Genomic DNA, 57,671 nt, shown 5'->3' on the forward strand with positions numbered 1-57,671 from the left:
TTCGTTTCTTTGTCGCTTTGGACAAAGAAATGACGGGCCGCCACGCACAGTGGCTAACAGTGATAAAGAGAAAATCCGACTCACGCAGACCACTAACGCCGAAAGCACCAACCCGGCATAGACCCCGACCACTAACCCAGCACCCCAGGACCTACCCCGCCCAAACCCCTGTCCACCGGCGCGAGCAAACCCTTAACCGACCGCCGAAGCAATTCGCTGCCCAATCGATTGATCCGGATAACTACCGAATCCGGCGCGCACATTATCCCGCATGTACTCAGGCCGCCCGGTCCCGGGAATCACACAGGTCACCGCCGGATGGGCGAGCACGAACTTGAGCAACAGTTGCGCCCAGGTCGTGCACCCGACCTCCTTGCTCCACTCGGGCACCGGCTGCCCCTTCAACTTGCCCAGCAAACCGCCGCCGCCGAACGGCTGATTCACGATCACCCCAATCCCGCGTTCCCTCGCGAGCGGCAGCAAGCGTTCTTCGGCGACACGATCATCGGCAGCGTAGTTGATCTGGATAAAATCGAGTGTTTCCGAGCGCATCACGGCTTCCACATCGGCAAACGCGCTCGACGTGTAATGCGTGATGCCGAGATAACGAATCCGGCCCTGCGCCTTCCATTCACGCAGCGTGGCGAGCTGCGTGCGCCAGTCAAGCAGATTGTGAATCTGCATCAGGTCGATGCGTGGTTGCTGAAGACGCCGCATCGACTCTTCCATCTGTGCGATGCCCGCTTCACGGCCTTCGGTCCATACCTTGGTTGCAACAAAGGCGCGGCCATGCCCACCGACGCGCGTCAGCACCGCTCCAGCAACCGCCTCCGACGACCCATACATCGGCGATGAATCGATGACCGAGCCGCCATTGTCGAACAGGATGCTCAGCACCTCGGCAAGCGGCGCTTGCGCCTGATGATTGTCGCCGACATCGAAGGTGCGCCAGGTGCCGCAACCCACCACCGGCAGCGCTTCGCCCGTGGACGGAATAGGGCGCGTATTCATGCGCGGCAACGGCGCGGCCGAAGCGGGCGTTTGTGCTAAGCCCGAAGTCACGCTCAAAGGCAGCAGCGCGCTGCCGGCGGCAAGGAGGAAACGTCGACGGCGGGCGTCGGCGGAAGTAGGGCGCATGGGCAGTCTCGCCGTGACGGATCAGTTCACAGGATAGGCGAAGTCACAAAGGCGCGTAGTGAGTGAACCACTCCCCGCACTCAGCGCACTCACGATCAAGCCCTCAAGGTTCTTGAGTCAGCACTTGCAAGCGCGGTGCGAGCGTGGTCAGCAAGAGCGCTTCCAGCGGCATAGGGTGCGCGAAGTAATACCCCTGCGCCTGCGCCGCACCCATCTCGCGCAGCACCGCGAGCGTGGCTGCGTCTTCCACGCCTTCCGCCACGACCGTCAGGTCCAGCGACTCCGCCATCCGCACGATTGCCCGTACGATTGCGCGGCTGCGCGGACTGGTCGTCAATTCGAAGATAAACGACTGGTCGATTTTCAGGCCGCTGAAGCGGTACTGATGCACATAACTCAGCGACGAAAATCCCGCGCCGAAGTCATCGAGTACCACCGACATGCCGTGATCAGCGAGACGTTGCATTGAACGCCTGGCCAGATCGGGCTCGGCAACCAGCGCGCCTTCCGTGAGTTCGAGACAGATCCGCGATGGCGCCACACCGTGTCGCGCGAGCAGGGCGAGGACGTCATCGGCGAACTCCGGGCGCGTCATGCTGTAGCTCGAACAGTTCACATGCACCGGCGGCCAGTCAGCGTGTTGCGGCTGCGCGAGGATCACCGCGACGCGTGTGAGCATGTAGAGATCGAGCCGCCCGATCAGGCGCAAGCCTTCCACCGCCGGGAGGAATTCGCCCGGCGTGATGACTCGGCCGTCGGGCTGGCGCCATCGGATCAACGCTTCCAGCGCCACGAGCTGGCCGCTGTTCGCGCACACAATAGGCTGAAAATATGGCACGAGTTCGTCGTCGCGCTTGAGCGCATTGCGCAACGCTCCTTCGCGTTCGACCTGATCGGACACCTCGCGGCGCAGCTCGTGGTTGAACACGACAAAACTGTCACGGCCGCCATTCTTCACGCGATACATCGCGGTATCGGCATCGCGCAACAGATCGGCCGGCTCGCTGTGAAACTGGCTATCGGGACTGACGATGCCAATGCTGCACGACGAGAACACCACGTGGTCGTCTATATGAAACGGCAGGTCAAACGCCGCCAGGATCCGTTCCGCGATCGCCACAGCGGTATCGAGCGATGCACCCGGTGACAGCACCGCGAACTCGTCGCCGCCGAGGCGCGCGAGCAAATCGTTTTCGCGCAGGCAGCTACGCAGACGGGCCGCGGCCTGTATCAGCAACAGGTCCCCGAAATGATGACCGAGACTGTCGTTGACCACCTTGAAGCGGTCGAGGTCGATAAACATCACGGCCAGCTGCTCGCCTTCATCATGATGATCGAGCCACGCCTCGCTCAGCCGCTGCAGCAAGTGGCTGCGGTTCGGCAGCCCGGTCAATGCGTCGTGCGAGTTTTCGTGCTGCAGCCGGGCGTTGGCCAGATCAAGCTCGCGGGTGCGGTTCTGCACGCGCTCCTCAAGCTCATGGTTGGCCGCATGCAGGGCTTCGGCGGCACTGCGTCGCGAGAGGGCGGTGTCGATATGGCGCGAGACGAACGTCAGTAGTTCCTGGTCGCGCAGCGAGTAACGCACGCGCGTGGAATAGCTTTGCACGGCGAGTACGCCGCGCACGACGTCGCCGTCGAACAGCGGAATGCCCAGCCACGAACGCAGCTTGATGCTCTCGCCCGAGCGTTCCATTTCGCCGATATCCACCAGCCGCGTGGCTTCAGCGAGGTCGATCAGGCAGGGGCGGCGTTGCCTGACCACATACTCGGTCAGCCCGCGCCGGTTACGTCGTGGCGTGGGATGGTCGTTCAGCAGTTCGTCGACGTAATAGGGGAAGGACACGGTCGCCGTCGACCTGTCGACCAGCGCGATGTAGAAGTTCTGCGCATACAGCAACTCGCCGACAATCCCGTGCAAGCTCTGGAAAAACTCCATCATGTCGCCGTGCCGGCTCGACAATTCGGCGATCTGGAACAACGCCCCTTGCAGATGTTCAGCCCGTTTGCGCTCCGCGATCTCCTGCCTCAACGCGCGATTTAATTCGGATAACTCAGCAGTCCGGCGCGATACCGTTTCTTCCAGATCGTCGCGATGCAGGATCCGGTCGAGTGCCATTGCCACGTGCCGGGCGACGACCAGGAAAAGCGCGCGGTCCTCCACGCTATAGATTCGCGAGACGTCGTACACCTGCATGGCGATCATGCCGAAGACTTCGTCGGAGGCGTTCTTGAGCGGTGCGCCCATCCAGAATTCGGGGCGATCCCCCACGCAAAAAAAGCGGCCTTCCTGCTCGGCGGTAAGGATTCCGGCGGCGTCGATCAGGAGCGGCTGGCCCGAAGTCAGAACCTGGCCCGTCAGCGACAGACGTGATGGATCGAGCGTGTCGTACATCGCGCATTCGCGCGCGTAGGTGTCGATCACATCGACGTAATAGGGGTAGGTGATCTCGCCGCTTGGCGAATCGTAAAGCGCGAGATAGAAATTTTCCGCATCGATCAGCGTGGCGAGTTGCTGGTGCACGCCGCGCAGGAACGCTGATCGTTCGCGCACTGAGCTCGCGAGATAGGCGATTTCGTAGAGTACGCGCTGGGTATTTTGCGCGCGTGCCAGCGCGTCGGTCTGCAGGGCTTCACCCAGGCTGCGGGCAAAGTTGGCAAGCGTCAAATTCCCCGCGTGGCTGGCGGGTGCGAGCAGCCAGCCGAGGATGCTTTCGCCGCTGCCCGTTGGCCAGAGACAGTGACGCCGGGCCGTGCAAAAGGCGTGGAAGGTGTCGGCGGTGAGAAAGCCGGGCCACTCTTCCGCGGCATCGCCCTGGCCCGCGAGATGCAGGTCCTCGCCCGCCTGGTACCACGCCCACGTGGTGGTATCGACTTGAAAGCGGGCGTTGCGTAAGAGCACATCGACCGAACTGTCCGCGTGGGTCCGCCGTGCCGGGTCGATGATCGCGCGAGCGGCGTCCGCAGCGGAGGCGTCGCTGCTGTCGTCGGCCATCGGCGTGGCAGGGTTCGCGGGAAAGACGTTCATCGGCGCTCCGAGCCGACGGCTGCCGCGGCTCCTGATTCAATCTCGTTCGATGTCGATGGTTCTACTCTTCATCCGGACACTGGAGGGCTTGGACAAGCCCGCTCCTTCGTTTGTGCTCGCACGCACCTGATTACTATAACGGCAGTGCAGCTGGGGCCTTGAGAGTTTTCGTAAGGGTTAGGTATTCTCAGGTATTCGTTATGCACCCGACGAACCGCATACCGTTGCAGGACCCGACGCCAACGAGCGTTGCTCCACCGCTACGGAAACACCCAGCAGCACAATCCCGCCGCAGGCGAGCAGCGCACCGGTCCAGCCCGTGGCCTCGAGGCCGAAACCCATCGCGACCACGATGCCACCCGCCCACGCACCCAACGCATTTGCGATGTTGAAGGCCGAATGATTCAGCGCGGCCGCGACGGTCTGGGCGTCGCCGGCCACATCCATCAGGCGCGTCTGCACCGCCGGGACCACGGCTATGCCGAGTCCCATCGCGAACAGGTTGAGCGTGGCTGTCCATTCGTTGGCCGAAGAATACGCGAACGCAGCCAGCGCGGCGGCATTCCAGATCAGCATGCCGAAGATGGTCCAGAGCCGAGACTTGTCGGCCAGCACACCACCAATCAGGCTGCCAGCCGTCATGCCGACCCCCAGCGCGCCGAGCAGCAGCGGTACCCGCCAGGGCGCTACGTGGGTCACGTTCAGCAGCGTCGGCGTAATGTAGGTGTACACGGCAAATAGTCCGCCGAAGCCGACCGCGATCACAGAAAGCGTCAGCCAGACTTGCAGGCGCCGGAACACGCCAAGCTCGCGGCGCGGCGTAGCGCCCCCTGCGTGAATGGGTGGGAGAAAGATGCGTACGCCAATCATCGTAAGAATACCGAGCGTGCCGACAAGCAGAAAATCCGCGCGCCAGCCGAGCCATTGACCGAGCCACGTCGCGAGCGGCACGCCGAATATATTAGCGATGGTCAAACCCAGCATCACGCGTCCGACTGCCCGCGCGCGCCGGTCGGGCGGTACGAGCGAGGCGGCCGTCAATGCCGCGACGCCGAAATACGCGCCATGCGGCACGCCGGAAATAAAGCGCGCGATCAGCAGCAGCGGGTAATTCGGTGCGAGCGCGCTGAGCAAATTGCCGAACGCGAACATCAGTATCAGGCCGATCAACATCGCGCGGCGCGGGATCTTCGCAAAGAAAATGGTGATGAGCGGCGCGCCGATCACCACGCCCAACGCATACGCGCTGATGATGTGGCCCGTGACGGGAAGCGACGTACCGAGGCCGTTTGCGATGACCGGCAGGATGGTCATGGACGCGAACTCACCCGTGCCGATAGCCAGGCCTCCGACGGCGAGGGCGAGTTCGGCGGGACCCGCGCCATAGGGCGCGATCACGCGCGTGAGCGGGTCGTTGGGGACATCGATAATGGACATTGAGGAAAAATTGTGAGTTGTGAGCGAAGCGCAATGCAGCATTATCGCGAAAGAATTAATCTTTCGCATCTGCGAAGGCTCGAACGGCCGTGCTGAATGGTGTTGCTGCGGCGCCGTAGGCGCTAGTCCTGCGCGGCCGTCGTGACGCGCCATTCATGTGCATCCTCACCGTCACCGCCTGCAGAGAAGCGTTCACGGTAAGCCTGCGGTGTGACACCCATTGACCGCAGGAAGCTGCGTCGCATGGTTTCCTCCGATCCAAAGCCGCAGCGTGCCGCCACGCGCTTGACCGGAAACGCGGTATCGCCAAGCAGGCGACGTGCAGCTTCCAGGCGCAATTGATCGATAGCCCGTGCCGGCGTGATCCCCGTCTGCGTGCGATAGTGGCGCACGAAGCTACGCTCGCTCATGCCCGTGCGTTCAGCCAGCGTCGCGATCGACAGGTCGGCTGACATGTTTTCGGCTATCCACGCGTGCAAGTCACTAAAGCGGTCGCCCGTTTTTTGCAACGACAGCGTCGTGCTGAACTGCGCCTGGCCGCCGGGCCGCTTGAGGAACACCACGAGTTCGCGTGCGACATCGAGCGCGAGTGCGCTCCCGAGATCGTCCTCGATCAACGCAAGCGCGAGGTCGATGCCGGCTGTCACGCCCGCCGATGTCCAGACCGCGCCGTCACGAATAAAAATGGGCGCGGGGTCCACGCGGACAGCCGGATAACGTTGGCCGAGGTGTTCGCAATGCGCCCAGTGCGTGACCGCGCGACGCTCGTCGAGCAGGCCGGCAGCCGCCAGCAAAAACGCGCCCGTGCACACCGACGCAGCCCGCCGGCACTGAGCCGCGCGCTCCCTGACCCACGTCACTTGCGCCGGATCTTTCGACGCCGCATGCACGCCGCGTCCGCCCGCGACGATCAGCGTGTCCGTGGGTTGTTGAGCAGTAGGCAAGGGCTGGGCGAACAGGCCGAGACCCGCGGTGCTTTGAATCTCCCCCGCGGCTGCAGCGACCACCCGCGCGATGTAGGGTGCGACGGCTCCGCGTGCCAGCGAGAGTTCGTTGGCGGAGGCGAAGGCCTGGAGCGGTCCGGCGACATCGAGCAACTGGACGTCTGCAAACGCAAGGATGTCGATACGGCGCGGAGCATTGCTCATGGTATGGATTTGAAACCGGGTTGGCGTGAAACGAGGGTTGATTGACAATTTCGCCAAATCGTAGCGAGGTATTGTGTGTGCGTCTACTTCCTTTTAAGGGTTCATTGCCATGACGCTGCATATCGGCTTCCTCGTTTTTCCACGGGTTCAGCAACTCGACCTGACCGGCCCGCATGACGTGTTCGCCTCAGTGCCGGGCGCGACCGTCCACCTGATTGGGAAAACGCTTGATCCGATCAACGCGAGCAGCGGTCTCGTGCTGACACCCACCATGACGTATGCAGACTGCCCTGCACTCGATGTCTTGTGCGTGCCGGGAGGCGTGGGTGTCGGCGAGCTGATGGAGGACGACACCACGCTCGATTTCATCCGGCGGCAGGCAGCACAGGCCCGCTTCGTCACGTCGGTATGTACGGGGGCGCTGGTCTTGGGAGCGGCTGGTTTGCTGCAGGGACGGCGCGCGACGACGCACTGGGCAGCCCATCATTTCCTGGAAAGCTTCGGCGCCATTCCCGTGAAAGAGCGCGTTGTTCAGGATGGCAATCTGATGACGGGTGGTGGCGTGACGGCGGGCATCGATTTTGCGTTGACGCTGCTTATTGGCTTGATCGGCGAAACCGAAGCGCAGGCAATTCAGCTTCAACTGGAATATGCGCCCGCTCCGCCCTTTAATTCAGGTACGCCCGACGCGGCGCCGAAGGCAGTGGTGGATCTGGTGTGGAGTCGCGGCGAAGCAGGGCGTGCTCAGCGCGCTGCGATCGTTGAACGCGCAGCGGCGCGTTTGAATAGATAGCAGGCTCGGCGTAGTGCCGATCTGGGCGTGCTTGCTTCTTACAGGAGGCGGATAGCATGCCACGCGTACGGGTTGCTTCAATCACGGTTCTTGCCTCGCTCGGCATCGTGCTGGGCGCGGCGCCCGGGGCGTTCGCCCAAAGCACCGATACAACGCCATCGCCAACGCCGAAGCAAGCACAGAAGGCGCAACGCAAAGCCGATAGAAAAGCGGCGCGGGCGAAAAATTCGGCGGAACTGAGTAAGCTGGAGAAGAACGGCTATAACCCCGCCGACGGTCGTAGCGACTACCCCGATAACTTGCACCGAGCGCAAGACAAGGCGAATGGTCAGTGACTTGCGAGCAGGGGTCACGCCCTACGCCGTCGCTGCTTCAGGCATGCCCGATGCTGTATGGGTCACGACAGCCCGGGAGACGACCATGTCGAAATTTCACTTTGCGCGAGTGTTATTCGTATTCGCGGCACTTTCTATAGCCTTCACAAGCATCGGCTATGCGCAGACTGCAGGGAACGGGTCTACCGCGCAACCGAGCGGGACACCCCCCACGCGGGCGTCAGAAAAGGCGGATCTGAAAAATCTCGAGGCGCATGGTTATCGGCCGTCTGCTAACGAATCGAACTATCCGAACGATATTCAGAAAGCCGAGAAGGCTACGAATGGCTCGGGCGTGACCGGCACAAACGGCGCCACCCGTGCGAAGACACCGGCGAGTTCGGACAACTGACCGACTCGGAACATTGGCGCCTGTATTCTCGATCAGATATTCCCGGCTTAGAAAGCAGATCGGAAGGGAACGGAATTTGCGACGACCGCCGTTGGTTGGCAGCAGCCTGCTGCCCACACTAACCGATGGTCGATCGTGAATGAGAAGAAAAGCCCTACTGTCCTCTGTATTGTGTATTTGCGTTGCCGCCAGCGGCTGCACGGCTATCGGTCCCACCCGGCTCAAGGCCGATCAGGTTGATTACGCGAGAGCGCTGGGTGAAGCCAAGAAGCGCGAAATACTCGCGGCGATAGTGGGCATCCGCTTCGCAGACTCGCCCGCGTTCCTGAGCGTGAGCCAGATCATTGCCGCTTATACCTTCGATGCCACCGCCGGTTCCAACCTCAGCGCCGGTGACACCACGCAGAATTTCGCGGCCGCCAACGGCAGCGTTTCATACTCCAATCATCCCACGTTCACGTTCACGCCGACTACAGGCCAGGCGTTCGCAACGGCTTACATACGCCCGCTTGCGCCGGCGCTTGTATTGCCGCTCGCCGAGAGCGCTATTCCTATCGACTTGCTGTTGCGCATCACGGCACAGTCGATAGGGGGCTTGCAGAACGCGAATGCGCTGGGCGGTCCGAATGGGAACGGCAGCGTGGAGTTCTTCGAACTGATCCAAGCATTGCGACGACTTCAACTAGCCGGGCAGCTCAACGTGGAGTCGCGCGATGAAGATAAAGGCGGGCGTGTCTACTTCACGCTTGGCGCGACCACGAGCGGTGAGAACGGACAGACGACAGCCGATCTCGCGTTGGTGCGCAGGCTGCTCAAGCTTTCGCCGAAGACCAAGACCTACGAGGTTGTTTATGGACAATCGGCTGAGCGTGGCGAGCGCATTCCCATGGTCACGCGTTCTGTGCTGGGAATTCTCACGGACCTCGGTGCGCAAGTCAGCGTACCGGAAGAGTTGGTGGCTCATGGGGCGACCAAGCCGACTATCGGATTGATCGGCGTGGAGACGCGGCCTACGATCGTTGTCAATGTGGGCAAGAAGGCGCCGGAAGATGCGTATATCGACATTCAATACGGGCCGTCGCAATACTGGATTGATCGACGCGACTTCGACTCGAAGTACGCATTCACGGTCGTGCAGATGTTGATGGCGCTGGCGGAAACCAATCAGGACGCGAAGACGCCGATCGTGACCATTCCAGCGGGGTAGGCGGGCGTGATTTGGAGCGAGGACTTGACGCGGAGTGTGTGTCTCCGGTCAAGCCTCCACGTACTGCACCCGATGTATTTCAATGCGCCTCGCCGCGACCGGCCGGGCGAATAGGCGCGTCGTTGTCTGGAGCCTTCGACTCTGACGATTCTGCGTTGGGCTGGAATTCCACGACAGGCTCAGGCACTTCCTGCTGTGAATGCGTCTCGCGCGCCTCGCGCGTTGCGTGAGTTTCGCGCGGCGCACGCACGACCGGGTTCGCGAACAGGTGCGGTGCGCTGCCGCCGGTGGTTGTTGGTGCGTTGCCCGTGCTCGCGTTCGCAGTCGTCGCTGTGCGCGGGATTACGACGGCCTCGCGGATCGGCGCTGCATGCATCGGGCTGCGTTGCGTGATGGCCGCTGTCTGGACCGACGCGGCTTCGGCAGCTTTCTTCGCTTCAGCAATCTTGCTGGCCACATGCTTGAGGAAGACGCGAGAGTCGGTGTAGCTCGAGTCGATAGCAAGCGCGTCCTTTGCATAACGCCGTGCGCATCGCCATGAAGCCGACGAGCCGCACACGCGGGCGTGTTGCATTGCGACGTCGCGTGCGGCTTCACGTTGGGCGAGGTCGTCGCGGACCCGCTGGACGTCGGGGCTGTTCACCTGATTCGCCGGCACGTTGGCGAGATTCTGATGAGCCGCGCTCAGGTTGTTGGTGGCGAGCGCGACGCGGGCAAAGTAGAGGCCTTCCTCCGGGCTGCCCACCGGCGGACGCTCAGTGGCGATCACCGGTGACACCGGCGGCAACGACAGCTTCGGCAGTTCCTGTTCCGCCCGCGTGGACGGCTGAGGCGCATGGCTGGCGATAGGGACATCGGCAACAGCGTTAGGGCTCGGCGCGGGCGGCAGGGCGGCGAGCGGGGCAGGAGTGCTGATGACGGGCGCGGGGCTCGGCGTGTTTGTCGAGACCGTTAATGGTGGCGAAGCCGTGTTTTGCGCGAGCGTGACGGGCGTTGGGGGCGTTGGGGGCGTTGGGCGCGTTGGGTGTGTCGGCGGTGTTGAGTTGCTCGGCGTGATCGCGCCAACTGCCACGTCATTCCGGCTCTTTGATACGGGCGCAGCCACCGGGCTTGGCGCGTTCGTCTCGTTCGGTGTCGTCGTTGGTGTTGTTGCTGTCGTCGCGATTATCGGGGCTGGTGCGTCCAGTGTCGCCTTGGTAACGGGTTCCGTCGCCGGGCTCATGACGACCGTTGAAATCTCCGTCCGCAACGCTGCAATCGTGGCCGTCAGCTTCTTCATGAGCGACGCGATCATCTCGGTTGCCGGATTCGATGCCGGTGCGAGCGTTGGTGCGGGTGTGGGCGTTTGCGTCGAGGTTTGGGTTGGGGTTTGGCGCGGTGCGGGGGCCGTCACATAGGTCGCAGCAGGCGCCACAGCGAGAGTCGCCGCCGGGGGCTTGGCAGCGCTCACCGAGACCGGGGGCGCTGGCTTTGCTGCAGCAACGACCGTCGTTGTGCTCGCCGGTGCGGCGGCTTTCGGCGCGTTGTCGGGTACTACCGGAACGAATGCGGGTGTCGTCGCAGGCTCTGGCAGTGCAGCAAGCCTTTGAACCACGGGCGACCTCAGGCCGGGCGCGTAAGTCAGCGCCAGTGCGGCGGCGAGCAGTCCACCACCCGCTACACCGAACGCCACGCGCCGAACGACGCGGGCACGTTCTCGCGCGATATTCATTGCCGCGTCGACTTCGTCGGGCACGCTCGGATAGGGCACGAGCATGTGCCCGGACATCATCATGACGCTGCCGTTGTTGAAGTCGCCAGAGTTCGGTGCGCGCAATGCCCGTGACTGATTTGTACCGCAATGCGGGCATTCTTCTTCGCCTCGCGTCAACGCGTTGCCGCAGCGATGACAAGCCGGGTAAAGGATCGGCGTGCGAAAAGATAACAGGTTCATTCCGAACCCCTCGTGGCAAGTGTCGACACCGACTCTTGATGCGGCCGGATCGTTCGTATAAGAATAGTGCAATTAAGTCAGAGGTTTGTATCCCGGTATGTTTTGTAGACCGCATTGATACACATCGGCGACCCTTCCTCTTGCTCCCATCACGCTACATTGGGCTTCGTTCGTCGCGCTTGTCCGAATCTGACTTGAATGTGGCGGATAACGGCGGAGATCAGGCCCGGACCCTCAAATGGCATATACGAGCTCAGTCTGGTTGAACTGGCTGCGACGCCGCGCTCGGACCGTCGTGAACCTGTGATCGTCCCGGCAATGTCCGTTTTGAGCTTCCAGCGCGGCAAGCTCATGGCTAACGGCTGGAGCACATAGAACGCGCCGCTGACATAGCTTAGTGATCTTAACGACTAGCTGCCCGAACGCCTGTTGCGGAGGACGGATATGTCCACCTGTTAGCAGGCCGCTGCGAAAGTGCGTTCGCCGGCGACCTTAGCAACGCAGTCAATGACATGGAGCCCATCAAGTTCGCGGTCCTCGCGCCGATAAACCTATGCTCGTAGCAGGCATCCTCGTACATAAAGAATCTTCATTTAACCGGGCTTCAACTTTAATACCCATGAATAAGGTTTTCGAATACCCAATAACATAATCTTATGCGATTTTGAAAAACGATCCGTTCACAAGCACTAATTACCGATTCAGCGGGATTTTGAATTTAAATGCCCGATGAATAAGGATTTAGAATACTCAATAACATAATATTATGTAGAGAGGTGGCGGAAGCGCTACGAGCATCAATTACCGAGTGCCACAATACGGAATCGGGTCATTATCTTTGTCGTCGGCAATATGTAATTTTTTAGAATGTTTTTGTAATTTAATGAAAATATGTATTCGAAATGTCGTAAATACCGCTAAAAAGATTTTTCAAACACAGCCTTCGTTTTTTTATTTTCTCGCTTCCGCTGGTGGCATCTAGTTAGCGTGCGATCGCCACGTAATCCATCCAGATACGGCTCGGCCGAATGCGTCGTAAAGCCCGGCCCATCGGTGCTTTTGGGCGTTATTGCCCGTCACGCGTCAACAATTCGCAGCGCGCCACGGACCGCCTCAATAGTGGCTGCATCCCAATTAACGAGTTGCGAGAGACGCACACATATCTGTTTGAGCACCGGCTTATTCTTTTAAAGCGGTCCAAAGACGGCATTGGTTAGAGTGTTCTCTCTAAACCTGGTATGCCGCCATCAAATAAAGTTTGACCGTGCATTTTTTGTCCTGTTATCTTCGCATCCCATGAAACGCCGGTGACAATCTCAAAAAGAGTTTAGGAGCCGTGGAGTTTATGGAGCCCTCGCGCGCTTCGTTCAAATTGTCTTCAGAGGTTAATGTCAGGCCGAAACGAGCAAGCCGAATTTAATTTGTCGTAAATCCACTGAGATGATCGTTCAGCGTCGTGAAAAGCCGTTGGGGCAACGCACAGCCGTGCCCGTGACATCTCATCAGATTTGCGCGCTGCAGCATAAATTCGGAGTGCAAATCAAGGGTCGAAGCGAAGGAGACGGTGGACCGAAGTGAGCGTTGGTTGCCGTATGCAAGCGCACTGCAGTTACAGAAATGAACGGTTCACGCCGGAGGAGTAAAGGTGGGTACTAAAGTCGAAGGGCAATTTCCGGCAGCAACGGCCCGTATGGAGAGGCCAGGACGCCCCCGTGAGTTTGGGCGCAAGCAGCAAAACCCAGTACGACGCTTCGGCGGAATCGCAGTTGTCCTGCTCCTGCACATCGTGTTGATCTACGCACTCATCAACGGCCTTGCCACCAAGGTCGTACAGGTCATCCAGCATCCTATCGAAACGAAAATCATCGAGCCGGTGAAGCCGCCGCCGCCTCCGCCGTTACCCACCGTGCAATTGCCGCCGCCGAAGTTTGCACCGCCGCCGCCGCCGTTCGTGCCGCCGCCGGAAGTGCAGGTGCAAACGCCGCCCCAGCCGACCATCACGCACCAAGCCGCGCCGGTCGTATCGGCACCCGCCGTGGCGCCGCCCGCACCACCGGCACCGCCCGCGCCGAGCAAGCCCGTGAGCACTGAAGTCGGGGTTGTATGCCCGAACTCGGATCAGATCCGTTCGTCGATTCGCTACCCGAAGGAAGCGCAGGAGAACAACGTGACGGGTGATGTGCTGATCGAATTTGTAGTCGACCCGCAGGGCCATATTACGAATGAACGCGTTGCCAAGTCGGCGGAGGATTCTTCACTCGATCGCGCTGCGTTCAATGCGGTCAAGCAGTTCACGTGCGTTTCCCAAGGCCAGGCTGTCCGTGTGCAAGTTCCGTTCTCGTTTAACCTGAACTGAAACCCACATGCTGTCCGGTACCGGTAGCGATTTATCAGTCTTGGTTTAGAAGTTGTACTAATGAACTTGGAGCAGGCATGAAAAAGCGTACTCTCGCCGCATTGGCGGCAACCCTGTTGTTCGCCGTAACCACGGTGGATACCTTTGTGGCACCGCACATGGCCCACGCGCAAGCTAGCGACGCCACCGCGTCGGCTACCGCGACTGCCACACCTACCGCCGCACCAGAAACGGCCGGGTTGGCAACAGACGAAGCCGTGCCGCCGCCCCAGCCGGCTACGTCCGAAACGGTCAACAACCCGTATGGTCTCGGCGCACTCTGGAAGAACGGTGACTTTGTTGCACGCTTCGTGCTGATCCTGCTGGTGCTCATGTCAATGGGCAGCTGGTACATCATGATTACCAAGTTCTTCGAGCAGTTCCGTGCAAACCGTCGTGCGAAGAGCGCCGACGAACAGTTGTGGACGGCGCCGTCGCTAGTCGAAGGCGCGAAGCTGCTCGACGAAGCGTCACCGTTCCGCTTCATCGCCGAAACGGCAATCGAGGCAGGCGAACACCACAACGAAGCACTGCTCGAAGCCGTCGACCGCAACACGTGGATCGATACCTCGGTTGAGCGTGCGATCACCAACGTATCGAATCGTCTGCAGGACGGCCTGGCTTTCCTCGGCACCGTCGGCTCCACAGCGCCGTTCGTCGGTCTGTTCGGGACCGTGTGGGGGATTTATCACGCGCTGACGGCAATCGGTATCGCCGGCCAGGCTTCGATCGATAAGGTCGCGGGTCCGGTGGGTGAAGCGTTGATCATGACCGCGATCGGTCTTGCCGTGGCCGTGCCGGCCGTGCTGGGCTACAACTTCCTGGTTCGCCGCAACAAGTCGGTCATGGAACGTGTTCGTGCGTTCGGCGCACAACTGCACACGGTCCTGCTCGCCGGCAGCCGGCGCTCGACGCGCGCTTCGGCTCGCGAAGCAGCGCTGGCCCAATAAGCGGAGTTCGCCATGGCTATGAGCGTTGGGCAAGATGATGACGACGAGGTCATCTCCAGTATCAACACCACGCCGCTTGTCGATGTGATGCTGGTCCTGCTGATCATCTTTCTGATCACGATTCCGGTGGTGACGCATACGATACCTTTGCAACTGCCGAAGGAGACGATCCAGCCGCTGCAGACCACACCGAAAAGTATCGTCATTGCGGTCAACCGCGACGGCGATTTCTTCTGGAACGAGAAGCAGGTGGATGGGCCGACGCTGCTGGCACGCCTGAAAACCGTATCTGTCCAGACGCCGCAACCGGAAGTGCACGTTCGTGGCGACCAGAGCGCGCGTTATGAGTTCATCGGCCGGGTCATTACCGAGTGCGAGCGCGCCGGTATCGCCAAGGTTTCGTTTATTACTGAGCCGCCTGCGCGCGGTGGCTAGAAGGGGACGATCATGGGAATGAACGTATCGTCGGGCGGTCGCAACGCTGAACCGGAAGTGATGGTCGACATCAACACCACGCCGCTGATTGACGTGATGCTGGTGTTGCTGATCATGCTGATCATCACCATTCCAATTCAGACGCACGCCATCAAGATGAACTTGCCGGTCGGCAATCCGCCGCCGCCAATCACGCAGCCGGAAGTGGTGCAGATCGATATCGACTTCGACGGCACCACGACCTGGAATGGTCAACCTGTGCCGGACCGTGCGGCGCTCGAATCCAAGCTTGCACAAGTGGCTGCCGAACCGGTGCAAGCAGAGATACATCTGCGGCCTAACAAGCTGGTGCCGTACAAGGATGTGGCGGCCGTGATGGCGTCCGCGCAACGACTGGGCGCGACGAAAATCGGCCTGATCGGCAATGAGCAGTACATGCAATAGGGAAGTGGAATGCTAACGATCCATCAACGGTTCAAACGCGCGGTCATTGCGGCCGCTACCTGTGGACTGTCCGCGCTCGCCGTGCTGCCGGTCACGTCTTATGCCGCGGACACCTTGCGGCCGGATGTGGCGAAGCCGCTGAACGCCGCGCAGGATCTGTATCGTGCGCACAAGTACAAGGATGCGTTGACGAAGATCGATCAGGCGGCTGCCGTGCCGGGCAAGACGCCCTATGAAAGCTACATGGTCGAAGAGATGCGCGGTGCTGCAGCGGCGGCGGCGGGTGACAATGGTGTCGCGGCTCAAGCCTATGAAACGTTGCTCGGTTCAGGGCGTCTCACCGGCGCTGACGAACAACGCACCACAGCGGCGCTTGCCGGTATCTACTTCGAGCAAAAGAACTACGCACAGGCTATCAAGGTCGCGCAGCGCTATCAGAAGTCAGGCGGCGGCGATCCCGATATGCGTACGCTGCTCGTCCAGTCCTACTACCTGTCGAATGACTGCGGCAATGTAGTGAGCTTGCTCAAGCCCGCGGTCGATGCGCAAGCGCGTGCCGGCCACGCGCCCGACGAGTCACAACTGCAATTGCTCGGCACGTGCGCGCAGCGTGTAAAAGACGACACTACGTACCGCGGTGCGCTCGAAAAACTGGTCGCTTATCACCCGAAGCAGTCTTACTGGGACGATCTGTTTCAAGCGATCCGCGCGAAGCCGGGCTATTCGTCGTCGCTTGATATCGATACCTATCGGCTGCGTCGCGCGACCGGTTCGCTTAGCACTGTCGACGACTACATGGAGATGACCCAGCTCGCGATCGTGGCGGGTACCACGGCCGAGGGCAAGCAGGTGATCGATCAAGGATTCACATCGGGCGTTCTGGGCCACGATGCACAAGCGGATCGCGAAAAGCGTTTGCAGGCGCTAGCCGCGAAGCGGGCGCAGGCACCCGCTGATCCGGCGAACCCTGTAGCGCCGGTCGACGTTGCATTCAACCAGGTCTTCGCGGGTCAAACCAAGCAGGGTCTTGCAGCTATGGAAGCGGCGATCGCGAAGGGTGGGCTCGATCACCCTGACCAGGCACAGTTGCATCTCGGCGTGGCTTACTACGTGGCAGGCGACAAAGCCCGTGCAGTGCAAACCTTCCGTGCGGTGAAGGGCTCCGATGGTTCAGCCGACCTCGCTCGGTTGTGGGTGATGGTGGCGTCGAAATAACGGCACCGCGGTTCTAGCATGTCCTCTCCTGTGAAGTGCCGCCGAACCAGGCGTGCATTGACCGGGTGGCACCTGCTCGCCGTATGGAATGAAGGTGTTCGACGAACGGCAGTCAAGTGCGAAAGTATCCCGACGATCGCATTGATTGAATCACCTGGCGCGGCAACTAACCGGGCATAGGGCACGTGTCCCAGGGAGGGTGTTGCATCCAATAAAACATAGTTTGGTATACAAACTAATTTTGACTACGGGATTCTGTCTTGCTATGGTTTTGCCACTCGATAACAAGGCACAGATCGCAGTTTCCATAGGAAGCAAAATTCGCGCACTGCGCCAACGGTTCAAGCGCACGCTGGATGAAGTGGCGACGAGTGCGGGGATTTCAAAGCCCTTTTTGTCCCAGGTGGAACGAGGTCATGCAACGCCTTCCATTACTTCGCTGGTGGGCATTGCGCGAGCGCTAGGTGTCACAGTGCAGTACTTCGTTGACACGCCAACCGAAGACAAGTCAGTGCGTAGAGGAAGCGAGCTGGAGTACTTCGGGTTCGATGGAACTGCGAATCTTTTTGGCCGGCTGACGAACTTGTCGGTTGGTGGGCAGCTGGAAGCGATTCTCGTCAAGATGCCGGTGGGACAGAACCCATCGGAAGTCACGACACATGCAGGGGAAGAGTTTTTGTACGTAATGAGCGGCCAGTTATCGCTCACGTTAGAAGGTACAACGTTCGTATTGCAAGCAGGTGACACCGCACATTTCGAGTCCACCGTGCCTCACGCCTGGTGCAATACCGCTCGCGAAGAAGCAATGATTGTATGGGTGGGCACGCCAAGATTGTTCTAGGTGCTTTTAGTGCGTGTTTTCGTTGAAGCCACTTCTCCTATTGTTGTAAGCATTACTTATCGTTAAATGTAAGGTTGGGCTGATGGAGAGGCGTTGTCCTGTCCATCATGGAAATTAGTTGAAGTTAAAAAAATAGAAAGCGCTGCGCATTTCGTTTGCAATAGATAAGTAGTCCGATATTGAAGTATCTGAAGTGTCCCGTCTTTCTATCTGCATTTGCAATTTGGATCGCTATTGACCTGATTGCGGGGCGGTAGAAGCGCGGGTCTGCTTTAACGGAGCGCGGCGCAAGAACGCCGTATATCGAGTGGAGAGGTCCATAAGACCTCTCTTCACACACAGCTGTGGCCTTATTGACGAGCGAGAAGGGGAAAAATGAAACAACGGGCATTGGCGTTGGCCATCAAAAGAATAGTCTGGGCTGAGCTAGCTTTGTCAGCCGCAATCGCCGTACCGGCGTTTGCGCAAAGCCAGCCGGCCACCACGGGTACGGCGGCGGGCGCGACGACGACGGAAAGCGCGCCGGCAGCAGCAGTGGCGGCGCCTGCATCAGGCGTTGCTGCAACACCCACTGCGGACAACAACACCGCGACACCGACTGCTGAAAAAGGCGTCCAGCAAATCAAGAAATTTGAAGTGACCGGGTCGCTGATTCGTAGCGCCGACAAAGTCGGCTTCAATGCAGTCCAGACGATTTCGCAGAAAGACATTCAGGAAAGCGGCGCCACGACCGTCGCTGACTATCTGCGCACGACCTCGGCCAACTCGGCGAATAGCTGGGGCGAAGGCCAGTCCGGCAACTTTGCCGCAGGCGCTGCAGGTATTGCCTTGCGCGGCCTCAGCGAAAAGTACACGCTCGTGTTGGTGGATGGACAGCGCGTCGCGCCGTTCGCGTTCTTCTCGAACAGCGTCGACTCCTTCTTCGACTTGAATACGTTGCCGTTGAACTCCATTGACCGCATCGAAATCGTGAAGACCGGCGCCGTGTCGCAATACGGTTCGGACGCTATCGCGGGCGTGGTCAACATCATCACAAAGCACGACTTCCAAGGGCTGCAACTCGACGGCAGCTACGGCAGCGCCATCAGCCAGGGCGGCGGCGCGGGCACGACCAAATTCGGCGTGCTCGCCGGCTTTGGCGACCTAAACGCCGATCGCTTCAACGTGACGGCCGCGGCAAGTTACTACAAGTCGAACGGCTTCACGCTTGCTGACCGCGACGCGACGAGCGCTCAGGATTTCACCAATCAGCCGGGCGGCCATTCGTTGCTCGCGCCGTCGTACTGGAATATGCCCGACGGCAGCGTGCAGGCATTGAGCGGCTGTGCAAACGGCGGCGCGGTGCATCCCGCAGGCACCAACTCGCTGACGGCAGGATTGCCGGGCACGATCTGCGGCTACAACTCTGCAGAAAGCACGTCTATCGCGCCGATGACCGAGCGTTTGAACGCGAAGCTCCACGCTGACTTCAAGATCAACGACGAGACGACCGCGTTTGGCGACTTCCTGATCAGCAGCAACAAGACCACGACGAACGATGGTCTCTGGAACAACGTTATCGGCAATCCGCAGGTTCCCGCACTCGTGTGGAATCCGCAGACCAAGCTGCTTTCGCCGTTCAACTTCACCGTGCCGGCGAGCAATCAGTACAACCCGTTCGGGGTCGCCACGCCGCTCACGTATGCGTTCCCGGGCGCGGTAGCAGAAGACACGTATGCCACCTACTGGCGCGCGTCGACAGGCATCAAGGGCTCGTTCAACCTGCCGAACGGCGAGTGGGATTGGGCAACGTCGGTCAGTCACTCGCAAAGCACGGTTTCGAACACTTATACGAACCAGCTCAACACCGCGGCACTGACCAATATTTATCAGAACGGGACGTTCGATTTCTCGAATCCCGCGGCTACGCCGAACGGCCTCAACGGGCTGTACCAGGATGCGAACAACCTGGCGATCTCCAAGCTCGATACCGTTGACGCGACGCTGTCCACGCCCCACCTCTTCAGTCTGCCAGCGGGTGACGTAGGTCTCGGTTTCGGTGCACAGTTCACGCACCAGAGCGAAGTGATGAACCCGGGTGCGGCATTCGAAACGGGCCAGGTCATCAGCCCGAATCTTCAGACGGTGAACGGTCAGCGCAACGTAGCTGCCGTGTATTACCAGGTGGATATTCCTATCGTGCGCGCGCTGACGTTCAGCCAGTCGGGCCGCTATGACCACTACAGCGATGTCGGTGGTGCGTTCTCGCCGCGTTTCGCGTTGCGCTATCAGCCGGTTCAGGCACTGACGATGTACACCTCGTACAACCGCGGCTTCCGTGCGCCGACGTTCGTAGAGAACAGCAACTCTCAAACGATGGGTATTCAGGTCGATCAGGCCACCGGCCAGAACTACACGTCGATCACGGAAGGCAATCCGGACCTGAAAGCCGAACGCACGAAGAACCTGAGCATCGGCTTTCAACTGTCGCCCACCCGTACGACCGATATCGGCCTGGACTGGTACAAGATTCGTGTCGATAACGTGATCGGCCAGGGCTCGCCTTCGCAGACCGTAACCGACGCGAACGGGAATCTGCTGTACAAGGTTATTCCGTACATGAACCTGGGTTACCTGGATACGAACGGTTTCGAAGGCACGTTCCGCCAGTCGCTTCCGACGAAGACCGGGACGTTCACCTTGTCCGCTGACTGGGCTTACATCAACAGCTTCAAGCTCGGCTCGCCGGGTCAGTCGCCGGTGAATGGTGCAGGTAATGACTACACCCTCACGCAGCCGTTCGGCGGCAGCTTCCCGCGCTGGAAAGGCAACACCACCCTGGACTGGGCGTACAACAAGTTTGACGCAGCGCTGACCTGGCAGTTCACGGGTCCGTACGCGCAAAACCTGGTTGCCGCCGGGCCGTCCCACGCGGGTTCGTACAGCCAGTTCAACCTGATGATGACGTACACGGGCTTCAAGCACTGGACGATCTTCGGCGGTATCGACAACATCTTCAATCGTGCGCCGCCGTACGATGCGGTCTTTGCAAATGGCACGCTGGATCAGAATGGCTACGACCAGTCGATCTACACGAACATTGGCCGTTTCGCGCAGGTCGGCGCAACGTACAAGTTCTGATGTCGCTGTAGTGTGTTTGACTGATGGAATGGTCGCTCCCGCGCATGTCATGCGGCGCGGGAGCGACCTTGTTTTCGACAATTCGGGGCTCTTCGATTCAAACATCGATCTTTCGACGCCTCACCGCATGACGCGCTCATGGCCGCAGTCAACGCCCAAGCGCGGAAGTAATAAATACCGGGAGTTTCCAGATGTTTTTCGCGCCACGTCCTTATCGTTCAGTCCGTCTTCGCCGTGCATCCGCGGCACTTGCTGTGGGCGGCGTTTTGCTCACCGGCGCCGTGCAGGCGGCAATCATTCCTCCCGGCGTGCAACTCGCCGCGAAGCAGGAACTGGTGCGCAACAACGGCACGGAAGTCGAGACACTTGATCCGAACGTGGCGGAATCGGTGCCGGCGAACACCGTCGCGCGCGATCTGTTTGAAGGTCTGACGGCAACCCGTTCCGATGGCGAAACCGTTCCCGGCGTCGCGGAAAAGTGGGAGATGAAAGACCCCACCACGTGGGTTTTTCATCTGCGAAAGAATGCGAAGTGGTCCAACGGCGAGCCGGTTGTTGCCGCCGACTTTGTCTACGGATCCCAGCGTCTCGTCGATCCCAAAACCGCTTCGCCGTACGCGACCACGTACGGCATGTTCCTGCTCAATGGAACAGATATTGTTGCTGGCAAGAAACCGGTGACGTCCCTTGGCGTGAGCGCACTCGACCCGTACACGGTCGAGATCAAAACGCCGTACCCGGTGCCGTTCCTGCCTGACCTGATGTCGAATACGAACTTCGGGCCGGTGAACAAGGCGGCCGTCGACAAGTATGGCCACGACTGGACCAAACCCGGCAAGCTGGTCAGCAACGGCGCATTCATGCTGAAAGACTGGCAAGTGAACAACCGCCTCGTGCTGGCGAAAAACCCGCAGTACTGGAATGCCGCGAACGTGCAACTGAATCAGGTCACGTACCTTCCCGTGGAAGACGAAAACTCGGACGTGGATCTGTACAAGTCCGGCGGTGACGACTGGGTGAACCAGCTTCCCTCGGGGACCTATGCCCGCTACAAACAGGAATATCCGAACGAGATGCGCGCGGCACCCATGCTCGGCTTGCGTTATTACTCGTTCAACAACAAGGACCCGTTGCTGAAGGATGTGCGTGTGCGCAAGGCGCTGTCCATGGTCATTGACCGCGACATCCTGGCTCAGCGTGTGACGGCCGACGGCCAGATCCCGGCGTATGGCGTCATCGTGAAAGGCGTGAAGGGCGCAGACGTCAGTGCGTACGACTGGGCTTCGTGGCCCATGGCGAAGCGCGTGGACGAGGCGAAAAAGCTGTTGGCCGAGGCGGGCGTGAAACCTGGGACCAAGTTGCAGTTCGTCATGAATACGAGTGAGTATCACAAGAAGATGGCGATCTTCGCGGCGTCCGAATGGAAGACGAAACTGGGTCTGGATACTGAAATACAGGCGATGGAATTCAAGGTGCTGCTCAAGAAGCGGCACGACGGCGACTACCAGATCGCACGCAATGGCTGGGTAGCGGATTACAACGACGCAAGCACCTTCCTCACGCTGGTTCAATGCGGTTCCGAGCAGAACGACAACCAGGCGTGCAACCCCAAAGCCGATGCGCTGATGCGCCAGGCGTCCAACTCCACCGACCCGGCCACGCGTCAGACATTGCAGACCGAAGCAGCCAAGGTTGCAATGGAAGACTATCCTATGCTGCCGTTGCTGCAATACACGCTGGTACGGTTGGTCAAAAGTTACGTGGGGGGCTATTCCACGAAGAACCCGATGGACCATTACCGCAGCGAAGACCTGTACATCATCAAGCATTGAGCGCGGTGCGCGGTGCGCGGCCCGGCCACTCGACATGCACGCGGCGAGAGTCACGCGTATTGTCATCACGAAGCACCCGCCCGTTTCATTCCTCAGGCTTTGTTATGAACGAACCGCATCATCCCCTGAAAGGCGCGCTGTGGGCGCCGGCGGCAAACAACGATGAATAGCGGCTGCATTAAAGGCTTTATCACGCTGGGGTGTGCGGCACTGCTCCTTGCATCGCAAGCGTTCGCGAGACCGTCGATCGCGCAATACGACAAGCCAAAGTATCCGGCGAACTTCACGCACTTCGACTATGCGGATCCGGACGCGCCCGCTAACGGCGACATGAGTTTCCAGAACTGGGACGAACAGCAAAGCTACGATTCATTGAATCCCTTCCTGGTCCGCGGCGCGCCGGCGCCCGACCTGAAGAACATGATGTTCGACACGCTGATGCAGCGAAGCTGGGATGAACTCGCGTCCGAGTATCCATTGATTGCGGATGACGTGGAGGTGGCTCCGGACGGCAAGTCGGCCACGTTCCATATCAATCCCCACGCGCGTTTTTCCAACGGCGACCCGATCACAGCCCCCGACGTGAAGTATTCATACGACACGTTGGCGAGCCGTCAGGCCTCCCCAATCTACAACTCGCAGTTCGCGAACATCAGCCGCGCAACCGTGGTCGATCGCTTGACGGTGCGCTTCGATTTCAAGGAAGCGCGCCGCGATGCACCGCTGATCGCGGGGGACCTGCCGATCTTCTCGCCAAAGTGGGGCATGAAAGCGGACGGCACGCGGCCACCGTTCGATCAGATATCGGATGTGCCGCCGGTGGCAAGCGGTCCTTATCTGATCGAGCAACGCAAGAACGACAAGCAGATCACCTACAGGCGCAATCCAGACTATTGGGCCGCCGACCTGCCGTCGCGTCGTGGCATGTATCGCTTCCAGCGCATCACGTTCCGGCTCTTCACTGACGCCTACACGTCGCTGGAAGATTTCAAAGCCGGCCACACCGATATGCGCGCGGAGTATTCGTCCTCGACCTGGGCGCGCAAGTACATCGGCAAGAACTTCAGCAACGGGTCGCTCAGGAAGAGCCAGTTCCCCGACGGTCCGGCGCAGATGCAGGGCTTGGTCATCAACACGCGCAGACCGCAGTTCGCGGACGCCCGTGTGCGTCGCGCGCTGACGCTTGCCTTCGACTACGACTGGTTGAACCGGATGGGCTTTTACAATCTGTATCGCCGCACGGGAAGCTATTTCCAGGACTCCCCGTTTGGCGCGCAGGGCGTGCCGGATGCGAAGGAACTGGCGCTGCTCGAACCGTATCGTTCGACGCTTCCGGCTGCCGTGTTCGGCCCCATGCTGAAGCAGCCGGACACGGTGCCGCCCCATTCGTTGCGTGCCAATTTGCGTGAAGCTCAGTCGCTTTTGAACGAAGCGGGCTGGCAGTATCGTGACGGTGCGTTGCGCGACGCCAGCGGCACGCCGATGACCATCGAGATCATGGATGACCAACCCGGCATGGACAAGGTCGTCCTGCCGTATATCCAGCAGTTGCAGACGCTTGGCATACAGGCGCATCTGCGGGAACTCGACAGCGCGTTGTACGAGAAACGCATGGACGCATTCGACTTCGACATGACCACGTATATCTATGCACCCGTCACTATTCCGGGCGGCGAACTGACGCGCCGCTTCGGCAGCGCAGCGGCGTCGCAGCCGGGTTCGGAAAATTTCCCGGGCGTCCGTTCGAAGGCGGCCGATGCGATGATCGACGCGGCGTTGAAAGCGCAGACGCTAAGCGATCTTGAGACGGCCACGCGCGCGCTTGATCGCATCCTGATCAACGAGTATTACATTGTGCCGGAGTACTATGCACCGACTACGCGAGTAGGCTATCGGTCGCGAATGGGCTATCCCCCGGTTGCGCCGCTTTCTTATCTTGCAGAGGACTGGCTGATCGACTACTGGTTCGTTAAGGCGCCGTCCGGTGCCGCTACGGCTGCTTCAACACACTGAGATTGCCATGGCCGCTTATATCCTCAGACGCCTGTTGCTGATGATCCCCACGTTGATCGGCGTGGTCACGCTGACGTTCGTCGTGACGCAATTCGTGCCGGGTGGACCGGTCGAGCAGATCCTGATCCAGATGCGCCATGGCGGAAGCCACGGCGAGGGCGGCGGGGCCGGCGGGTATCACGGCAGCCAGGGAGTCGACCCGCAGCAGGTCGAGCAACTCAAGAAGCAATTCGGCTTCGACAAGCCGCCGCTTGTGCGCTACGTAAGCATGCTTAAGAACTATGCGAGCTTCAATCTCGGTCAGTCGTACTACCAGCATCAAAGTGTGTGGGGCGTGATTCGTTCGAAGCTGCCGGTCTCCATTACGTTGGGGCTGTGGACCGTGTTGCTGACTTACCTTATTGCGGTGCCGCTGGGGATCTCGAAGGCGGTGCGAAACGGTTCCCGGTTCGACACCGCCACGAGCGTGCTCGTGCTGACCGGCTACGCCATTCCCGGTTTCGTGCTCGGCGTCTTGCTGCTGATGCTGTTTGGCGGCGGCACGCTATGGCAGGTATTCCCCATGCGCGGCCTTACCTCCGACGACTTCGACCAGCTCAGCATCGCGGGCAAGGTGCTCGATTATCTGTGGCACATCGCGTTGCCGGTGACGGCTTCGGTGGTGGGTAACTTTGCGATCGTCACGATCCTGACCAAGAACACGTTCCTCGAAGAGATCAGCCGGCAATACGTGCTGACCGCGCGCGCAAAAGGTGCGCCACAACGCGACGTGCTCTGGAAACACGTGCTGCGCAATGCGATGATTCCGCTCCTGACCGGATTGCCGGCAGCGTTTGTGGCCGCATTCCTCAATGGCAACCTGTTGATTGAGACATTGTTTTCGCTCGATGGCATGGGCCAGCTTTCCTACGACTCGGTGATCCGGCGCGACTACCCCGTCGTGCTTGGCTCGCTTTACTTGTTCACCCTGATTGGTCTTGTGACCAAGCTTATTGCGGACGTCTGTTATGTCCTCGTCGACCCCCGTATCCAGTTCGACCGGCTGGACCGGTGAGCGCGTGAACGCGTGAACGCCTCCCTGAATCTTCCCATAGCGACCATGACGAACCCGCCGCCGTCCGAGTCGCCCGGCCGGCGCGTATGGCTGCGTTTCAAGGCGCAGCGACTGGGCTACTGGAGCACGATTGTGTTCGTCGCGTTGTTTGCCATCAGCCTGCTGGGCGAAGTGTTGGCCAACGACAAGCCGCTGTTGATCCGCTACGAGGGACATTATTATTTCCCGATCGTGAAGGACTATTCGGAGAAGGTATTCGGCGGCGATTTCCCCGCGCGCGCGAACTATCTCGACCCGTATATTCGCGACCGGCTGGAATCGAAGGGCAACTTCGCGATCTATCCGCCGAATCATTTCCACTACGACACCGTCGACTATTTTGCGACCACACCCAATCCCGCGCCGCCCTCGGCCGCCAACTGGCTCGGGACAGACCAGTTCGGCCGCGACGTCCTTTCGCGCCTGCTGTACGGTTTTCGGCTCTCTGTGCTCATGGCGCTTGCACTCACCGTCTCGGGCGTCGTGCTGGGCGTCCTGACTGGCGCAGTGCAGGGGTTTTACGGTGGCCGCACCGACTTGATCGGCCAGCGCCTGATCGAGATCTGGAGTTCGATGCCGGATCTCTACCTGCTGATCATCTTCGCATCGATCTTCGAGCCGACCTTGTGGCTGCTGTTCATCCTGCTTTCGGCATTTGGGTGGCTCACGCTGTCGGACTACGTGCGCGCCGAATTTCTGCGCAACCGTTCGCTTGACTACGTTCGCGCGGCTCGCACGATGGGCTTGTCGAACTGGCAGATCATGTGGCGTCACGTGCTGCCCAACAGCCTGACTCCCGTGATCACCTTCCTGCCGTTTCGCATGAGCGCGGCGATTCTCGCGCTGACCAGCCTCGACTTCCTCGGGCTCGGCGTACCCGCGCCAACACCAAGTCTCGGCGAATTGCTCGCCGAAGGAAAAAACAATCTCGATGCGTGGTGGATCTCGGGCGCGGCGTTCGGTGGCCTTGTCGTCACCTTGTTGCTGCTGACCTTCATGGGCGACGCATTGCGCAACGCACTCGATACGCGCACGCGCGGTTCCGCATTTGGAGGGGCGCAGAAGTGACAGCCCCTCTGTTGCAACTCGACGGTTTATCGATTGGTTTCGGCGATAAGACCGTCGTACGCGAACTGACTCTTTCTATCGGGCGTGGAGAACGCGTGGCGCTGGTGGGCGAGTCGGGATCGGGCAAGAGCGTCACGGCGCTTTCCATCCTGGGCCTGGCAGACAACGCTCGCCAGACGGGGCGCATCTTGCTGGACGGCGACGATCTTCTGCAAAAGACCGAGCAACAGATGCGCGGCATTCGCGGCCGCGACATCGCCATGGTCTTCCAGGAACCGATGACCGCGCTCAACCCGTTGTTCACCATCGGCAAGCAGATTGCGGAAAGCCTGCGCCTGCACGAAGGTTTGCGGCCCAACGCGGCACGTCAACGGGGTATTGAGTTATTGCGCCGTACCGGTATCCCCGAACCGGAACGGCGTATCGACAGCTTCCCGCATCAGCTCTCCGGTGGCCAGCGGCAACGCGCGATGATCGCGATGGCGCTCGCGTGCCGCCCGCGCCTGCTGCTCGCCGATGAACCGACCACAGCCCTCGATGTGACCGTGCGCCAGCAGATAGTGGAACTGCTGATCGGCTTGCAGGAACAGGAGGCGGCCGAGCGCGGCATGGCGGTGCTGCTGATCACGCACGACCTGAACCTGGTGAAGCGCTTCGCGCAGCGCGTGGCGGTGATGGAGAAGGGCGTGCTGGTGGAAACCAACACCACTGCGGAACTGTTTGCAAATCCGCAGCATCCCTATACGCGCCGCCTGCTCGATAGCGAGCCCGAACGCGCGATCGATCCGATCGCTTCGAACGCGCGGCAGTTGCTCGAAGTGCAGGGGCTGTCCGTTGACTACCGGACTTCTGGGAAAGGCTGGCGGTCCACGTTTTCGAAGTCTTCATTTCGCGCGTTGCAAGACGTGGGCATCACGTTGAGACGCGGTGAAACGCTCGGCATAGTAGGCGAATCCGGATCAGGAAAGTCCACGCTTGCTGCTGCCATCCTGGGGCTGCAGCGGCCGACGGACGGGATGATTCATATCGACGGGCAGTGCTTGTCCACGCTCAAGAGCGCGAACTCGCGGCGCAGTGTGTCGTCGCGACTGCAAGTGGTATTTCAGGATCCCTACGGATCATTGTCGCCGCGCATGACGATCGAGCAGATAGTCGGCGAAGGGATTGCGTTGCATCGGCCGGAGGTGACGGCAGCGGCGCGTCGTCAGCGCGTGGTGGCGCTGCTTGACGAAGTGGGCATGCCGGCCGATGTCCTGCCGCGTTATCCGCATGAATTTTCAGGTGGACAGCGGCAGCGTATTGCAATCGCTCGGGCGCTCGCGGTCGAGCCGGAACTGCTTGTGCTCGACGAACCCACGAGCGCGCTCGATGTATCAATACAGCAGCAGGTCCTCAACCTGCTCACGCGGCTGCAGAAAAAATACACGCTGAGTTATCTGTTCATCACGCATGACCTTGCCGTGATGCGCGCGATGGCGCACAGGGTGGCGGTCATGAAGGCCGGGCGGATTGTGGAGATGGGCGACACGATGGACGTATTGCAAGCGCCTGCGCATCCCTATACACAGGCGCTACTTGCAGCGTCAATAGTAGCGGGCGCCGCGGCGTAACAAGTCTGAAGTCGTTACGCAATACACGGCTTCTAAAGTTTTCTATTACGCACGGCCGATTTTCGGACTGTCAAATGTTCCGGTCTTGAACAAAAACTAATAAAACGAAAATCAAAATCGGCCTTCGCTGAACTCAACACCCGGCTATACCCGGGCCGAAGCTGCTCGCCGCCAGCAGAATCAGGCAAGCGAAAACATCGATCCCACGTGCGACCACCCGGCGGGGTTGTGCTGCGTTCGCGTATCGCGAGTAAGCTTTAACGGGATTTCCGCGCGGGTACGGTTCTGGCGACGCACGCTCACGCTTCGGCCCGAACGCCCCTCTTCATTCCGATGCACCCCTACAACTGACTTTCCAATCTATAAACAGGAGCTTTCCATGATGAATCGAGACAACCCCGTGTGGCTCATCACCGGCTGCTCGACTGGCTTCGGCCGTGAGTTGGCCAAACTTGTGCTGGAGCGCGGATGGCGCGCCGTGGTGACGGCACGGGATCCGTCCACGCTCGCGGAACTTGCCGAGGGTTATGGGGACCGTGCACTGGCGCTGCAACTTGACGTGACCGACCGCAAGCAGATCGCCGATGTTGTCGCGAAGTCGCAGAAGCATTTCGGCCGTATCGATGCGCTCGTGAACAACGCGGGTTACGGTTATCTGGCGGCTATTGAAGAAGGCGAGGACGACGCCGTACGCGCCATGTTCGAGACCAACGTCTTCGGTCTGGTCGACATGACGAAGGCCGTACTGCCCATCATGCGTGCGCAAAAAAGTGGCCTCATTGTCAATATTTCATCGATAGGCGGGATTACAAGCTTCGCGGCCACGGGCTACTACCACGGCACCAAATACGCGGTGGAAGGCATCTCGGAGTCACTGGCAATCGAGGTGAAACCGCTGGGCATCGACGTGCTGGTGGTCGAGCCGGGACCGTTCCGCACCAACTGGGCCGGGCCGTCGATCAAGCAGTCGGCTACGCGCATTGATGACTATGCTGCTACAGCAGGCGAACGGCGCAAGCAGACCGAAGCACGCAGCGGCAATCAGGCGGGCGATCCGGTACGTGCCGCGCAGGCGATCATAGACGCGGCACTCTCCGACACCCCGCCGTTGCGGCTGTTGCTAGGTAAAGCCGCGCTTGAACTGGCGCGCAAGAAAGTCGCTTCGCTGACACACGACTTCGATACGTGGGAAAAGGCAACTATTGGCGCCGACTTCCCGGAAGGCTCAAGCTAAGCCGAACATCGCGCGAGCGCCTTTCTTATCCCTTGCTGCGAGTGGTAACCGAGGCGCACGCTTCTTTTGTTTTCCCTGCCGGAAATGCGTGCGCCGTGACTGTTGGACACCCCCAACCGACAAAGCGCGCTTCCCCCATACCCTGGCTTCCGTCACACGAGATAAGAGCGCTCAAGCCTGGGCCGCACGCGCTCGCACTGCGCCACCGCGACTGTAGAAAACGCCTCTTCCGCAAACATTTTGCATAAGGCAAACTTATGGATATCGACGGAAAATGCTGCAGCTTCGCACGGTTCTTGGCAGCACGGGCATCCTGTCATCCTTGCTAAGCCGGCGCCGCGCCAAACCGGAGCGCCCATGAGACGACCGCGTCACCCCATCGACCTGCGCGCACTGCAGGCGTTCGTTGCCGTCTGCGATACCGGCTCGATGACCGCCGCTGCCAAGCAGCTCGGCGTGAGCCAGAGCGCCATCAGCCAGGCGGTATCTGCGCTCGAACGTGAGCAGGGGACCAGCCTGTTCGACCGGGACAGCCGTCCGCCGCGGGCCAATAGCGCGGGGCGAGCCTTGCTTGAACTCGCCACGCCCTTGCTAGATCACGCGCAACGCGTGAGTGCCCGCATTGACGAGGCATCCGATGCAGGCAACGCTTCGGTTCGCCTAGGTTGCGTGGACTCGTTCGCGGCTACCATTGGTCCGGAACTGATTCGCGCACTCTCGGGTTCGTCGCGGCAGATTGCGTTGTGGTCGGGACTGACGCCGGGGCTGACCAAGCAGTTGCACGATCGCGAGATCGATCTGGCCGTCTGCACTCAAACTGTTATTTCCGACCCGCGTATTGTGGAGATTCCCTTGTTCTCCGAGGCGTTTGTGGCCGTTGCGTCGCGGCGCTTCCTCGCGTCGCGACCCGCTGCGGACTGGCGTATGCTCGCTAGCAATCTTCCTTTGATCCGTTATACGGGGCGCTCGGTGATCGGCCAGCAGGTCGAGCGTTTTGCGCGGCACCTCGGTATCGACAGCCCGCGGCGTTATGAATTCGACGCCACCGATCCCCTGCTCAGCCTCGTTGCCGCGGGTCTTGGTTTTGCCATCTCCACGCCGCTTTGCTTGTGGCAGGCGCGTCATTATCTGGAGGAAATCGATGTGTTGCCGCTGCCGCCGGGCGGCCTTGCACGCCGGGATTTTTTCCTGTTGCATCGTGAGAGCGAATGGGATGGTTTTGCGGCCGAACTGATCTCTCTGACGCGTGGCGTGCTCGACCAGCGCATTCGCCCGGCGCTGCAGCAAGCGCAACCCAACCTGCCGGACGACGCCATCCGATAACCGCTTATCGTTCTCGCCTATTGATCTCTTTTCCACACCTCTTTCATACGCTTACTTCGCCCGGAATCTGTCATGACCGATCTCTACACCTTGCATCGCGGCGACGCGCCGCTGCTTATTTCCATCCCGCACCTGGGCACCAGAATTCCCGAGAGCTTGCGGCCGTTGTACACGGACATCGCGCTGACCGTCGCGGACACCGACTGGCATCTCGACCGCCTGTATGACTTCGCCCGCGAGATGGGCGCGACCATTCTAGGCGGCCGCATCTCGCGTTATGTGATCGACCTGAACCGTCCATCGAACGATGAAAGCCTCTATCCGGGGCAGACGACAACAGGTCTTTGCCCGGGCGAAACCTTTCGTGGCATGCCGCTGTATCGCGATGGCGCGGGGCCCGACGCCGCAGAAAAAGCGCAGCGCGTAGTGACCTACTGGCAGCCGTATCACGACGTGCTTGAGGCCGAGCTTGCGCGGTTGCGGGCGGCGCATCCGAACGTGTTGTTATGGGAGGCGCATTCCATCGCAAGCGTGTTGCCGCGCTTGTTCGAGGGCAAGCTTCCTGATCTGAACATTGGTACGCAGGATGGGCGAACGGCTGCGCCGGGCGCCTTGCAAGCTGTCACCCATACCGCTGAACGGAGCGCCTACACCTGGATCGCCAATGGCCGTTTCAAGGGCGGCTACAACACGCGTCACTACGGAACGCCTGAGACGGGTGTTCACGCGATACAACTCGAAATGTGCCAGTCGACGTATATGCACGAGACGGAACCATTCGACTACGCGCCCGAGGCAGCCGGTCAGGTTCAGGTGGTAGTGAAGGACATGGTGGGCGCGGCGCTGGATGTGATCCGAGGGCTGTAGTCGTTGTCGTTCAAGCGTCTAAGCAGTAGAGCCGACTGCCGCTGCCAGGCATCCAAGCGCGATTTTCAACGATCTCTTAACATGGCCGATGCATTAACGAAGTTGCCTGCCTGCTTACGTTGCGGCAGGGTAGCGGCTCATTGGCTTTCAATGGAAAGGAGTGGACATGGAACATCGATTACTGGGCGAAACGGGCTTCAAGGTGCCCGTGCTGAGTCTGGGCACTGCCACGTTCGGCGGCAGCAATGATTTCTTCAAGGCGTGGGGCAGCACGGATGCCGACGGCGCGCGCAGCCTGGTCGACATTGCGCTGGAGGCAGGCGTCTCGATGTTCGACAGCGCCGACGTTTATTCCGACGGCATGGCGGAGGAGATCCTCGGCAAGGCAATTGCCGGACGCCGCTCGAAGGTGATCGTATCGACGAAAGGAACGTTTCCGTTCGGCTCGGACGTGAACAGCGTCGGCTCGTCGCGGCATCACTTGACGGAAGCCATCAATGGCAGCCTGAAGCGCCTGAACACCGACTACATCGACATCTATCAACTACATGGATTCGATGCGCTGACACGCGTGGAAGAAACCTTGCGCACGCTCGACGACTTCGTGCGCGCGGGCAAGATCCGCGTGATAGGCTGCTCTAATTTTTCCGGCTGGCACTTGATGAAATCGCTGGCGGTGTCGGACCGCGAAGGCCTCGCACGGCATTCGGTGCATCAGGCGTATTACTCGCTGACCGGCCGCGATTTCGAGCATGAACTCATGCCGCTGGGACTGGACCAGAAGGTGTCCACCATTGTGTGGAGTCCGCTGGGATGGGGGCGTCTCACAGGCAAGATCCGACGCGGCAGCCCGTTGCCGGCGAACAGCCGTTTGCACAAGACGGCGGACATGGGACCGCCGGTTGCCGATGAATATGTCTTCGGCATTGTGGATGCGCTGGATGCCGTGGCCAAGGAAACCGGCAAGAGCGTGCCGCAGATTGCGTTGAACTGGCTGCTGCAGCGGCCGACGGTGGCGAACGTCATTGTGGGCGCTCGCGACGAGAAACAGTTCCGTGAGAACCTGGGCAGCGTAGGGTGGTCATTGAGTGCGGAACAGATCGCGGCGCTGGATAAAGCGAGCACGTTGCCGCTGCCGTATCCGTACTGGCATCAACGCGGGTTCGCGGATCGCAATCCGTCGCCGGTGTAAAGAGGGGACGGGTGCGCTCGCTGCTTTTATGTGCGGGTTGCGAGCGCAGCGCGCCACCGCCGTCCTTTCGCGGTTTATCGCGGCGAAGCCATCGCTTCGCTTGCTACACCGTTGCGCCTGATTTGCATGAGTCGATCGCCGAGTTTTTCGCGCGCCTGTTCGGTATCGAAGTGCGTTTGAAGGTTCATCCAGCTTTGCGGGTCGACACCAAAAAATGCGCCAAGACGAACGGCTGTGTCGGCGGTGATGGCGCGTTTTCCTTGCACGATTTCATTGATGCGACGTGGCGGTACATCGATTGCTTTTGCGAGCGCGTACTGAGTAATGCCCATTGGAGCGAGCCATTCTTCCGCGAGGATAACGCCGGGCGTATCGAGTGGAATTTCGCGAGTCATAAGTAATCCTGGTGATAGTCGCAGATTTCGACCTGCGTAGCGCTGCCCAACTCGAAGCCGAAGCAAAGACGGGGCGCGAGATCCTCTTGCAGCAGCGCCATCTAGCCTCACCGGTCCTCTACCGTATCCCCACGCTCCGCAATAATCCGTCCCAACTCTCGCGTTGAAGGTACGCGGCGCATGGGATTCGTGGACCCCAGTTCATCGTCGGCCAGGTTTTCAATCAGCGCCAGCAACACCTTCCGCGCGGTCTTGATGTCGTGCTCGCTCAGGCCCACCACGCTGACGTCATTGACTTCCTCGGCGAGCGGAACGAGCTTCTCTTTCAGCGCGCGGCCCTCGGCAGTCAGGAACACGTGTACGTTTTTCTTGTTGTCGGGCATCTGCTGGCGCTCGACATAACCGAGCGTTTCCATCGCCTTGACGGCCGCAAAGGTCGTTGGCTCCATCACCCCCGCCTGCGTGCTCAGCTCGCGCTGCGTCAAGCCATCTGTCTCCCACAAGATGCGCAAAAAGGTCCAGTGCCCGTACGACACGGTGTGCTCGGCAAGCCGCATCTGCAGCGCGCGCACCAGCGAACGCGCGGCGTCTTTTACGAGGTGGGCCAGCCGGTCGTTGGGTACAGCGTCATGCCAGTGACGCAGGATTGCAGCAGTTTCGCGAGGCGCGCTGTCCGCAGGTTTTTTTCGTGTCATGACGGTGTTTCCCAAAGCTCGAAGCGTTGCCCAGAACGACATGATAGCCGTTAAGAACGAATCGGCAGGACCGTACCGCGTAGTCCGGGCGTGATGAAAAATTGAATGTCACTGACCCGGCGCTTCGCCTGTCACAGCGGTCCCGGGCAGCATCCTCGCAAACGACACAGCCATGGATGCCAGCTCCTGCGCGACTAGCGTCAACGGTACACCTGCGCGGCGCAGCAAACATACGCGCGTACTCAACGCCCGCTCTTTGATCGGAACAATCCCCACGTGGTCCCTGAAGAACGGGTGGACCGCGAGACGCACGGGTTCGAGCGACAAATAATCGCTGTTCGCCACGCAATGCAGCGTATCGAACACGGCTTCGGTCGTGGCCGCGATACGCGGTGGTTCAAGCCCCGCGTCTTCGAACAATGTAGACAAACGGTTCGCGACATCGCCCGCATGGCGCGGCCGGGTGCTGACCCACTCGCAGTCCCGCAGCGCCCACAGCGATTCCGCGCGGGCTAGCGGATGACCCCGCCGGGCGATGATGGTGACAGGCGATTCAAACAGCGTGGTCACCTCGAGATCATGGATATCCGCTTCATTCGATACCAGCGCCAAAGCGAAGTCCAGGCTGCCGTCGCGCACCCAGGCCGTCAGGACCCGCGACGTGGCGCTGGTCAGGTGAACGTCGATACGCGGGCAGCGCTCGCGAAAACTCGCCAGCAGCGCGGGGAATAATCGCATCATGGCCTCAGCCGCGACGCCGAGCGAAACCTGGCCGGTCAACTCGCCACGCAACTGGCGCATTTCGTTTTCCGTTCGTACGCATTCACCCAGAATCACATCAGCGCGAATCCGCAAGCGCTCCCCAACGGAAGTCAGGCGCGCGCCGCGATGCCCGCGCTCGAACAATGGTCCGCCCGCGCTGGTCTCAAGCTTCCTCAACTGCTGCGTCACGCCGCTTTGCGCAATGCCGAGCCTGCGCGCCGCCGCGCGGAGACTACCTGCTTCAGCCACGGCGACGAATACGCGAAGTTGCGTCAAGGTCAGGTCCAAAATGTCCGCCCGGGTGATAGGTAAAAGTGATCATGATAAGTAAATCGGCCCTGTTTGGTGGCATTTTGCACTCGTACCATGCAGGCGTGTTATCCGCCTCGTTATCCCCATCAACGTCTTGACCACTGAGTAAGCGCCGATGAAACCCCTCTCTTCGTTGTTGGCCGCCGCCGTGATGGCGGCCGTGACCCTCTCCACGCCGGCCTTCGCAAAAGACGCGAACGTATTGCGCCTAGGCATTGATCCGACGTATCCGCCCATGGACGTAAAAATGCCGGACGGCACCGTGACCGGTTTCGACGTCGATCTCGCCAACGAGATTTGCCGCCGCATCGCGATGCATTGCCAATGGGTCGAGATGGAGTTTTCCGGCATGATCCCGGCGCTGCAGGCACGCAAGATCGACGCAATCATTTCGTCGATGGCCATCACGGAAAAGCGCATGCAGCAGATCGCGTTTTCGACCAAGCTGTTCCAGTTCAAGTCGCGTTTGATCGCGAAGGCCGGCGCGCCGCTGACGGTCAGCGCGGAGGGTCTGCGGGGCAAGCGCATTGGCGTACAAAGCGGCACGCAGTTCGAGACGTACGCACAGAAGAACTGGCAGTCGGGTGGCGTGGAAGTAGTGGCGTATCAAAGCCAGGAGGGCGTATTTGAGGACCTGACGGCCGGCCGGCTGGACGGGGCGCTGCTGGGTTCGGTGGAAGCGGACAACGGCTTCCTGAAGACACCGAGAGGCAAGGGGTTCGCTTTTGTCGGCGGCCCGCTTGAGATGGGTGACCATGGCACCGGCATCGGTCTGCGCAAGGACGACGCTGCGCTTAAGGCGAGCATCGACAGCGCGATAGCCGGCATGCGTGCAGACGGCACCTACCAAAAGATCGCCCACAAGTACTTCGACTTCGACGTCTACGGCAACTAATCGGTTTTCAGGAGCATTCGATGCACATCCAAAGCACGCCGCTGGTTTCCACGTCCATTGGCACGCGCCGCGAGTTAGTCAGCTTTCACTTCGGCACCCCGGGTGCGGGCGAGAAGATCTACGTGCAGGCGTCGCTGCACGCGGACGAAATCCCCGCCATGCTGACCGCGTGGCGCCTGAAGCACCGGCTGATCGAACTGGAGAAGGCGGGGCGCATTCGCGGCGAGGTGATCCTGGTGCCGGTCGCCAATCCGATCGGACTCTCGCAGCATGTGCTCGGACAGTTCCTTGGGCGCTTCGAGTTGAATAGCGGCCACAACTTCAATCGCAGCTTTCCGCTGCCTGCTGCCGCTGCTTTGGTCGAGCGCATTGGCAGTCAGTGGACGCAGGACGCCAATAACAACACGCGCTTGTTGCGGCGTGCCGTCTGCGACATGCTCGCTGACGTCAAGCCGAAGAATGAGTTCGAGTCCTTGCGGCGCGAGATGCTGATCATGGCAGCCGATGCCGACGTGATCCTAGACCTGCATTGTTCGCTTGAAGCCACCATGCACTTGTACACGAGCCCTGCGAGCTGGCCGTCGGTTGAACCGCTCGCGCGCTATCTGGGCGCAAGCGGTGTATTGCTCTGCGCGGACTCGGGCGGTCAGTCGTTCGACGAGATTTACGCGCCGTTGTGGAACGACGTTCGTGCGCTTGTGGGCGAGGGCATACCGATCGCCGCGCCTAACGTTGCGCTGACGGTCGAACATCGCGGCCAGCGTGACGTGTCCTATGAGTTCGCCGAGCAGGACGCAGAAGCTATTGTCGATTACCTGACGTACCGGGGTGTGATCGAAGGTAAGGCGCGTGATTTACCGCCGCTCAATCATCCCGCAACGCCTCTTGCCGGCAGCGAGCAGTTCATTGCGCCCGCAAGCGGCGTGGTGGTGTATCGCGCGCAGGTTGGGGCACATCTGAAAGCGGGTGACCCGGTCTTCGATATCGTCGATCCGATCACGGATGAAGTGACCACGCTCACGACGAAAAACGACGGTGTTTTTTATATGCGCCGGGCGATCCGCTTTGTGATCGCGGGCGCACCCATGGGCCGCGTAACCGGCGCGGTCCCGTTCAGGACCGGGGTGTTGATCGGCGCTTGATGGCGTCGCCTTTTAGATTACTTTATAGCGTCACTTGACTTCGCCCGCGCGACCGCGTGCGGACGCTCGCGAAGCAGAAATCCCGGCTCCTGCTTCAGCGGGCATCCGCATGAACATCGGGTAAGAAGTCATCACAACAAGCGCGGTGACAATAAAAGCCGAGGCCAATTGCCACCGTTCGGCATGCGCGCCAGGGGCCACGATCATGGTGACTTGAATGGTCCCTGCCGCGACCGTCACACCCACTGCCTTCATCAATTGTTGAGCGGTGCCCTGGAATGAGGTGGCGGCGGCAAGCTTGGTCTTGGGTACATCGGCAAAAGCGAGCGCCCCCATGGTGGCGAAGCTAAGCGAGCGCGACAGTCCGCCCACCAGCAGTAACAAGAAGATGCCGCCAGCAGGCCAGTTCTGCGACATGAACGAGCACACCACAAGCACGGCGGCAAACGACGCACTGCCTGCGCACAAAACGGTTCGCACGGAGAAGCGCCTTAGTGCAAGCGATGTCATGGGCCGCATGCAAAACGATCCTAACGCGCTAGCGAACGTGACAAGGCCGCTAGCGGAAGCGCTATAGCCGAAGCCGGTTTGCAACGTCAGCGGCACGAGAAACGGCAATGCGCCGGCACCGGCACGGAACAAACTCCCCGCAATAGTCGCCGCATGAAAAGTTGGAATAGCGAGCAGCGAGAAATCGACAGCCGGATCATCCACGCGGCGGCAGTGCCTTACCGCCATCCAGAACATCAGCACGCCCGCAGCAACACATGCCGGCGACGCAAACGGTGGCAAGACCCCACGTCCGGCGCATTCAATGCCGATCATGAACAGGGTCAATGACCCGCCTATCAGCATCATTCCGCGCACGTCGGGCGGCGCATGATGTTCGGGCGGCGCGGCTGGCAGCAAGCGCCACGTCAGCAGCAAACCCACGATGCCGACAGGCACGTTGACCCAGAAGATGCTGCGCCACGAGAGGGTATCGGTGAGAAAACCACCTAATGGCGGACCCATCAACGGGCCGATCAGTGCCGGCATGGTGAGCCAGGTGGTGGCCTGCAACAGCTCTTCGCGTTTGACGCCACGGAAAAGGATTAAACGTCCGACCGGCACCATCATGGCCCCGCCAATTCCCTGCACGATGCGCGCAGCAATCAACTGCGGAAGGTTCGCGGCCGCCGCGCACGCGAGCGAAGCCAACGTGAAGGTTGCGATCGCCCACATGAAGACGCGCTTCGCACCGAAGCGGTCAGCCACCCATCCGCTAGCCGGAATGAACACCGTCAGCGCCACCAGATAAGCGGTAATGGCGCTACTCAAATGCACCGGGTCGACGCCGAGATCGCGCGCCATGGCGGGAAGGGCCGTGGCGACGATCGTGCCGTCCATGTTTTGCATAAAAAGCGCGCTGGCTACAACGGCGGCGGTGATGCGGAAGTTGGCAGGTTTCACAAGGCGGCGAGCGTATTTCTGGTAGAGCCGACGACGCGCGTAAAGAGAAGGCGCCGAGGGTTCAATCGATTGCGTGGCACCAGAGTCTACTTGAACCGGAGCACACGAAGCGAGAGCATCGCCGCGCCAAGTTCATTACAAAAGCCGTACAAGCAGGGGGTGGGCGCAGGGCTTAAGTGCTTGCCAGCGCTGCATTGGCAGCAGACAAGAACGTTCGCCGCTAGCGGTAGTTGCTCCCTGATTGTTTTGGTGCAGGAATGTTAAGGCTGGCGCAAGAGAGCGTTAAGTCAGGGTAATTACTATGAACAACACCGTCGCGCGCGTCACACTAATAGGACTAGGATGGCGTATGAAACTCAATTTCCCGAACCCAAGCCGTTCCTATGACGACTCGAGGCACTGCGTGTGCTTCTGGGGGTATGACGGTTCGCGCGAGATTTCATTCCAGATAGACGATGCGGCTCTCTCGAGTTTCAATCCGCAAATGGGCTCGGGCGAATCCGCCGTGCTCGCCGCCTTCGATCTGTACCGCGAACGCATTCTCCTGAAAGCCGAAGGCCTGTACGTACGCGGCTCGCAAAACATCTTCAAGATATCCTGAGCGTAATTGCAGGCGCTTGCATCGGCGGGTCGCCGCGCTGGGCAACTTGCGATCTGCATCCCCGTCTTGCCGCGTATAAAATCGCTGCATGTCAAAGCCGATTTCCTCTCAGTCTGAAATCCAGACCCGCCGCCAGACGGATAACCCATCACAGGCGCGGGCAGAGCACGCGTTGCCTTCGCATACGCCCGGCACGGCGTCGTTATTGCTGGCCGCGTGCATCGCGACAATAGCGTGGCTAGCGCTTGCTGCGCAAACCGATATCACGGTCCACCGAATGCTAGCCAGAGGCTTAAGCGTATTCGATGGGTTTGAGCGCCTAAGCAGCTATCTGACGAACTTGACCATATTTGCGGTTGCTCTTTGTTTTTCGTTTGTCGCCGCGCTTGGCCGCTCGCCGCTCGGGCGATTTTTTCGTAAGCCGCCGGTGGTGACAGCGGTCGTCGTTTACATCGCGTTTGTCGGCTTGGCGTATAACCTGTTGTTGCGTCACCTGTGGACGCCTTCGGGGTATCGGGCAGTGCTCAACGAGTGCCTGCACACCGTTATTCCCGTGTTGTCGGTCATTTACTGGGTGCTGTTCGTGCCGCGATTTCACCTGACCTTGCGGCAATGCTTGCTGTGGCTGATCTATCCGTTAGGTTATCTTTGCATCACGCTATGGCGCGGCAGCACGTCGGACTTTTATCCCTATCCGTTCATTGATGTCGGCGAACTCGGCTATACGCATGTGCTGCTCAACGCGACCCTGCTCGTGCTGGCATTTGTCACGCTGATGGGCGTCTTCATCGCTTTGAATCACAGGCGTCCGCATTAGCGCATGATCGGAACGGCCGCCGCGCGCTGGTCACGTAGGTGCGCAACCGGCGGTGTTCACTACGCGTGCACGGAGACTACTTCGGCGCGTAGTGCATGTCGCCATTGCCGAACGACCAGTCCTCGCGATTCACCTCGACCAGGTTGATCCAGACATCTTCCTTTCGTATGCCCGTCTTTGCGTGTATGCCGTCCGCCACCGCGCGGTAAAACGCTTTCTTCATCTCAATCGTGCGGCCAGTGTTCCATGTCACCTGGATAAAGACGATCCCCGCCGTATAGGTCACGCCCAGATAACCCTCCGTTGGGTAGATCAATTCGTCAGGTGCATGACGCGTGATGATCTGAAATTTGTCATGCTCGGGCACTTTGACTACATCGATCATGACGTCGTACACGACGTCGCTGATTGCTTGAACGGCTTCCGGCGACGCAGTCTGCGCAAGATTGATTCGGACGAGTGGCATGGTTTGACCTCGGGCTTAAGGTGAGAAAGGGAGACGCTGGCCACGACATAAGCAGAGTGTCGTCGTGGACTGAATTCGCGCACCGCATTAAAAGACGTCGCGGTCGCATGTTTCGCCATTGAAGATTAGACTAAGCTGAAACTTGCATCAAGCGCATAGTTTTCATCTAAATCATGAGAGCCAGGCATGTTATTCGAAGACCTTAAAACCCTGGTGGCGGTGCTCGACCACAATTCGTTGACGCGGGCGGCGGATGCGTTGTCCCTGACGCAATCGGCTATATCGCGGCGAATTCAGCATCTTGAGGCTGTCCTTGGCGCGGAACTCCTGGACCGCAACAGCAAGCCTCCTCAAGCAACCGCGCTTGCGCGCCGGATCTACGAACACGCGGTCCCGCTCATGCGCAGCATGAATCAACTTCTTGAGATTCCCCGGGAAGACGCAGTGCCGAGCGGGACGTTTCGCCTGGGCCTTTCGCAAGTGGTAGCGGAGGTGGTCTTGTTCGACGCGGTGATGCGTCTGAAAGCGGCGTTTCCGGCACTGGAAGTTCAATCGCATACCGAATGGAGCACGGGGCTGTTGCAGCAAGTCAGTCTTGGGAAGCTGGACGCCGCCACGTTGCTGCTGCCATCGCCCAGCACACTGACGGACAACGTAGCAGGCCGGTTTATCACGACGCTAGAGGTGCTGGTGGTCCAGAGCAAACGGCGGCCGGTAGTTGAGCGGCGCTCGACCATCAAGGTGCTGGCGGAGCAGGAATGGATACTTAACCCGCTGGGTTGCGGCTACCGTGCCGCGCTGGAACGGGCGATGCAAGGCGTGGGGCGCGAACTCAGGTTAAGCGTGGATACGCACGGTACCGAGATGCAACTGAAGTTGATTGCTGCGGGGCTCGGTTTGGGGCTGGTGCCGCGGACTGTGCTTCGCCGAAGTGATTCGTATGCCGAACTATCTGTTGTCGACGTGAAAGACTTTTCGCTAAGCCTTGATATCTGGCTGATCCACCCCGTTCAGTTGGGCAATTTAAAGGCCGCGGCCAGTGCGTTTGGTGATGCTGTAGCGGAGGGGTTTGCGAATGCCGCTTCGGGGCGCGGCCGTTAGGACACTGCTTTCAATGGTCGGGTTTGATCAACGTGAGCGTCGTTGACTATGCAAGAGCGTTCCTTGCCCCATCCAACGACGCACGAAGCCTTTCACTCACCCGACTTCTCGATCGCCCGCCGATACGCGTCACGCGCTTCAATACGCCGGACGAACGCGGTGAGGTTGGGATACTCTTCTTCGCCGCAAAACTTCACGGCCATCTGGACCGCGAACGACAGTTGAACGTCGGCCCCGGTCAGGTCATTGCCAATGAAATAGTCCCGTCCGCTCAGCTCGCTGTTCAGAAAGCCGAGGTGCCTTTGCATTTCACTTTCAATACGAGGCTGCAGCGGCGCCGCGCCATCGCCAAGCCGGCTCGTATAGAGCTTGAGCATGAGCGGCAACATGGCGGAGCCTTCTGCGTAGTGGAGAAACTGCAAATAACGATTATGGTCACGCGAGTCCGCCGCAGGCGCAAGCCGGCCGTTGCCATACTTGCGCACCAGATATTCGATGATCGCTCCGGACTCGAAGATCACTTCATCGCCGTCGCGAATCACGGGCGCCTTGCCCAGTGGATGAATCTTCTCAAGTTCGGGTGGAGCAAGCCGCGTCTTTGGATTGCGCTGGTAAGCATGGACGGTGTAGTCGAGTCCGAGTTCTTCAAGCAGCCAGGTAATGCGGCGCGACCGGGATTCGTTTAGATGATGGACTTCGATCATGGATAACCTTGTGGTTCAAACGTTGAAAGGGGTGATCCGCGGGAAGCACGCAAACGACGGTCCACGTCAGTAGGGCGACCGCGCGGTTAGCGTTTATTTATGCAACACCCGGGCGCTCGACTGGAAACCGCTAGCCGTTTGCGGGCGGTGTCGGCAGCCCTTTCGCAAAGCGTTGCCATCGGCAAGTCATTGTGTTGATAAGTCTTGACCTCGCAATCGGGCCTGCTTACCTACGGCTTGACGAAACGCAGCGTCATCCGGTCCGATTCACCGATGGCGGCGAAGCGCGCGCGGTCAGTATCGCCGCCTCGGTACGTCGGCGGCAAGGACCACACGCCGTGCGCATAGTCCTTGGTATCGCGGGGATTGCTGTTGATTTCACTGCGCGCGGCAAGCCTGAAGCCCGCTGCCTGTGCATGCTCGATCACGTAGGCTTCGGTCAGGTAGCCGGTATCGATCATTTGCTGAACCGATGTACCCGGTATTGCGCGATGTTCTTCCACACCGAGCACGCCGCCCGGTTTCAGCACCGAATAGAACGCACGCAGGTTGGCATCGACCTGCCCGTCTTCTATCCAGTTATGAATATTACGGAACGTCAGCACGCGATCAACTTGCAGACCCGCAGGCAAGCCGCTGAACTGCCCCGATTGCAACGTGCCGACCACAACCGTTCCGAAGACGTCGGGCGAGGCAGCGAGCTTGCGCTCGAACACGGCATTACTCTTTGCTTCCCCGGCAGGAAGCGCTCCTTGGGGCGGCAGATATTGCGCTTCGTAAAGCGTGCCGCGCGACCGCAAATAAGGCCCGAGAATGTCTGTGTACCAGCCGCCGCCCGGCGCGATTTCCAGCACGCTCTGATCCGGTGCGACGCCGAAGAATTCCAATGTCTCTTTCGGGTGCCGGTAGACGTCGCGCGCTTGCGCCTTGTCTCCCCGATACGGCGCGGCAATGGCGGCATCGAGTGATATCGGCGCGGTGGGCGTTGCGCACGACGCTAGCAGCAGGGCTGCGGGCAACGCCAGAAACGCACGCCGCATGAGACGGGGGGTAGGGAGCATTTTCATGCGGGCTATTATCGGGCAAAGCGCGCCGCTTGTCAGAGCGTGCTCCGTTTTACGCCGCGCGACCCTTCAGGCTTCTAAAGGGCCGGCGCGCATGACTGGCTCAATAAGGAACCATGAGAACCATGCCATCAACGACTCAGAGCAGCGTCCTGACGTGCCATAACTCAGGAAACAGCACGACATCCAGCATCTTTCGTAAATAAAGCGCGCCACTGGTTCCGCCCGTGCCTTGCTTGAAGCCGATGATCCGCTCAACGGTGGTGACGTGGCGAAAGCGCCATTGCCGGAACGAGTCTTCAAGATCGACGAGCTCTTCCGCCATCTCGTACAGTTCCCAATGCTGTGTTGGCTCGCGATACACCGTGAGCCACGCCGCTTCCACGCTGGCGTCGTGCGTGGTCGGTTGCGTCCAGTCGCGCTCCAGCCTTTCCTGCGCGATAGGGAAACCGCGGCGCGCGAGCAGGCGGATGATTTCATCGTAAAACGAGGGGGCGTCAAGCGTTGCCTTGACCTCGGCGAGCACGTTCGGACGATGCGCATACGGCTTGAGCATGTGCACGTTCTTGTTGCCCAGCAGGAACTCGATCTGCCGGTACTGATGCGACTGGAATCCGGACGATGCGCCCAAATAAGGCCGCATTGCCGTGTATTCAGAAGGCGTCATGGTCGCGAGAACGCTCCACGCCTGGACCAGCTGGTCGAGTATGCGTGAGACGCGTGCCAGCATCTTGAACGCAGGCGGCAGGTCATCGCGACGCACGGCGCGGAGCGCTGCATGCAGCTCATACAGCGCAAGCTTCATCCATAACTCGCTCGTCTGATGCTGCACGATAAACAGCATTTCGTTGTGGTCGGGCGAGAGCGGGTGCTGCGCCGAAAGGAGCGTATCGAGCGAGAGATAGTCGCCGTAGCTCATCGAACTGGAGAAGTCGAGTTGCGCGTCGTGCCAGCCTTCGGGCTTCTGTGCAGCATCGCCCGTTGTTCCCGCCGTGCCATACCCCATGGGACAGCCGCCCGTGCCTTCGCTTTCATGTGATTGTGTCATCGCGCGTTCTCCGCTTGGGTCAGGTCACGGCGCCACGTTCGGCGAATTCGGGTGCACGCCATGCTTCGGTTGCAAGCACGTCGCGCAATGTTTCAACAGCGTCCCATACATCCACATAGCGCGTGTAAAGCGGTGTGAAGCCGAAGCGCAAAATGCGCGGCTCACGGTAATCGCCAATGACGTTGCGCGCGATTAGGGCCTGCATGACCTCATACCCATGCGGATGTTCAAAGCTTGCTTGCGATCCGCGTTCAGCGTGTGCTCTCGGCGTCACGAGCTGCAATGGAAATTCGCTGCAACGTGTCTCCACGAGATCAATGAACAAGTCGCTCAGCGCCAGCGATTTCCGACGCAATGCAGCCATATCGGTTTGCCCGAACACGTCGAGGCCGCATTCGATCATCGACATCGAGACAATCGGTTGCGTGCCGCACAAAAACCGGCCGATGCCGTCATCGGGCCGATATTCGGGGCTCATTTCAAATGGTTTTTTATGGCCCCACCAGCCGGACAGCGGTTGCGAGAAAACATTCTGCAGGCGCTTCGGCACCCAGATGAACGCCGGTGAACCCGGTCCGCCGTTCAGGTACTTGTACGTGCAGCCGACGGCATAATCCGCGCCGGCGCCGTTGAGATCGACCGGAACCGCGCCTGCCGAATGCGCCAGGTCCCATACGGCGAGCGCGCCCGCCTGATGGATCACGCGGGTCAGCGCCGCCATGTCATGCATGGCGCCCGTGCGATAGTTGACGTGCGTGATCATGGCAACGGCCGTGTTCTCGTCGATAGCGCTGGCGAGCTCGGATGCGTGATCCACAAGACGCAATTCATAGCCGCGATCCAGTTGCTCGATCAGGCCTTGAGCAATGTAGAGATCGGTCGGGAAGTTCGAGCGCTCGGAGACAATGACGCGACGCTTTGGGTCGCGCTCATGGGCGACTCGCAGCGCCGCCGAGAGGATCTTGAAGAGGTTGCTGGAAATGGTATCGGTGACGACCACTTCGTCCTCGGCTGCGCCAATCAACGGAGCCAGTTTGTTGCCAAGCCGCTTGGGCAACGCGAACCATCCTGCTGTATTCCACGAGCGGATCAAACCGTCGCCCCATTCGCCGGTTATGACGGCGGCGGCGCGCGAGGCGGCGGCCTTGGGCGGGACGCCAAGCGAGTTGCCGTCCAGATAGATGGTGTCGTGGCCGAGCGCGAACTGGTCGCGCAAACTGGCTAGCGGATCGTCGCGATCGAGCGCCGCAGCATCGTCTCTATGGTTCATTGAAGCGTATTCCAGTGAGTTATTGTGTCCGTGCCTGACGGAAATCCGCGTCTCGCCGCCGTCCGGCAGAGCGCGTGCCCATGCCTGAAAGCTTAGCTGAGAACGGTCTTTAATTGATTGCGAAACAAACGTAGCGTTTGAGTCCCCATGCAATTTTCTTCGATGAAAACCGCGCTTAAGCGCAATAAATTGATTGCGATCTGTTATGGGTGGCATTCGGGTGCGCCCACCTATCCTCGGGCCGCGTCCGCTAAGCTGACGCTAACTCGCCTGCAGCCGCGTTACTCGTTACCATGTTGCTAGCCTTCCTCTCGTATTCAGCCTGCCATTTACACGACCACTCATGACCCAATCCGCTCTTGCTTCGACCCTGACCGACTGCGTCGATCATCATTTTGACCAAGAGGTCCAGTTCCTTGCAGCGCTTGTGCAAAAACCGTCGGACAATCCGCCGGGCGATTGCGCGGGCCACGCGGAGATGGCGGCGCAATGGCTCGAGCGGATCGGCTTCACGGTCGAACGCCATGGTGTGCCAGTCGACGCTGTCGCGCGTGCCGGCATGATGAGCGCGACGAATCTCGTGATTCGACATCGCTTTGGCGCGGGGCCGGTGATTGCGCTGAACGCGCACGGCGACGTAGTGCCCCCCGGCGATGGCTGGACCGCCGATCCGTACGGCGCCGAGATTCGCGATGGGTTTATGTTTGGGCGCGGGGCGGCGGTATCGAAGTCGGACTTTGCCACCTATGCGTTCGCGCTGAAGGCATTGATCGAGAGCGGTGCGACGCTCAACGGGACGGTGGAATTGCACCTGACCTACGACGAGGAAACCGGCGGTCTGATCGGCCCGGGATGGTTGCTGGAGCAGGGTATCGTGAAGCCTGATTACGCCATCTGTGCAGGCTTTTCCTATTCCATCACGACCGCTCACAATGGCGCGATCCACCTGGAAGTCACGGTACGGGGCAAGTCGGCGCACGCGGCGCGGCCTGACACCGGTCACGACGCGCTGGAGGCCGCTACGGCGGTGTTGAATGCGCTGTATGCGCATCGGGCAGCATTGCGGGAGATCCATTCGGAGACGCCGGGCATCGATCACCCTACGTTAGTGGTGGGTCTGATCAAAGGCGGCATCAATACGAATGTGGTGCCTGACAAGGTGACTTTGCGGCTCGATCGACGCGTGGTGCCGGAGGAGAATCCGCAAGACGTGCTCAAGCAATTGAAGGCGGTGATCGTGGCATCTGTTGCGGGCTTGCCGGGCATTAGCGTTGAGATAGAAGAGGTGTTGGTTACGTCGCCGTTGCGCTCGCTTGACGGCGCAGAGCGCTTGTCACAAGCGCTGCAACGCGCGGCCCTGGTTACGTTGCAACGCGACATTCCTACCGAAGGCGTGCCCCTTTATACCGATGCCCGTTTGTATTGCGAAGCGGGCGTGCCGACCGTCATTTACGGCGCCGGTCCGCGGACGCTGCTTGAGGCCAACGGACATCGGGCCGACGAGCGGGTCGCGCTTGAAGACCTGAAGGTCGCGACGAAAACAGTTGCCATTGCGCTTGCCGATTTGCTTGGACAACAGCCGTAAAAGGCTCCATGCTTCGTTCCTTTGCGGGCCTTGCAAAGGAACGAAGCCGTGTCCCGCACTGACGCGGATCAAGACCCAAAAACCTATCGTGTCCGGCCTGTAATCTTCGGCACCGAGCATTCCTTGCTCGTTGTTTATCCCCGTGTTATGCAGCACTCAGCAACACTTCCGCAACGCCTCTCCTTGTTTTCAACCCAATGCAACATTCAATTATTTATTCCCCGCGCCGCCGTTCATTGTTGACGGCTGCTGCCATGTTTCCCTTTGTCAGCGCGTGTACGTCGTGGCGCGCGGCCACGGGTAGCTCAGCCGCTGAAGACCAGTTGAAGCAACTGGAGAGCAGTGCTGGAGGACGCCTTGGCGTAGCAGCGCTGAATACTGCCGACGGCAAGCGGGTGAACTATCGCGCGGACGAGCGTTTTCCGCTTTGCAGCACCTTCAAATTAATGCTGGTTTCCGCGGTCCTCGAACAGAGTGCGCTTCAACAGGGTTTGCTTGAGCGGCGGATCCGCTACACACAGAGCGAACTCCTGTCGTGGGCGCCGATCACCAAGAAACAGATCGCTACGGGCATGACCGTCGCGGAACTCTGCGCTGCCGCCCTGCAATATAGCGACAACACTGCGGGCAACTTGTTGATGAAACTGGTCGGCGGCCCGGAAACGGTGACTGCATTCGCGCGTTCTATCGGAGACAACCAGTTCCATCTGGATCGCTGGGAGCCTGAGCTGAATACGGCGATACCCGGCGACCCGCGCGACACATCCACGCCGGCGGCGATGGCGCAAAGCCTGCAGCGCGTGACACTAGGCGATGCGCTCGGCGCTTCGCAACGCAGTCAACTGCAAACATGGCTGCTAGGCAATACCACCGGCGCCGACAAGATCGCTGCCGCTCTGCCAGCCCATTGGATGATTGGCAACAAGACCGGCTTGGGTGACTACGGTACGACGAACGATATCGGCGTACTGTGGCCACCGGGAAAACCGCCCGTTATCCTGACCATCTACCTGACTCAACGAAAGCCGGATGCCAAGGCGCGTAACGACGTCGTGGCATCGGCCGCGCGGATTGTCGTGGGCGCCTTTGCGTGAATGGTTTCTGCTGCACCTCGTCCTGACCTTTCCATGACCTTTCGATGACATCTTTGTCATCAAGCTTCCACACCTCTCCGGGCGCGCTAACATAACGCAAGAGGACGGCGCTAGTTAAAGCACGTCGTCCTGAAACCCGGAGGCTCTCCATGATTTCCACGAAGCAAAATCCTGCCACGTTCCTGCGTTCGCGCGGCGCGGCGCTGTTGACGGCTATCGGCCTGGGCGTCGGTATCTTGTTCGCTTCCATGCATCCAGCGCATTCGTCAGAAGCCGCGGTCGTCATTGCCCCGCCTGCGCTCGACGAACCCACAAATGCAGCGCACCAGGAAACCGCCGTGCTGGCGGGCGGTTGTTTTTGGGGCGTTCAAGGCGTGTTTCAGCACGTAAATGGTGTGACGAAGGTGGTGTCGGGCTACTCCGGCGGCCAGCCTCAGACCGCGCAATACGAAACTGTCAGCGGGGGCCAGACGGGGCACGCCGAGTCCGTGCAGATCACCTATGACCCAACGAAGATCACCTACGGCAAGTTGCTGCAGATCTATTTCTCGGTCGCTCACGACCCGACGGAATTGAACCGGCAAGGCCCGGACAGCGGCACGCAATACCGTTCGGCGATCTTTCCGGCCAACGACATGCAGAAGCGCGTCGCGCAAAGTTATATCGCGCAACTCGACAAGGCGCATGTTTTCTCCTCACCGATCGTGACGAAGACAGACGCGCTCAAGGGTTTCTATCCTGCTGAGTCTTATCACCAGAATTATTTGACGCTGCATCCGGATGCGCCGTATATCGCGATCAACGACATGCCGAAGGTCGAAAACTTAAAGCGCCTGTATCCGACGCTGTATCGCGACAAACCGGTGCTGTTGAGCGTGGCATCGGAGTAAAAGAGAAGTGAGCGCGCTTGGTTAGTCGGAAGAGCAGGCGCGCTCGTTGGCATGCCGGGTCAGCGTCAAGACCAAATAATAGTTGTTTTGCTAATTAAATCGTGATCTACTAAGCGCCTTGATGTACTAGGCAGAAATGAGTGAGTGTTTTTTGTGCATATAGTTGCCTAGCTAATTAATATGTGAAAGCAGCTGAAGGGAGCAGGGGCCTTCGTTTGCATTCCTGAGAACCGCATCCGCATCCGCATCCGTATTCGACCCGTCCACACCAGAACTGCCTCGTATCCGCCGTTGTACTACTAAGCTTCGGAGCAACCACAGTGAATTCTGCACCTTCCAGTTTTGGCAACCACCACGGTACGGTTGCGGATTGAGAGGCAATTGAGCAGTTGCTCGAAAACTATACGCAAAGCGTGACTAACGGTGACGAAAAACGTTTCGAGTCTTTGCTACTTCAACCCGACATTCCATTTTCGTCAACCCGCGGTCTGCCCGGACCGGACGAGTCGATCACGACGGTGGACACGCGAAACTATGCGGCGTTTAACGCGGTTATCTTTGCGAGCGGTAGCCGCTTTCATCAGCAGTTTCATAACGTGAAGATTGAGCAGGTCGGCGCGCTTGCGCAAGCATCGCTGGATTATGTGACCACTGAGGATGCGACGGGAAGCGTCAGTTACGGCTGGAAGGTCATACATCTGCTTAAGGTCAGCGGGAACTGGAAAATCGCTAGCGAGTTCTACACCGGTTACCCGCTCGCCTAACGCTTCGAGGATCTAGCCAGAATAGGTTTTCAATCGCAGTCATGTTTTTACGATCAGCGGCGGCGGATTTTTAAATCCACCGCCGCTTTTGCCAGGAGCAGCACAGACTTACTGCGATGCCTGCGTGCTCTTGCGCAGCTTCGCAACATCAGCGGCCCCAACCGCGGGTGCGCCGTTGTTCCATCCGGCGCGAACGAACGTAAGCACATCGGCGATCTGCTGATCGTTGAGCACCGGCGCGTACTTCGGCATGGGATACGCGGCGGGGATGCCTTGTATCACGAGGTCGTGCGTGCCGTTCAACGTGACGTTGATCAGCGACGACGCATCCTTCTCCATCACGTTCGGATTGCCCGCTAGCGGCGCAAGCAGCGGGGCGAACGCACGGCCATCCACGCCATGGCAATGCATGCAGTACGCGGTATAAACCTTTGCGCCTGCATCGTTGGCAGGATGTTGCAGCAGCGCCGCGGTGGCCTTCGGATCATAGGCATAGGCCGGCGCATTCGTACCACCCGCCGCCGGTAACGACTTCAGATAAGCCGACATGGCCGCCAGGTCCTGATCACTCATGCCCTGCGTGCTGTGGTTGATCACATCCGTCATGGATCCGAACGCCGACGCATGCGCGTTCGCTCCGGTCTTCAGGAAGGTGGTCAGGTCAGCATCGGACCAGCGCCCCAGTCCCACGTTCTGCTCGCCCGTGAGGTTCGAGGCAAACCAGCCGTCAAGAACACCGCCCGTGAGCCATGCGCTGCCGCTTTCATCAAGCGCCTTTTCCTGGAACGCGATACCGCGAGGCGTGTGGCATGCGCTGCAATGGCCCAGACCCTGGATCAGGTAAGCACCCCGATTCCACGCTACATCTTTGCCATCCTTGCCGCGATAAACGCCCTTATCGAGGAACACCATGTTCCAGAACTTGAGCGGCCAGCGCATGTTCAGCGGGAACGGGATATCGGATGGACGGTTCGGCTGGTTCACCGGTGCGACGCCCTTCATGAAGTACGCATAGAGCGCCTTCACGTCATCGTCCTGAACCTTCGCATAGGACGTATAGGGCATGGCTGGATAAAGGTTATGACCATCTTTTGACACGCCCTGCCGCAACGCTTTTTCGAAGTCCTCTTCGCTCCATTTGCCGATGCCCGTATCGGGGTCGGGCGTGATGTTGGTCGTGTAGATCTTGCCCATGGGCGTGGTCATCGGCAGGCCACCGGCGAACGGCTTGCCCTTGGGCGCTGAGTGACAGGCGACGCAATCGCCCACCTTCGCGAGATACGCGCCACGGGAGACCAGCGGATCGTCAGTCGCGGCCGCGTGAGCCAGGAAAGGCAGGCCAAGAGAAAACGCAAGGGAGGCAACAAGATGTTTGATCATTGTGTAGTCCCTCATGCGCTTTGCAGTTGACGGCCAACGGGCAACTGCCGCAAGCGCTTGCCGGTGGCGGCGAAAATTGCGTTGGTCAGCGCGGGAGCAAGTGCTGCTGTACCGGGTTCGCCGATGCCTCCTGGCGCCTCGCTGCTCTTCACGATATGCACCTCGATAGGCGGTGTCTGATCAATCCGCAGCATCCGGTAATCCGTGAAGTTGGATTGCTCGACGCGACCATCCTTGATCGTGATCTCGCTATAAAGCGCTGCCGTGATGCCGAAGATAATGCCGCCCTGGATCTGCGCCTCGATGGTGTTTGGATTCACCACCATGCCGCAATCCACCGCGCAGACCACGCGGTTCACGGCCACTTCGCCGTCGCCGTTCACGGTCACGTCCACCACCATGCCGAAGAAGCTGCCGAACGCGTGCATGACCGATACCCCGCGTCCCTGGCCCTTTGGCAGCGTGTTGCCCCAGCCGGCTTCATGGGCGGCCACGTCGAGCACGTTCTGCGCGCGCGGCGTCTTGCCTAGCAAGTCGTGGCGATACTTCACCGGATCGACCTTCGCTTGGGCCGCGAGTTCGTCCATGAAACTTTCGACGACGAAGGTGCCGCGAGTCGGACCCACGCCGCGCCAGAACGCGGTGGGGATGTCCATGGGTTCCTGCCGCACATAGTCGATGAACTGATTCGGGAGGTCGTAGGGCAGGTCGGCGGCCACTTCCACCGCGTCGGGATCAAGGCCGTTCTTGAATGCGGGCGGAGCGAAACGTGCCATCACGGACGACCCCACTATCCGATGCTGCCACGCGACGGGCTTGCCGTTGGCATCGAGGCCGGCGGAGATGACGTCGTAGTAATACGGGCGATACATGTCGTGCTGGACGTCCTCCTCGCGCGTCCACGTGACCTTCACGGGCGTGCCGACCTGCTTGCCGACCTTCAGCGCCTGGCCGATAAAATCGGTTTCCAGCCGGCGCCCGAAGCCGCCGCCGAGCAAATGGTTGTGCACGGTGATCTTGTCGGCGGTCAGGCCGGTGATCTTCACGGCCGTATCCACCGCACGCGTGGGGACCTGCGTGCCCACCCAGATATCGCAGCCGTCAGCGCGCACCGACACCGTGCAGTTCACCGGTTCCATGGTGGCGTGCGCGAGGAAGGGTTGTTGGTACACCGCATCAATGCGCGTCTTGGCGTCGTTGAAGCCTTTCTTGACGTCGCCGTCCTTACGCGCCACGGCGCCATCGCGCTTCGATGCATCGGCGAGTTGCTGCACCACTTTGGCCGTCGAAAAGTCCGCGCCGCGACCTTCGTTCCATGTGATATCGAGCGCTGCCGCGCCGCGTTTGGCGGCCCACGTATGGTCTCCGATTACGGCGACGCCGTTGTCGAGCTTGATCACCTGGCGAACGCCGGGGATCTTCTTCGCGTTCGTGTCATCGACGGAGACAAGCGTACCGCCGAACACCGGGCTATTCACAATGGCGGCATAGACCATGCCCGGCACCCGGACATCGAGTCCGAACATGGCCGTGCCGTCCACTTTTTCGGGCGAGTCGAGACGCTTGGCGGCGGTGCCAATCAGTTTGAAATCCTTTGGATCTTTAAGCGGCACATTCTGCGGCGGGGGCAGTTTCGCGGCGGCATCGACGAGCTGTCCGTAACCGATACGGCGATTGCTCGCGGCATGCACCACTTCGCCTTTCTCTGCGTGGCACGACGCCGGATCGACCTGCCATTGCTGCGCCGCCGCGGAAATGAGCATCACGCGTGCGGTTGCACCGGCCTTTCGCATGGGCTCCCATGCATAGCGGATCGACGTCGATCCACCGGTCAACTGGCCGCCGAGCAGCGGGTCCATGAAGAGCTTTTCGTTCGGCGGCGCGTGATCGACCACCACGCTATCCAGCGGCACTTCCAGTTCTTCCGCGATCAGCATGGGGATGGACGTGTAGATTCCCTGGCCCATCTCGACCTTGGGAATCACCAACGTGACCTTGCCCGTTGCGTCGATCTGCACAAACGCGTTGGGTTCGAATACACCGCTTTGCGGCGCTTCATTGCCGTCGCCGCCAATCACCGATTTGGCATTGGGCGCTTCGCCCTGGCTTGCCGCGGGCAGGCTGAAACCCAGCATCAAGCCGCCGCCAACCGCTGCGCCGACCGATACCCCAAGCTTTAAAAACGTGCGCCGGTTCAGGCCGTCGGGCGCGCGACGGTTTTGTGCATCGAGTAATCCTCGCGACATGTCACGCCCCCTTGGCGGCGTGCTTGACCGCTGCACGGATACGGTTGTACGTACCGCAGCGGCAGATGTTGCCAGCCATTGCGGCGTCGATATCGGCATCCGAGGGATTAGGGTTCGAGGCGATTAGCGAAGCCGCCGACATCACCTGACCCGACTGACAGTACCCGCACTGCACCACATCGAGCGCGAGCCATGCGTCCTGCACTTTCTTTCCTGCAGGCGTGGTGTTGACGGCCTCAATGGTCGTCACCTTGCGATCGCCGACCGCCGCGATCGGCAGCACGCAGGAGCGCACCGCCTGACCGTCGAGGTGCACGGTGCACGCGCCGCATTGCGCGATACCGCAGCCGAATTTGGTGCCCGTGAGACCGACCAGATCGCGCAGCACCCAGAGGAGCGGCATGTCGGGAGGGGCGTCGACGGTGTGAGATTCGCCGTTGATGGAAAGGGTCGTCATCTGCAACTCCAGTTGTCGTGGGGGATTTTTATAGTCGTTCTTAATTCGAAACCTTATACAAGATTACGACTATTCGTGCTGAATTGCCTATAGGTCTTGGCTGCGGGTCTTGGCTGTGCATGGCCGGAGCTGCTTTTTACTAGTGGAGAAAAAGATTGTGGAATAAAGGGTTGAGCAACGGGGTTAGCGCTGGCATTGATGTCTATCACGCGTCCTTCACGCCAGTCCTTCGAGGTGAATTGCCATGCCTTCCAATTTCATTACGGTCCTGCGTACGCGCTGCGTGGCTGCTGCCGCGATCTCCGTCGCCGCCGTTGCGCTAGGTTCAGCCAGTTCCCCGGCCCGTGCAGCAGATGCGGCGACAGCAGGCCCGGAAACGCCATTTCTTCAGGAAAACGATCAGGCGATGACGCGCATGATGGACGGCATGTCTATCAAGCCCAGCGGCGACGTCGACCGCGATTTCACCGCGATGATGATTCCGCATCATCAAGGCGCAATCGATATGGCGCAAGCCGAACTACGCTATGGACACAACGAGCAATTACGTCGGATAGCTCAGGAAATCATCGTTGAACAGCAGCAGGAAATCACCGCCATGCACCTCGCACTCGGTCAGCCGTTGCCGCCTTCGGCACCGGCTCCGGATCAAAGCCAGGCGCCGGCAAACGCAGCACCCGCCCAAGCCACATCCAACACAACGATGCCCATGCACATGCGTATGGATCAGGAGATGAAATGAAACGAGCCACTCTATTTTCCGCCGCGCTGACGGTGTTCGCGACGGCCGCATTCGGGGTAATCCCGCAGCTTGCCTGCGCAGGACAGGCGCCGGATCTCGCGTCCGCACCTGACGTGGCGATCAGCCATCACGACCGCGTCTATGCGGCCGAACAGTTCTCGAATACGGTCTCCGTTACCGACCCCGTCGACAATAGACTGGTAGGCGTAATTCGTCTTGGCGACCCGTCACCGGGCAATTTCAGCCCGTTGTACAAGGGCCAGGTACTCGTGCATGGCATGGGTTTCTCGCCCGACCATCGTACGATCGCGGTGGTCTCGATCGGCTCGAATTCTGTATCGTTCATTGACACGCAGACCAACGCCGTCAAGCATGTAACTTATGTTGGCCGAGCGCCTCACGAGGCGTTTTTTACTCCGGACGGCAACGAGGTCTGGGTGACCGTGCGGGGAGAAAACTACGTGTCGGTGCTGGATGGCCACACGTATGAAGAGAAGACCCGCATCATCACGCCCGCAGGTCCGGGCATGCAGATTTTCTCGCCCGACGGCAAATACGGGTACGTGTGCTCATCGTTCAATCCAGAAGTGGATGTGATTTCCGTGGCCGATCACAAACTCGTCGGCAAAGTCACGCAGGTCAGTCCGTTCTGCCCGAACATTGCGGCCACGCCCGACGGCAAGCAGGTCTGGTTCACGCTGAAAGATACGGGCAAAACGCAAGTCTTCGACGCTCGTCCGCCGTTCGCCACGCTCAAGGTGCTTGATACAGGTCCGATCACGAACCACGTGAACATCGTGCATAACGCCAACGGTACATTTGCTTATGTGACGGTCGGCGGCCTGAACCAGGTGAAGGTGTTCCGTACCGACGACTTCTCGCAAGTCGCCACCATCCCGGTCGGAAAATTGCCGCATGGAATCTGGCCATCAGGCGATGGCAGCCGCGTATATGTCGGCCTGGAAAATGCCGATGGGATGACGGCTATCGATACCTTGACGAATAAAGTTATCGCCACTATTCCGATCGGGCAGGCGCCGCAAGCAGTTGTCTATGTGCCGAACGCGGTGCCTGAAGGTGACGGCACGCAGAACACGCAACCGCTTGGGTTGGCAGGCGAGAGTGCGCACCTCAGTTTGGTGCCGGTAGGGGCGGCCCAGCAGACGGACACGGCGCCGACCAGCGTCGCACTATTCGATCAGGGCTTGCTGCAGGTGCTGCAGGCATCGGCTACGGGCTTGCAGCCGAAATCGCCCTATGTGCTGGGTCTATCCGATAACCCCGATGGCAGCGGCAATGTGGAATCGCTTGCGTTGTTCATGACGAACCCGGCCGGCGCGGCGATTGTCGATGCGATCGGGCAGATCCGTCAGGTAGTCGTGCCAGGGACCAGTAGCGCCGCCGACAAACGGCGCTATCTGGTGATTGCGCCCCAAGTCTCGGGTAAGCCGGGTACGCCTGTTCAAGTGCAAGCGCTTTAGGCATTCCAAGTTTCTCGTTTTGCTCGGAGCAAATGCATGCGGCCGCCGGAGTTAATGCTCCGGCGGCTTTTTGTTGGTTGCCGCTATGTTTGTCTTAAGTGCCTGCGACGTCGTGCAGCCACGCCTCAATTTATTTTCGACGACTCAGGAATAAATCCGGCAGGAAATGGGTTAGCCCTAGTACCAACCCGTTAAACACATTGGAGTCGAAAATGAAGACACTTGCCTTGCTTACGTTGTCCGCCGCCGTCCTGGTTTCCTCAAGCGCTTTCGCGCAAGGACTGACCCGTTCCGAAGTTCGCCAGCAACTGGTGGAAGCGCAACAAAATGGTTCGGAGTACGTGTCGAATGCATCGTACCCGGATATCCCCCCGGTGTTTCAGAACCAGGCCGCAAATCAGCAGAAAAACGCAAGCGCGTACGGCGGTGTTGCTGCCGGCTCGAACGTTGGCGCCCCGCGCGCCAGGATGAGTGGTACGCAAGCTCCTGAAGCCTGCGTTGGCCCTGTCAGCTTCTGCAATATCTATGCGGGGTCGTGAGCAGGGCATAGCAAGCAGTTGGCCGTCGTCTGACTGCCAACCGCCATTGCTCGGAATGAATGGCCCATCCCTGAGCGACACCGGTAAGCCGTTTGCGATGATTCAGCGTGGGAAGCATGGCGCAGAACGATTTATCGTCTGCGCCATGCTCGTTTGATCAGGCCGGCATCTTGCGAAACGCGATCGCAAAACGGTTCCAACTGTTGATCGACGTCACCAGCAGCGTCAGGTCCACGATCTCTTCTTCGGTGAAATGCGGTCGCACGGCTTCCCAGACGGCATCGGGTACATGGTCATGCGAGACCAGCGTGAGCGCTTCGGTCCATTCCAGCGCCGCGCGTTCGCGGTCCGTGAAGAACGGCGTCTCACGCCATACCACCACAGCTGCCAGCCGGCGATCCGTCTCACCACCCTTGCGCGCATCGGTCGTGTGCATGTCTACACAGAAGGCGCAGCCATTGATCTGCGATGCACGCAGGCGTACCAGTTCCGCCAGCGGTTTTTCCAACGATGACTTACCAATGTACTCTTCCACCGCAATCAGGGCCTTGATGGCGGACGGCTTGGCTTTGTAGAAATCCAGACGAGTTTGCATGATGTCTCCTTTGATTTAAACGATGCCCGATGCGGCGACTTGAGTAAGCTTAGGCGTTTCACCGAACTTTTTAAATAACCGATTCCGCCTGATTTTCGGTAGACAGTGGCGAAGCATCCGACGGTTGTCTCAAGCC

50 protein-coding genes are annotated in these 57,671 nt (G+C 59.9%); 32 read left to right on the top strand and 18 right to left on the bottom strand.

The annotated features are described in order from the left end of the window. Positions 1–192: 192 nt before the first annotated feature. The 4 genes from GSQ93_RS00005 to GSQ93_RS00020 all read right to left on the bottom strand — a co-directional run bounded on the left by GSQ93_RS00005 (position 193) and on the right by GSQ93_RS00020 (position 6,747). On the bottom strand, positions 193–1,137 hold the full coding sequence (locus tag GSQ93_RS00005) for an aldo/keto reductase (protein WP_158933648.1): 945 nt from the start codon (positions 1,135–1,137) through the stop codon (positions 193–195). 103 nt (positions 1,138–1,240) lie between these two features. Then, positions 1,241–4,162, bottom strand: a complete 2,922-nt coding sequence (locus GSQ93_RS00010; protein WP_158933649.1) for an EAL domain-containing protein — start codon at positions 4,160–4,162, stop codon at positions 1,241–1,243. 198 nt (positions 4,163–4,360) lie between these two features. Continuing rightward, positions 4,361–5,599: an MFS transporter gene (locus GSQ93_RS00015; protein WP_158933650.1), complete on the bottom strand. Its 1,239-nt coding sequence runs from the start codon at positions 5,597–5,599 to the stop codon at positions 4,361–4,363. 122 nt (positions 5,600–5,721) lie between these two features. Beyond that, complete coding sequence (locus GSQ93_RS00020) at positions 5,722–6,747, bottom strand: GlxA family transcriptional regulator (RefSeq protein WP_158933651.1); 1,026 nt, start codon at positions 6,745–6,747, stop codon at positions 5,722–5,724. A gap of 109 nt (positions 6,748–6,856) precedes the next feature. Here GSQ93_RS00020 and GSQ93_RS00025 point away from each other — a divergent pair, with 109 nt between their 5' ends. From GSQ93_RS00025 to GSQ93_RS00040, 4 genes are all read left to right on the top strand, one after another. Further along, positions 6,857–7,540 (top strand): DJ-1/PfpI family protein, encoded by a 684-nt coding sequence (locus GSQ93_RS00025; protein WP_158933652.1) that lies wholly within the window; start codon positions 6,857–6,859, stop codon positions 7,538–7,540. Between the two features lie 56 nt (positions 7,541–7,596). After that, positions 7,597–7,875 carry a DUF4148 domain-containing protein gene (locus tag GSQ93_RS00030; protein ID WP_158933653.1) on the top strand — a complete coding sequence of 93 codons (279 nt, stop codon included), beginning with the start codon at positions 7,597–7,599 and terminating at the stop codon, positions 7,873–7,875. Positions 7,876–7,960: 85 nt separating this feature from the next. After that, positions 7,961–8,266 carry a DUF4148 domain-containing protein gene (locus GSQ93_RS00035; RefSeq protein WP_158933654.1) on the top strand — a complete coding sequence of 102 codons (306 nt, stop codon included), beginning with the start codon at positions 7,961–7,963 and terminating at the stop codon, positions 8,264–8,266. Between the two features lie 139 nt (positions 8,267–8,405). Then, positions 8,406–9,473 carry a hypothetical protein gene (locus GSQ93_RS00040; protein ID WP_158933655.1) on the top strand — a complete coding sequence of 356 codons (1,068 nt, stop codon included), beginning with the start codon at positions 8,406–8,408 and terminating at the stop codon, positions 9,471–9,473. 79 nt (positions 9,474–9,552) lie between these two features. Here the strand turns inward: GSQ93_RS00040 and GSQ93_RS00045 are convergent, their stop codons facing one another. Then, positions 9,553–11,406 (bottom strand): hypothetical protein, encoded by a 1,854-nt coding sequence (locus GSQ93_RS00045; protein WP_158933656.1) that lies wholly within the window; start codon positions 11,404–11,406, stop codon positions 9,553–9,555. Between the two features lie 1,690 nt (positions 11,407–13,096). Here GSQ93_RS00045 and GSQ93_RS00050 point away from each other — a divergent pair. From GSQ93_RS00050 to GSQ93_RS00125, 16 genes are all read left to right on the top strand, one after another. Next, the gene (locus GSQ93_RS00050) at positions 13,097–13,762 is read left to right on the top strand and encodes an energy transducer TonB (protein WP_174254559.1); all 666 of its coding nucleotides are present in this window, start codon (positions 13,097–13,099) and stop codon (positions 13,760–13,762) included. Positions 13,763–13,839: 77 nt separating this feature from the next. Continuing rightward, positions 13,840–14,751 carry a MotA/TolQ/ExbB proton channel family protein gene (locus GSQ93_RS00055; RefSeq protein WP_158933658.1) on the top strand — a complete coding sequence of 304 codons (912 nt, stop codon included), beginning with the start codon at positions 13,840–13,842 and terminating at the stop codon, positions 14,749–14,751. 12 nt (positions 14,752–14,763) lie between these two features. Beyond that, positions 14,764–15,186, top strand: coding sequence for a biopolymer transporter ExbD (locus tag GSQ93_RS00060; RefSeq protein ID WP_158933659.1), 423 nt, complete (start codon positions 14,764–14,766; stop codon positions 15,184–15,186). Between the two features lie 12 nt (positions 15,187–15,198). After that, positions 15,199–15,630 carry a biopolymer transporter ExbD gene (locus GSQ93_RS00065; protein ID WP_158933660.1) on the top strand — a complete coding sequence of 144 codons (432 nt, stop codon included), beginning with the start codon at positions 15,199–15,201 and terminating at the stop codon, positions 15,628–15,630. Between the two features lie 9 nt (positions 15,631–15,639). Further along, positions 15,640–16,845, top strand: a complete 1,206-nt coding sequence (locus GSQ93_RS00070; RefSeq protein WP_158933661.1) for a lipopolysaccharide assembly protein LapB — start codon at positions 15,640–15,642, stop codon at positions 16,843–16,845. A gap of 265 nt (positions 16,846–17,110) precedes the next feature. Beyond that, complete coding sequence (locus GSQ93_RS00075) at positions 17,111–17,686, top strand: helix-turn-helix domain-containing protein (RefSeq protein ID WP_158933662.1); 576 nt, start codon at positions 17,111–17,113, stop codon at positions 17,684–17,686. Positions 17,687–18,061: 375 nt separating this feature from the next. After that, positions 18,062–20,806 (top strand): TonB-dependent receptor, encoded by a 2,745-nt coding sequence (locus GSQ93_RS00080; RefSeq protein ID WP_158933663.1) that lies wholly within the window; start codon positions 18,062–18,064, stop codon positions 20,804–20,806. 191 nt (positions 20,807–20,997) lie between these two features. Next, positions 20,998–22,638, top strand: a complete 1,641-nt coding sequence (locus GSQ93_RS00085; protein ID WP_158933664.1) for a peptide ABC transporter substrate-binding protein — start codon at positions 20,998–21,000, stop codon at positions 22,636–22,638. A gap of 162 nt (positions 22,639–22,800) precedes the next feature. Further along, positions 22,801–24,651 carry an extracellular solute-binding protein gene (locus GSQ93_RS00090; RefSeq protein WP_158933665.1) on the top strand — a complete coding sequence of 617 codons (1,851 nt, stop codon included), beginning with the start codon at positions 22,801–22,803 and terminating at the stop codon, positions 24,649–24,651. A gap of 7 nt (positions 24,652–24,658) precedes the next feature. After that, positions 24,659–25,705 carry a microcin C ABC transporter permease YejB gene (locus tag GSQ93_RS00095; protein WP_158933666.1) on the top strand — a complete coding sequence of 349 codons (1,047 nt, stop codon included), beginning with the start codon at positions 24,659–24,661 and terminating at the stop codon, positions 25,703–25,705. Positions 25,706–25,750: 45 nt separating this feature from the next. Next, the gene (locus tag GSQ93_RS00100) at positions 25,751–26,812 is read left to right on the top strand and encodes an ABC transporter permease (protein WP_158933808.1); all 1,062 of its coding nucleotides are present in this window, start codon (positions 25,751–25,753) and stop codon (positions 26,810–26,812) included. Then, positions 26,809–28,422 (top strand): ABC transporter ATP-binding protein, encoded by a 1,614-nt coding sequence (locus GSQ93_RS00105; RefSeq protein WP_158933667.1) that lies wholly within the window; start codon positions 26,809–26,811, stop codon positions 28,420–28,422. Before GSQ93_RS00100 ends, GSQ93_RS00105 begins: the two co-directional genes overlap by 4 nt. 379 nt (positions 28,423–28,801) lie before the next feature. Then, entirely contained in the window at positions 28,802–29,656 is an 855-nt protein-coding gene (locus tag GSQ93_RS00110; RefSeq protein WP_158933668.1) for an oxidoreductase, read from the top strand. A gap of 357 nt (positions 29,657–30,013) precedes the next feature. Then, positions 30,014–30,979, top strand: coding sequence for a LysR family transcriptional regulator (locus GSQ93_RS00115; RefSeq protein ID WP_158933669.1), 966 nt, complete (start codon positions 30,014–30,016; stop codon positions 30,977–30,979). Positions 30,980–31,051: 72 nt separating this feature from the next. After that, the gene (hutG, locus tag GSQ93_RS00120) at positions 31,052–31,846 is read left to right on the top strand and encodes an N-formylglutamate deformylase (RefSeq protein ID WP_158933670.1); all 795 of its coding nucleotides are present in this window, start codon (positions 31,052–31,054) and stop codon (positions 31,844–31,846) included. Positions 31,847–32,012: 166 nt separating this feature from the next. Next, entirely contained in the window at positions 32,013–33,038 is a 1,026-nt protein-coding gene (locus GSQ93_RS00125) for an aldo/keto reductase (protein ID WP_158933671.1), read from the top strand. Positions 33,039–33,112: 74 nt separating this feature from the next. Here GSQ93_RS00125 and GSQ93_RS00130 read toward each other — a convergent pair whose 3' ends face one another. The 3 genes from GSQ93_RS00130 to GSQ93_RS00140 all read right to left on the bottom strand — a co-directional run bounded on the left by GSQ93_RS00130 (position 33,113) and on the right by GSQ93_RS00140 (position 35,166). Continuing rightward, on the bottom strand, positions 33,113–33,433 hold the full coding sequence (locus GSQ93_RS00130) for a HigA family addiction module antitoxin (RefSeq protein WP_158933672.1): 321 nt from the start codon (positions 33,431–33,433) through the stop codon (positions 33,113–33,115). 107 nt (positions 33,434–33,540) lie between these two features. Beyond that, entirely contained in the window at positions 33,541–34,128 is a 588-nt protein-coding gene (locus GSQ93_RS00135; protein WP_158933673.1) for a MarR family winged helix-turn-helix transcriptional regulator, read from the bottom strand. A 108-nt stretch (positions 34,129–34,236) separates the two neighbouring features. Continuing rightward, entirely contained in the window at positions 34,237–35,166 is a 930-nt protein-coding gene (locus tag GSQ93_RS00140) for a LysR substrate-binding domain-containing protein (RefSeq protein ID WP_254073685.1), read from the bottom strand. 151 nt (positions 35,167–35,317) lie between these two features. Here GSQ93_RS00140 and GSQ93_RS00145 point away from each other — a divergent pair, with 151 nt between their 5' ends. Together GSQ93_RS00145 and GSQ93_RS00150 are read left to right on the top strand one after the other, a co-directional pair. Beyond that, on the top strand, positions 35,318–36,097 hold the full coding sequence (locus GSQ93_RS00145) for a transporter substrate-binding domain-containing protein (RefSeq protein ID WP_158933675.1): 780 nt from the start codon (positions 35,318–35,320) through the stop codon (positions 36,095–36,097). Between the two features lie 20 nt (positions 36,098–36,117). Beyond that, positions 36,118–37,239: a succinylglutamate desuccinylase/aspartoacylase family protein gene (locus GSQ93_RS00150; RefSeq protein WP_158933676.1), complete on the top strand. Its 1,122-nt coding sequence runs from the start codon at positions 36,118–36,120 to the stop codon at positions 37,237–37,239. 30 nt (positions 37,240–37,269) lie between these two features. Here GSQ93_RS00150 and GSQ93_RS00155 read toward each other — a convergent pair whose 3' ends face one another. Next, positions 37,270–38,691: an MFS transporter gene (locus tag GSQ93_RS00155; RefSeq protein WP_158933677.1), complete on the bottom strand. Its 1,422-nt coding sequence runs from the start codon at positions 38,689–38,691 to the stop codon at positions 37,270–37,272. A 349-nt stretch (positions 38,692–39,040) separates the two neighbouring features. On the opposite strand from GSQ93_RS00155, the gene GSQ93_RS00160 reads away from it, so the two are divergent. After that, positions 39,041–39,292, top strand: coding sequence for a DUF1488 domain-containing protein (locus tag GSQ93_RS00160; RefSeq protein ID WP_031360797.1), 252 nt, complete (start codon positions 39,041–39,043; stop codon positions 39,290–39,292). 88 nt (positions 39,293–39,380) lie between these two features. Further along, positions 39,381–40,109 carry a Pr6Pr family membrane protein gene (locus GSQ93_RS00165; protein ID WP_174254558.1) on the top strand — a complete coding sequence of 243 codons (729 nt, stop codon included), beginning with the start codon at positions 39,381–39,383 and terminating at the stop codon, positions 40,107–40,109. Positions 40,110–40,185: 76 nt separating this feature from the next. On the opposite strand, the gene GSQ93_RS00170 is transcribed toward GSQ93_RS00165, so the two are convergent. Further along, complete coding sequence (locus tag GSQ93_RS00170; RefSeq protein ID WP_158933678.1) at positions 40,186–40,575, bottom strand: tautomerase family protein; 390 nt, start codon at positions 40,573–40,575, stop codon at positions 40,186–40,188. A 186-nt stretch (positions 40,576–40,761) separates the two neighbouring features. Here GSQ93_RS00170 and GSQ93_RS00175 point away from each other — a divergent pair, with 186 nt between their 5' ends. Further along, on the top strand, positions 40,762–41,676 hold the full coding sequence (locus GSQ93_RS00175; protein WP_158933679.1) for a LysR family transcriptional regulator: 915 nt from the start codon (positions 40,762–40,764) through the stop codon (positions 41,674–41,676). 92 nt (positions 41,677–41,768) lie between these two features. Here the strand turns inward: GSQ93_RS00175 and GSQ93_RS00180 are convergent, their stop codons facing one another. The 4 genes from GSQ93_RS00180 to kynU form a co-directional block, all read right to left on the bottom strand. Then, on the bottom strand, positions 41,769–42,380 hold the full coding sequence (locus GSQ93_RS00180; protein WP_158933680.1) for a glutathione S-transferase family protein: 612 nt from the start codon (positions 42,378–42,380) through the stop codon (positions 41,769–41,771). A gap of 230 nt (positions 42,381–42,610) precedes the next feature. Next, positions 42,611–43,447: a class I SAM-dependent methyltransferase gene (locus GSQ93_RS00185; protein WP_158933681.1), complete on the bottom strand. Its 837-nt coding sequence runs from the start codon at positions 43,445–43,447 to the stop codon at positions 42,611–42,613. Between the two features lie 136 nt (positions 43,448–43,583). After that, entirely contained in the window at positions 43,584–44,450 is an 867-nt protein-coding gene (gene kynA, locus GSQ93_RS00190; protein ID WP_254073698.1) for a tryptophan 2,3-dioxygenase, read from the bottom strand. Between the two features lie 61 nt (positions 44,451–44,511). Then, positions 44,512–45,762 (bottom strand): kynureninase, encoded by a 1,251-nt coding sequence (kynU, locus tag GSQ93_RS00195; RefSeq protein WP_158933683.1) that lies wholly within the window; start codon positions 45,760–45,762, stop codon positions 44,512–44,514. 343 nt (positions 45,763–46,105) lie between these two features. Here kynU and GSQ93_RS00200 point away from each other — a divergent pair, with 343 nt between their 5' ends. From GSQ93_RS00200 to GSQ93_RS00215, 4 genes are all read left to right on the top strand, one after another. Further along, entirely contained in the window at positions 46,106–47,347 is a 1,242-nt protein-coding gene (locus GSQ93_RS00200) for an ArgE/DapE family deacylase (RefSeq protein WP_158933684.1), read from the top strand. A gap of 209 nt (positions 47,348–47,556) precedes the next feature. Next, positions 47,557–48,441 (top strand): class A beta-lactamase, encoded by an 885-nt coding sequence (gene bla / locus GSQ93_RS00205; RefSeq protein ID WP_158933810.1) that lies wholly within the window; start codon positions 47,557–47,559, stop codon positions 48,439–48,441. Between the two features lie 149 nt (positions 48,442–48,590). After that, positions 48,591–49,331, top strand: coding sequence for a peptide-methionine (S)-S-oxide reductase MsrA (gene msrA / locus GSQ93_RS00210; RefSeq protein WP_158933685.1), 741 nt, complete (start codon positions 48,591–48,593; stop codon positions 49,329–49,331). A 518-nt stretch (positions 49,332–49,849) separates the two neighbouring features. Continuing rightward, complete coding sequence (locus GSQ93_RS00215; protein ID WP_254073687.1) at positions 49,850–50,095, top strand: hypothetical protein; 246 nt, start codon at positions 49,850–49,852, stop codon at positions 50,093–50,095. A gap of 108 nt (positions 50,096–50,203) precedes the next feature. Here GSQ93_RS00215 and GSQ93_RS00220 read toward each other — a convergent pair whose 3' ends face one another. Genes GSQ93_RS00220 through GSQ93_RS00230 form a run of 3 tightly spaced genes read right to left on the bottom strand, consistent with a single transcriptional unit; the run spans position 50,204 to position 54,178 of the window. After that, positions 50,204–51,475 carry a cytochrome c gene (locus tag GSQ93_RS00220; RefSeq protein ID WP_254073688.1) on the bottom strand — a complete coding sequence of 424 codons (1,272 nt, stop codon included), beginning with the start codon at positions 51,473–51,475 and terminating at the stop codon, positions 50,204–50,206. A gap of 11 nt (positions 51,476–51,486) precedes the next feature. Continuing rightward, on the bottom strand, positions 51,487–53,721 hold the full coding sequence (locus tag GSQ93_RS00225) for a xanthine dehydrogenase family protein molybdopterin-binding subunit (protein WP_158933688.1): 2,235 nt from the start codon (positions 53,719–53,721) through the stop codon (positions 51,487–51,489). Position 53,722: 1 nt separating this feature from the next. Then, complete coding sequence (locus GSQ93_RS00230; RefSeq protein WP_158933689.1) at positions 53,723–54,178, bottom strand: (2Fe-2S)-binding protein; 456 nt, start codon at positions 54,176–54,178, stop codon at positions 53,723–53,725. A gap of 244 nt (positions 54,179–54,422) precedes the next feature. Here GSQ93_RS00230 and GSQ93_RS00235 point away from each other — a divergent pair, with 244 nt between their 5' ends. The 3 genes from GSQ93_RS00235 to GSQ93_RS00245 all read left to right on the top strand — a co-directional run bounded on the left by GSQ93_RS00235 (position 54,423) and on the right by GSQ93_RS00245 (position 56,940). Then, a complete protein-coding gene (locus tag GSQ93_RS00235; protein WP_158933690.1) occupies positions 54,423–54,920 on the top strand; it encodes a DUF305 domain-containing protein in 498 nt (165 codons plus the stop codon). Beyond that, a complete protein-coding gene (locus GSQ93_RS00240) occupies positions 54,917–56,401 on the top strand; it encodes a YncE family protein (RefSeq protein WP_158933691.1) in 1,485 nt (494 codons plus the stop codon). Before GSQ93_RS00235 ends, GSQ93_RS00240 begins: the two co-directional genes overlap by 4 nt. A gap of 212 nt (positions 56,402–56,613) precedes the next feature. After that, positions 56,614–56,940 carry a DUF4148 domain-containing protein gene (locus tag GSQ93_RS00245; RefSeq protein WP_158933692.1) on the top strand — a complete coding sequence of 109 codons (327 nt, stop codon included), beginning with the start codon at positions 56,614–56,616 and terminating at the stop codon, positions 56,938–56,940. A gap of 157 nt (positions 56,941–57,097) precedes the next feature. Here the strand turns inward: GSQ93_RS00245 and GSQ93_RS00250 are convergent, their stop codons facing one another. After that, positions 57,098–57,535 (bottom strand): carboxymuconolactone decarboxylase family protein, encoded by a 438-nt coding sequence (locus GSQ93_RS00250; protein WP_158933693.1) that lies wholly within the window; start codon positions 57,533–57,535, stop codon positions 57,098–57,100. Between the last annotated feature and the right edge of the window lie 136 nt (positions 57,536–57,671).

The organism is Burkholderia sp. S171, assembly GCF_009766085.1.
Classification (GTDB): domain Bacteria; phylum Pseudomonadota; class Gammaproteobacteria; order Burkholderiales; family Burkholderiaceae; genus Caballeronia.

Excerpts from the sequence above, each read along its gene's own strand:
- GSQ93_RS00225 (WP_158933688.1), bottom strand. The coding sequence starts at position 53,721 with ATGTCGCGAGGATTACTCGATGCACAAAACCGTCGCGCGCCCGACGGC.
- GSQ93_RS00235 (WP_158933690.1), top strand. The coding sequence starts at position 54,423 with ATGCCTTCCAATTTCATTACGGTCCTGCGTACGCGCTGCGTGGCTGCT.
- GSQ93_RS00015 (WP_158933650.1), bottom strand. The coding sequence starts at position 5,599 with ATGTCCATTATCGATGTCCCCAACGACCCGCTCACGCGCGTGATCGCG.
- GSQ93_RS00170 (WP_158933678.1), bottom strand. The coding sequence starts at position 40,575 with ATGCCACTCGTCCGAATCAATCTTGCGCAGACTGCGTCGCCGGAAGCC.
- GSQ93_RS00075 (WP_158933662.1), top strand. The coding sequence starts at position 17,111 with ATGGTTTTGCCACTCGATAACAAGGCACAGATCGCAGTTTCCATAGGA.
- GSQ93_RS00055 (WP_158933658.1), top strand. The coding sequence starts at position 13,840 with ATGAAAAAGCGTACTCTCGCCGCATTGGCGGCAACCCTGTTGTTCGCC.
- GSQ93_RS00150 (WP_158933676.1), top strand. The coding sequence starts at position 36,118 with ATGCACATCCAAAGCACGCCGCTGGTTTCCACGTCCATTGGCACGCGC.
- kynA (WP_254073698.1), bottom strand. The coding sequence starts at position 44,450 with ATGGGGTATGGCACGGCGGGAACAACGGGCGATGCTGCACAGAAGCCC.
- GSQ93_RS00045 (WP_158933656.1), bottom strand. The coding sequence starts at position 11,406 with ATGAACCTGTTATCTTTTCGCACGCCGATCCTTTACCCGGCTTGTCAT.
- kynU (WP_158933683.1), bottom strand. The coding sequence starts at position 45,762 with ATGAACCATAGAGACGATGCTGCGGCGCTCGATCGCGACGATCCGCTA.
- GSQ93_RS00110 (WP_158933668.1), top strand. The coding sequence starts at position 28,802 with ATGATGAATCGAGACAACCCCGTGTGGCTCATCACCGGCTGCTCGACT.
- GSQ93_RS00220 (WP_254073688.1), bottom strand. The coding sequence starts at position 51,475 with ATGATCAAACATCTTGTTGCCTCCCTTGCGTTTTCTCTTGGCCTGCCT.
- GSQ93_RS00025 (WP_158933652.1), top strand. The coding sequence starts at position 6,857 with ATGACGCTGCATATCGGCTTCCTCGTTTTTCCACGGGTTCAGCAACTC.
- GSQ93_RS00050 (WP_174254559.1), top strand. The coding sequence starts at position 13,097 with ATGGAGAGGCCAGGACGCCCCCGTGAGTTTGGGCGCAAGCAGCAAAAC.
- GSQ93_RS00005 (WP_158933648.1), bottom strand. The coding sequence starts at position 1,137 with ATGCGCCCTACTTCCGCCGACGCCCGCCGTCGACGTTTCCTCCTTGCC.
- GSQ93_RS00200 (WP_158933684.1), top strand. The coding sequence starts at position 46,106 with ATGACCCAATCCGCTCTTGCTTCGACCCTGACCGACTGCGTCGATCAT.
- GSQ93_RS00070 (WP_158933661.1), top strand. The coding sequence starts at position 15,640 with ATGCTAACGATCCATCAACGGTTCAAACGCGCGGTCATTGCGGCCGCT.
- GSQ93_RS00115 (WP_158933669.1), top strand. The coding sequence starts at position 30,014 with ATGAGACGACCGCGTCACCCCATCGACCTGCGCGCACTGCAGGCGTTC.
- GSQ93_RS00085 (WP_158933664.1), top strand. The coding sequence starts at position 20,998 with ATGTTTTTCGCGCCACGTCCTTATCGTTCAGTCCGTCTTCGCCGTGCA.
- GSQ93_RS00250 (WP_158933693.1), bottom strand. The coding sequence starts at position 57,535 with ATGCAAACTCGTCTGGATTTCTACAAAGCCAAGCCGTCCGCCATCAAG.
- hutG (WP_158933670.1), top strand. The coding sequence starts at position 31,052 with ATGACCGATCTCTACACCTTGCATCGCGGCGACGCGCCGCTGCTTATT.
- GSQ93_RS00060 (WP_158933659.1), top strand. The coding sequence starts at position 14,764 with ATGGCTATGAGCGTTGGGCAAGATGATGACGACGAGGTCATCTCCAGT.
- GSQ93_RS00130 (WP_158933672.1), bottom strand. The coding sequence starts at position 33,433 with ATGACTCGCGAAATTCCACTCGATACGCCCGGCGTTATCCTCGCGGAA.
- GSQ93_RS00035 (WP_158933654.1), top strand. The coding sequence starts at position 7,961 with ATGTCGAAATTTCACTTTGCGCGAGTGTTATTCGTATTCGCGGCACTT.
- GSQ93_RS00180 (WP_158933680.1), bottom strand. The coding sequence starts at position 42,380 with ATGATCGAAGTCCATCATCTAAACGAATCCCGGTCGCGCCGCATTACC.
- GSQ93_RS00100 (WP_158933808.1), top strand. The coding sequence starts at position 25,751 with ATGACGAACCCGCCGCCGTCCGAGTCGCCCGGCCGGCGCGTATGGCTG.
- GSQ93_RS00165 (WP_174254558.1), top strand. The coding sequence starts at position 39,381 with ATGTCAAAGCCGATTTCCTCTCAGTCTGAAATCCAGACCCGCCGCCAG.
- GSQ93_RS00135 (WP_158933673.1), bottom strand. The coding sequence starts at position 34,128 with ATGACACGAAAAAAACCTGCGGACAGCGCGCCTCGCGAAACTGCTGCA.
- GSQ93_RS00145 (WP_158933675.1), top strand. The coding sequence starts at position 35,318 with ATGAAACCCCTCTCTTCGTTGTTGGCCGCCGCCGTGATGGCGGCCGTG.
- GSQ93_RS00080 (WP_158933663.1), top strand. The coding sequence starts at position 18,062 with ATGAAACAACGGGCATTGGCGTTGGCCATCAAAAGAATAGTCTGGGCT.
- GSQ93_RS00095 (WP_158933666.1), top strand. The coding sequence starts at position 24,659 with ATGGCCGCTTATATCCTCAGACGCCTGTTGCTGATGATCCCCACGTTG.
- GSQ93_RS00240 (WP_158933691.1), top strand. The coding sequence starts at position 54,917 with ATGAAACGAGCCACTCTATTTTCCGCCGCGCTGACGGTGTTCGCGACG.
- GSQ93_RS00230 (WP_158933689.1), bottom strand. The coding sequence starts at position 54,178 with ATGACGACCCTTTCCATCAACGGCGAATCTCACACCGTCGACGCCCCT.
- GSQ93_RS00020 (WP_158933651.1), bottom strand. The coding sequence starts at position 6,747 with ATGAGCAATGCTCCGCGCCGTATCGACATCCTTGCGTTTGCAGACGTC.
- GSQ93_RS00185 (WP_158933681.1), bottom strand. The coding sequence starts at position 43,447 with ATGAAAATGCTCCCTACCCCCCGTCTCATGCGGCGTGCGTTTCTGGCG.
- GSQ93_RS00030 (WP_158933653.1), top strand. The coding sequence starts at position 7,597 with ATGCCACGCGTACGGGTTGCTTCAATCACGGTTCTTGCCTCGCTCGGC.
- GSQ93_RS00090 (WP_158933665.1), top strand. The coding sequence starts at position 22,801 with ATGAATAGCGGCTGCATTAAAGGCTTTATCACGCTGGGGTGTGCGGCA.
- msrA (WP_158933685.1), top strand. The coding sequence starts at position 48,591 with ATGATTTCCACGAAGCAAAATCCTGCCACGTTCCTGCGTTCGCGCGGC.
- GSQ93_RS00160 (WP_031360797.1), top strand. The coding sequence starts at position 39,041 with ATGAAACTCAATTTCCCGAACCCAAGCCGTTCCTATGACGACTCGAGG.
- GSQ93_RS00065 (WP_158933660.1), top strand. The coding sequence starts at position 15,199 with ATGGGAATGAACGTATCGTCGGGCGGTCGCAACGCTGAACCGGAAGTG.
- GSQ93_RS00040 (WP_158933655.1), top strand. The coding sequence starts at position 8,406 with ATGAGAAGAAAAGCCCTACTGTCCTCTGTATTGTGTATTTGCGTTGCC.
- GSQ93_RS00245 (WP_158933692.1), top strand. The coding sequence starts at position 56,614 with ATGAAGACACTTGCCTTGCTTACGTTGTCCGCCGCCGTCCTGGTTTCC.
- GSQ93_RS00010 (WP_158933649.1), bottom strand. The coding sequence starts at position 4,162 with ATGAACGTCTTTCCCGCGAACCCTGCCACGCCGATGGCCGACGACAGC.
- GSQ93_RS00175 (WP_158933679.1), top strand. The coding sequence starts at position 40,762 with ATGTTATTCGAAGACCTTAAAACCCTGGTGGCGGTGCTCGACCACAAT.
- GSQ93_RS00125 (WP_158933671.1), top strand. The coding sequence starts at position 32,013 with ATGGAACATCGATTACTGGGCGAAACGGGCTTCAAGGTGCCCGTGCTG.